We start from the raw sequence: 53539 nt of genomic DNA on the forward strand, positions 1-53539 counted from the left end.
TATTTTCAAGCTCTGGAAGAATTTTATTAGCTAAAACTTTTCCTAATTCCACACCGAACTGGTCAAAACTGAAAATGTTCCAGATTACTCCCTGAACGAAAATTTTATGCTCGTACATTGCAATTAACTGGCCCAGAGTGAAAGGTGTTAATTCTTTGAATAATATAGAGTTAGTAGGTGTGTTTCCGTGGAAGACCTTAAAGTTGATCAGTCTGTCTATTTCTTCATCGGATTTTCCAGCATTTTTTAATTCTTCTTCCACTTCCTCTTCCAGTTTTCCGAAAGCAAGGGCCTCAGTTTGCGCAAAGAAATTAGCTAATAGTTTTTCCTGATGGTCAGAAACCTCATTACAGCTTTTTACATACGCAATAAAGTCTGCCGGAATTAATTCCGTACCCTGGTGGATCAACTGATAGAATGCATGCTGGCCATTTGTACCAGGTTCTCCCCAAATAATTGGTCCTGTTTCATATTCTACAAACTCGCCGTTTCTGTCGACGCATTTTCCGTTGCTTTCCATATCTCCCTGTTGAAGATAGGCAGCAAATCTGTCCAGATATTGAGAGTAAGGTAAGATCGCATAGCTTGTTGCCGCATAGAAATTACGGTACCAGATTCCTAGAAGTCCCATTAATACAGGAACGTTCTCAGAGAAATCAGCAGTCTGGAAATGCTGGTCAGTATCAAAAGCTCCTCTTAAAAGCTGTTCAAAATTTTCATATCCTACAGAAAGTACAATACTCAATCCAATAGCGCTCCAAAGGGAATATCTTCCGCCTACCCAATCCCAGAATTCGAAAATATTTTCTTCTGCAATTCCGAATCTTTTAACTTCTTCAATATTAGTAGATAAAGCAACAAAATGCTTGGCTACATCTTCCTGTTTTCCTGCTTTTAGGAACCAGTCTTTAGCAGAGTTCGCATTGGTCATCGTTTCCTGTGTTGTAAACGTTTTGGAAGCAATGATAAATAAAGTGGTTTCCGGATTTAAGTTTTTAACAACTTCTGCGATATGATTACCATCTACATTGGAAACAAAATGGACATCAAGTCTTGTTTTAAAATGCTTCAAAGCCGAGCAAACCATTACCGGGCCAAGGTCTGAACCGCCGATTCCGATATTTACCACATCAGTAATCTCTTTTCCGCTGAAACCTTTGTGTTCTCCTGAAATAATTTTTTCAGAAAAAGATTTCATATGCTCAAGAACTCTTTTGATCTGGGGTTTTATATTTTCACCATCAACAAGGATCTCACGGTCAGAAAAATCCCTTAACGCTGTGTGCAATACTGCTCTTCCTTCCGTTTCATTGATCTTGTCACCGGAAAACATTCTGGAGATTGCATCTTTTAGCTGGCACTCTTCCGCCAGTTGCAATAAAAGATCCTTTGTTCTTGAATCGATTAAATTTTTAGAATAATCAAAAAGGTAATTGTCCTTTTGGATTGACAATTCATTAAAACGATTCGGATTGTATTGGAAAAGACTTCTCAGATCAAAGTCGTTTCCTGCAAAATGTTCATCAAGAGCTTTCCAGCTGTTAGTTTGTATAGGATTTATTTTTGATAGCATATTCAGGGATTTATTGGGTTCAGAAAATCATACATTGGATAGAATTTTTTTTAAAATCCTTAATGATTTATTTCTGATTTGCAAATTTAAGGAAAAATAAAACCTCAGATAAATTTGAAGATGATAAATAACATTTTTTTAAAAAACAAAACCTCAGATGTGATCCGAGGCTGTATAAAAATACTTTGAGAAACGATATCCGGAGTATTATTCATCTATTTCATTCAGAATGTTTTCCAGTTGGATAGCACTTTTTCCATAAGTATATTTCGTCCATAACACGATACTTGTAATAGTGGTTAAAGTTCCTAGTAATACGAGAATAATGATAAACTGTTGATAAGATCCGGGAATTTCTGATAACGATTTTCCATGTTCTTCCATGAGATTATAGATAATAAGCCCTATGGTTACCAGAAAATGAGGGAGCAATAAAAATCCGAATGACTGATATCTCTCCATGTTTAAACGAAGTTCATGATAAATCTTCCAAAGACTGTTTTTAGTATTTCCTGTATAAAGTTCCGTTTGTTTATAAAATTGATAGAAACCTCGGAGATAATAAGACGATATAACCACCATCATCACATAAGATACATAATAAATAAGATATTGTGAAGAATGAAATTTAAATTGGAACGGAAAAAATGCCATAAGAATAATAGCAATAATCTGTAATGGGAATTCTCTTTTCATATTCTTTTGAATCTTTTCTATAGGATGTTTACTTTCCTTTAAGTGTTTTATGGTGTCTGGAATATGAACGTTGCCGTCTTCTTTATTCCATTGTTCTTTTAACTGATCAAAATTCATAACCTGATTTTTTTATAATTTGCTGTATTTTCTCTTTTGTTCTGTTGAGTTTTACACGGGCATTACCCTCACTGATACCCAGATTGTTTCCAATTTCCTGATGTGACATTCCTTCCATGAAATAAAATATAACGGCTTTCTCTAAAGAATTCAGTTCTTGTACCGCGCTGTAGAAAACTTCGAGCTGTTTGTCCCTGGTTGGATTATAATCTTCCTGTTGTACCTCAAAATGATGAGGAACATCAGTATGATTATTGAATCTCTGTTTTTCTTTTTTTAAAAAAGTAATGGCAGTATTAATGGCAACACGATACATCCAGGTAGAAAATTCACTGTTTCCTTTAAAGTTCTGATAAGATTTCCAGAGCTGAATAAGAATTTCCTGCTGCAGATCTTCCCGGTCTTTTACAGAATCTGCGTAGATACGGGAGGCTTTGTATAAAATGCCTTTGTGTTGGTTAATAAGCTTTAAAAAAGCTGCTTCATCTGGATTGCTCACAATAGTTTCATGGTTAATTATTATTATAGGCTTGATACAGGTTTTACAATATAGCCTTTTGCTTTTAAAAGGGGAATAATGCCATTCTCACCCATTAAATGAGATCCACCTACCGCAAATAATGAACTGCCTTTCATCATCATTTCAGGCATTACCTGTACCCAGTTATTATTTCTGTCTGTAAGCATTGCTTTTTCCTGTTGGGAGTTCATAAATCTTTCATCCTTAAAAAGAGTATAAAGTGATGCGGCATCTTCATTTTTAAAGGCATTTATCATTTGCTTGAATAAGATTTCATATTCTTTACTCATTTTGAGCTGCGCGATTGTACTCTTCAGATCGTAAGCTTTGTTGATGGATTTCATTTGATCATTTACTTTTTCCAGCCCTCTGATGTTCTTTTTATCCTTCATTGCCTTTTGGAGAAGTTCCATTTCATACAGTTTTATTTCTGTTTGAGGGCATGGGATGGCTTTGGTTGTTAAAAGAGAATAAAGTGCCTGTGGGCTTGAAGAGTCTATGCTTTTCAGATCAGTTCCGTAATCAGCCAGAATTTTATTCAGTTCTTTGGCATCATCGGCAGAAAGCTGGTCAGAAATCTTTTTATCTGTCTGGTACATTTTCTGGAGTGCCTGAATTTCATTCGGATCAGTGTAATTAATCTCCATGACCAGATTCTCTGATGTTTCAAGAGCTTTCAATACTTTGGGCTTTATTTCAAAATCTTTACTGCATAAGATATGGAAAGTTCCGGTAATATAAGACGGCTTTGAAAGTCCGTTTCCTGAAACTTCCCAAAGTATACTTTTTCCAGTGTCATTATTTTTATTCTGTGCAGCAGCAGAGATGAAATTCACTGATAAGAATGCTGTCAATCCAAGTTTTACTAACGTTTTCATAGTATTGTATTTTTGATTTTTCTGTTCTTTTAATCAGTAGGTAAGGCAGGTGCTGCAATCGTTACAGCTTTTTTTCAAAAAAAATAAAACCTCCCATAAACAGGAGGTTTGTAAAATCTAAAATTATGATGATAACCAATTGGTTAGGAGTGCTTTTTTATTTCTGAATTTTTGTTTGTTCAGGATTTGAAATTTTTCTTTTTCTTAGAAAATAGACTAATGCTGCTGCAATTAATACTATTGGCCATATGTTGATAAGCGCCACAATAATTCTCTGGATGAGATAAAAACCGTAAACAAAACTGTCCTTTGCATCATAGATGAAATTGTATTTATATTTATTATCAATGCTTGTAGTATTGGTAACAGGAATTTCGGCAATGCGCAACTGAGGTTCTCTGATATAAATATCTATGGTGCTGTACTTAAGATCGTCTGTCATATTCATGCTTGACAGCTTTTGAAGATTCCCTTCAGACATATTCTTGTCGTCCAGGATTACTTTGTCTTTGTTGGTTTTTAATTGATCGATGTTCTCAGAGGTTTTTTGATTTCTTTTCCCTTCCAGCTCAGAATATTTGATATTAGCCGTCACATCTTCTGCGTTGATGGATCTTGAATTAAGGAATAGCTTGTTATTATTGATCGCTGTTAAAAGCTCTCCCAGTTTTTCAGTGGGAATACGCACCTGCATTGTGTTTTCAGTTTGATACTTTTTTACCAGCATGGCTTCTTGGCTGGAAGTGTTGTAAGTATCCTCAGAAATAACATTGCTATGAAGATTGCTGTTGGTAACAAATCCTCCAAGTTCCTGAACAGATTTTTCAATAGCAATGGTTGCATTATAAACATCCTTTACCTCCATGCTCACATCCGCTGTTTTGATGAATTGTTTGTCTTTTACTTTCATATGGGCAACAGATGAAATACTGTCGGAGACTATAGCTGCTGCAGAGTCTGTGGTCGCATAGGCTTCAAGATCATTAGCGGAAACTTCTCCTTTTTTACATGAATAGATGCCTAATAAAACAATAGCTGATAATGATAATTTAATGTAAGTGGTTTTCATAACGTTGATTTTTAATGTTTTGCTTGATTCAAAGTTCAGGCAGGATCTTTTGTAATGCTTGAAAATCAAAAGTAAAAAGCTTGTAAACGGAATGTTCTGTTTTAATTAATTGAAAATAAGTGTTTTGTAAAATCTTAACGAAGGCAAATACTTTTTTCGGAGTAATTTTTGCTTATCTTTTACAAACCAAAACTACAATCTATCATTATGTCAAATACCTTTTCCAAAATCAGAAACGCAATAGAATTATTCAGATCCATAGATTTTGATCAGCTAAGTACCATTTCTAAGAAAGTGGATCTTCCCAAATTGATGCAAAACTTTTCTGAACTGGATGATAAACAGCTTTCCGGACTTATGAAAATGCTTGATCCGGAAAAGAAAAAGAAAGAACTGCCTCCTATTGATGGTGATTTTTACGATATCTATCATACCCTAAGCCCTGAACAGCGTGAAATTCAGCTTAAAGTAAGAGCGTTTATGGAAAAAGAAGTAAAACCGCTGGTTAATCATTATTGGCTGAGAGATGAATTTCCTTTTGAGCTGATCCCTAAATTTCAGAAACTGAATATCTGCGGTGTCACTTATGAAGGATACGGCTGTCCGGGAATGCCTTTTTTAATGGAGGGAGTTATTGCAATGGAAATGGCGAGAATTGATGCCTCTATTGCGACTTTCTTTGGAGTACAGTCTGGTCTGGCAATGGGATCTATTTATATATGCGGTTCAGAAGAACAGAAACAGAAGTGGCTTCCACAAATGCAGAAATTTGAAAAAATTGGAGCCTTTGGTCTGACAGAACCTGAGGTAGGTTCCGGAGCAGCAGGTGGATTAACAGTAACCTGCAAAAAAACACCTGAAGGCTGGCTGCTTAATGGACAAAAGAAATGGATCGGGAATGCCACTTTTGCAGATCTGATTATTATCTGGGCAAGAGATCTGGATAGTGGTGAAGTGAAAGGGTTTATTGTGGAAAAGGATAATCCGGGCTATTCCGTAGAAAAAATCAAAGGAAAAATGGCACTTAGGATTGTTCAGAACGGATTGATAACTCTAAAAGACTGTCTGGTTACTGAAGAAAATCGTTTGCAGAACGCCAACTCATTTAAAGATACGGGAAAAGTCCTAAGAATGACGAGGGCTGGGGTTGCATGGATGGCCACTGGTTGTGCGAGAGGAGCCTATGAAAGCGCTTTGGATTATACCAGAAAAAGGGAGCAGTTCGGGAAGCCTATTGCCTCATTTCAGATGATTCAGGGACATCTTGTGGAAATGTTATCCAATCTTACAGCCATGCAAACCATGGTTTTCAGATTATCAGAAATGCAGGATGAAGGCATTTTGAAAGATGAGCACGCTTCTCTGGCCAAAGTCTTCTGTACGTTGAGAACAAGAGATATTGTGTCCAGAGCCAGAGAAGTAATGGGTGGAAACGGAATCCTGCTGGAATATGATGTAGCACGATTTGTAGCAGATGCGGAAGCTATCTATTCTTACGAAGGAACAAAAGAAATCAATTCGCTCATTGTAGGACGATCAATTACAGGATTCAGTGCTTTTATATAGATAAGGATGTTAAGCCGCACTTGAATTATTAATTAATTTCTCACTGTTGTAATTCATTAAACAGACAAAAGGGCCATAATAATAAATAATTCCGGATTATATTTTCCGGAATTATTGGTTGTAAGTTTATATACTGAATTTTATTCAACTAAATGTTTATATTTTTCTCTGTTATCAATCAGTATCCAGATATTGATCAGCAATAATATCCCGGATATGGTGATGCCTGTGGATGAAGGATCTCTGAATACATTATGAATTACAATTCCCGTCAGAACAGGAAGAATAATGATCGCGCCCAGAGCTCTTGTTTTTGGAAAGATAAACAGCAGTCCACCGATAACCTCTACAACTCCCACTAATGGTAGCAGCCAGCCTATTTCACCGAAAGCGGTATACATTTTTATCTGAGCTTCCGTAAGTTTCGGGGCCGGATTATAATGAAAAAATTTGTCTAGCCCTGCATTGATAAACATAAGCCCGAATAAAAGGCAAAGAATGAATTTTATAACTTTCATGATTGATGATTTTATATCAAATGTAAAATAAAAATATGATCTGATTATTGATTTTAAATAAAATGTCATATAGTTTATTGTTAAAGTTGAGTTAATGCTGTTTTTTGTGTAATTATATTAATTTTATTTTTCTATATTAGATAATCTAATAGAATTAATAATCATTATGTTGAAAAATCTTAAAAAATTAAACCGATTGAATTTAAGAGAAATTCATGGAGGTATCGAAAAATGTGATATCGGGCCAATTGGCTGCCCATGTAAAATTCCACCAGGTGATCCTTGTTTAGGAGGCCCGGGAGGTCCTGGAGGTCCCGGAGGAGGTTCGGATTACGGATACTGTCCTGATAATCAATCTTATATTCTTTGCACGGAAACCTGCCCGAATGGAATGAGCCCTCTGTGTGCTCTTTCATAATAAGATAAAAAGACTGCTTTTTTAAGGCAGTCTTTTCATTTATAGTTTAAAAAGCATGAGTAATCATCACTTATTATTGATTCTCATGATCTGTTAGTCCATTTCCTTTAGCGTAATATTCTTAGAGATTTTATAGCTTTTCTTCTTTTTGTTGGGCTTTTGCTCTTCTCCAAGTAATCTTCCCCAAGGTTTAAGATCATCCACTCTTTCACAGATAATTTTAATAATTGCAATAGCTGGTATGCACAGGAACATTCCTGCAATTCCCCAAAGATGTTCTCCCAAAAGAATTCCTATAAATGAAAATAATGCATTGATTTTCACTCTGGAACCTACTACAAATGGCAGGATAATGTTTCCATCAACAGCATGTATACCAATATAGCCGATAGCAACATAAATACATGTTGAAGGGCTGGCAGTAGCAAATGCGATAAAACATGAAATAATAAGGGACATAAAAATTCCCAGATATGGAATTACATTTAACAAACCGGTTAGAACAGCCAGAAGAATAGCATATTTTACACCTAATACGGTAAGAACAATAGAAGTAAGAATAGACACAATGATAACCTGAAGGCAGAGTCCGAAGATATATTTCTTGGTCATGATGCGGATCTCATTTACAGCTTCCTGTACGCTGGCCTTATGTCTTTCATTAAACACAGTAACGATGAAGTTATTCAAAAGTCTTCTGTAGTTTAAGATAAAGATAAAGAATAAGGTAAAGAATATAATAAAACCAAATCCTGTTGAAAATATCCCAAATGTGAAGCCTAAAATAGCCCCGGAAGAAGATAATAACTTATTCAATCCCTGGTTGATATAATCTACTTGTTCATCTACCTTTACATTAAATGTTCGGGATACCCAATGTTGAACATTATTGAAAACCGTAGTAAACTGCTCTCTGAGATGCGGAAGATCCTTACTGAAATCAGATAACTGATTGGTAAAGAAATAAATAATTCCACTTAAAATGATCAGCATGATGAAGACGGATGTCATCGTAGACATAGATCTAGGGAACCTTAACTTTCTTTCCATGAAAGTTGCAGCGGGTAAAAAGAGCATGGCCATTAAGAACGCGAAAAAAAACGGAGCTAAAATGCTCTGCCCCAATGCCAGAAGATAGCCGAGTCCGATAGCGGAAACAACAACAAGGGTCAGCTTGACAAGGAAAGGAAGTCTAAGAAAGTTCATAATTTAAAATCTGCAGTGTGGAATAAAAATAAGAAAACCCTCTTGAATTGAAAAATTTTTTCTTCAATCCTATGGGATTTTTTGGAATGGCAGCAAATTTTATTCCACCGGATGTTAAATAAAATACTTTTATATAAAAAGAGAAACACGCTCCGGCAGCCGGAACGTGTTTCTTATTGAGAAGTTAATATGTTAATAAGTTGTTTTATTTTTCTATGGCAATATCAATTACCTCCTCCATTCTGTTAACGTAGTGAACTTTCAGGTTTTTTAAATAATCTTTTTTGATCTCCTCTACATCCTTTCTGTTAGCTTCACAAAGGATTACATCCTTAATTCCGGCTCTGGTAGCGGCAAGAAGCTTTTCTTTAATTCCTCCTACAGGAAGTACTTTACCTCTTAAAGTGATTTCCCCGGTCATTGCAAGGTGAGGCTTCACTTTTTTATTTTTAAAAGAAGAAACCATAGACGTAAGCATCGCAATACCGGCAGAAGGTCCGTCTTTAGGTGTTGCACCTTCAGGAACGTGCACGTGTATGTTTTTCTTGTCCAGTTCTTCCTGTGGAATCCCCAACTCATCATGCTTTGCTTTAATATATTCAAGAGCAATAGTAGCAGACTCTTTCATCACTGTACCTAGATTTCCCGTCATGGTTAAAGCACCTTTTCCATTACTTAAAATACTTTCAATATAAAGAATGTCTCCTCCTACACTTGTCCAGGCAAGACCTGTAACAACCCCAGGAACACCGGTAATTTCCGACAAGCTTTTCGGCCTTGGAACCCCAAGGATTTCATCCACTTTTTCAAGAGAGATTTTAGGGTCATATTCTTTTACAAGGGCCGTCTGAAGTGCCACCCATCTCGCAATGGAAGCAATTCTTTTTTCCAGTGTTCTCACTCCGCTTTCCGAAGTATGAGCTTCTATGATATGTTTAAGTTCAGCATTTCCAAGTTTAAATGATTTGGTATCCAGACCATTCTCTTCCTGCTGCTTTTTGATTAAGTGTCTTTTAGCGATCTCAATCTTTTCCTCCAGAGTATAGCCTGCAATCTGAATAATCTCCGTTCTATCCAAAAGAGGAGTTTGTATTGTTGAAAGCGAGTTGGCTGTAGCAATAAACATCACTTTTGATAGATCATAGCCCATCTCAAGGAAGTTGTCGTAAAAAGACTTATTTTGTTCCGGGTCAAGAACTTCAAGAAGTGCAGAGCTTGGATCGCCATGCAAACCTTGTCCTATTTTATCAATTTCGTCAAGAACAATCACAGGATTGGATGTTCCGGACTTTTTGATAGACTGAAGGATTCTTCCCGCCATGGCACCTATATAAGTTTTTCTGTGTCCTCGGATCTCACTTTCATCATGAAGCCCTCCCAGTGATAATCTTACATATTTTCTGCCTAAAGCATCCGCAATGGATTTTCCTAAAGATGTTTTACCAACTCCCGGAGGTCCTACTAATAAAAGAATTGGAGACTTCATGTTGTTTTTTAATTTTAAAACAGCCATATGCTCCAGGATTCTTTTTTTGATATCTTCCAGTCCAAAGTGAGCTTTATCCAGTACTTTTTCAGCCTTTGCAATATCAAAAACATCTTTAGTATAAGTTTCCCATGGAAGATCTGTAAAGAAATCCAGATAGTTTCTCTGTACATTATAATCCGGAGAATTAGGATTCTGACGTTGAAGTCTGCTGATCTCCTTCTGGAAATGTTCTTCCACTTCTATGCTCCATTTTTTTGCTTTAGCCTTGTTAATAAGATCTTCCACATCACTTTCAGGTCCGCCGCCAAGCTCTTCCTGAATCGTTCTGATCTGCTGGTTCAGGAAATATTCTCTCTGCTGTTTATCAAGATCTTTTGAAGTTTTCTGATGAATCTGGTTTCTCAATTCCAGCCTTCTGAAGTCTTCATGCATCATTTCATAGCACTTGTTAGCTCTTTCCATAAGGCTTTTCTCCTCAAGGAGTTTTTGCTTTTCCAGAGAAGGAAAATTAGCATTTGTGCAGATGAAATTTAATAAATCATCATTGTTATTGATGTTTTTGATTGCGAAGTTAGCTGCATTAGGAATATTCGGATCCAGTTCAATGATCTTTAAAGCAAGGTCTTTAACATTTTCCAGCAGTGCTTCATATTCTTCCTGATTTTTAGGCTTGGTATCTTTTAATTTTGATATTTCAGCTCTGAAATAAGGCTGGTTTTCAATGATCTTTTTAATCTTAAACCTGTGGAAACCTTTAGTGATTGCAGTAATATTGCCCTCAGGAAGTTTAATAATCTTAATGATTTTAGCCAAAGTTCCTGTGGTATAGATATCTTTTTCGGCCGGTTGCTCCAAGTCCGAATTTTTCTGGCTTACAATTCCAATAAAATCTCCGTTTTTTTGGGCTTCCTCAAGAAGCTGTATAGAGGTTTTTCTTCCGGCGGTAATAGGAATTACCACATTAGGGAACATAACCATATTTCTTACGGGAAGTATAGGGAATATTTTCTGTTCGGAATTTTTATCAGTCTCTGCGAAGTCGGAAAGATTGATCTCTTCAGTTACGATATCAAATCCGTCGCTGATCATTTCTTCTAAACTAATATCTTCAAATTCTGTCATAATCAATCGAATGACAAATTGTCATTTTCGTTTTTTGTCGTTAAAGGGAATTTTTATAATATGTTCTGAAAACGCGTGGCATATTATAATATTCTTAGAATGCACAATACTTATGCCATTTGTTTTTTACTAAAAAATACGGTCAAAATTTCCTTTTTTAAATAATCTTTGTGTTAAAAAACAAAATAAAGCAGTTCTGTTTCTGTAATTTCTTAAAAATGTGTATTTTCGCAAACTGATAAAAAACTATAATTTATAAAATGGCAATTTTAGGACAGATTAGGAGTAAGCCTTGGCTTTTAATGGGAGTAATAGCCTTAGCGCTTTTGGCGTTTTTGGTGAACCCGGATAGTATTGACAAGGTTTTTGGTAAGAATCCTGATGTTTTAGGAAAAGTAAACGGTGAGAAGATCACCCGCGAAGAGTTCAATGATCAGCTTTTCGTGTTGCAGCAGCAGGCTGAACAGCAAGGTCGCCCGAAAAACGGTCTTGAAGAGCAGGCTTGGCAGTTACTTGTACAATCTAAACTTATCAAACAACAGTTTGAGAAATTGGGCTTTGAAATGACTGATGATTATTTCTGGAGTCAGATCCAGTACGATCAGATGTTCGCTCAGAATCAGCAGTTCTTTGATGAGAAAGGTAACTTTAAAACTCAAGAGCTTAAAAAAGAAATTGAAACATTAAAAAGCACCAACCCACAAGGGTACACACAATGGTTGAAAACAAGAAAGACTATTGAGTACAGATTGATGGCAAGACAGGTGTTTACAAATATTTCAGGAGGTATCACTACAGGTAAGAAAGAAGCCGAAGAATTGATGAAGCAGAGAGATCAGCTTGCAGATATCGACTTCGTGAAAGTAGATTATGCAGCTTATCTTCAAAAAACAAAGATCAACGTTACCACAGAAGATCTTGCTAATTACATCAAACAACATCCTGTAATGTTCAAGGCAGAGCCTAGCAGAAATATCGGTATCGTATATTTCCCTTCCAAGCCTAGTGCAGCAGATGATGCAGCAGCATTGAAAGAAATTACAAAACTATATTCAGGAGGTACAGATGCAAGCGGAGGTACAGAAAACTTCCAGAATACGAAAAACGATTCTATGTTTGTAATGGCTAATTCTGATATGCCTTTCAATCCGCAGTATATGAAGCCTACTCAATTGCCGGCTACTATTCAGGGACAGATTGCTACAGCAGCGATAGGTCAGACTTTTGGTCCATACAAAGAGCAGGATTTCTATGTAGTTTCTAAACTTGTAAACAAAAAGACTTCTGACTCTACTTTATCGAGACACATCCTTATCGCTTTCAAGGGAAGCCCTGCTGGTGAAGGTGTGACAAGAACTAAAGAACAGGCTAAGAAATTAGCAGACTCTATCGGAGCTATTGTAAAAGCAACTCCTGCTAAATTTACAGAGTTCCTTAAGCTATCTAACGATCCAAATTCAGCAGCTCAGGGAGGTAGCTTAGGATGGACAACTCCAGAAACACCTTTCGTTCCGGAGTTCCTTCACTATCTAGCTAACAATCCTAAAGGTGCTACCGGTGTGGTAGAAACGCAGTTCGGTTATCATATCATCAATATTGAAGATAAAAAATCAGGATCAATGGGGTATAAAGTTGCTAACCTTGTGAAAGCAGTCAAACCTTCAGATGCTACTGAAGCTGAAACGGACAAAAAATCAAAAAAATTCATTCAGCAGGTTCAAGGGAAGTCTTTCAACGATTTTGTAAATATTGCTAAAAAAGATAATTACCAGTTTACTAACCCTAAAGCCGCTAAGAGATTTGAAGGACAGCTTCAGGGCTTAGGTACTGAAAAAGACGCTGATATCTTAACTTGGGCTTTCGATAAGAAAAGAGTTAAAGGAGATACAGAACTTTTCACAGTAGACGGAACAGGTGATAAAATTGTAGTTTATCTTAACGGAAAGCAGGATGCAGGTCTTGCAGATCCGGAATCTGTAAGAGATCAGATTGAAGTTATAGTTAAAAATAAACTGGCAGCAAAACAGATTTCTGATAAAATTGCAGCCGCAAAAGCTTCCAGCTTAGATCAGGTAGCTAAATTATTTGCTGCTTCAAAGCAATCAGCTCAGGTTAATCTGCTGAACCCTTCAGTAGCAGGAGCTATGGAGCCTAAAGTTGCCGGTGCAGCATTCGGAGTTGCAAAAGGTAAGCTTTCCAATCCGATTGAAGGAGGAACAGGAGTTTATGTTCTGATCAAAAAATCAGAAACGGTAAACAAACAGCCTGGAGATCTTAAACAGTTTACAGAATCTCTTACTCAGAGAAATTCTGGAATGTTCGGACAGGCTTGGATGAAGAGTCTTCAGGACAATGCAGATATCGAAGATTACAGAATCGAGATCTGGAACAAGCTGGGAAATCAGCAGTAATAAGAAAATCATCTTAACAATATAAAAAGCGACAAAATTTTTTGTCGCTTTTTTGTATTTAACGCAGAACAATAAAGGAAAAGATTTATTTAAAATGTATTATATTTGCTTATTAGAAAAAAATTAGCAAGTGAAGTTCAGTAAAGAATTAAAAGCTGGTGTGATTGCACTTTTAGCTATAGTTGGCTTTGTGGTGTTGTTTCAATTTATGAAAGGGAAAAGCCTTTTTACTACCGATAATATATTTTACGCAAAATATGACAATGTAGAAGGTCTGGCGCAGTCTTCGGCCGTTTCTATCAATGGTCTTAAAGTTGGGCAGGTGGATAAGATTATTCCTTTGACCTCAAAAGACGGTAAAATCAATTTTGTCGTAAAAATTACAGTAGACAACAAATTCGAATTTTCAAAAAATTCATCTCTGGAAATTTTTGAACCCGGATTAATGTCCGGTAAAGAAATGAGAGTAAATCTTGTATACGGAGGTCCTACTGCAAAAGACGGTGACACCTTAAAAGGAGCTTTCAAACTAGGGACGCTGGGAAGCCTTTCTTCTCAGGTAGGTCCTGTGAAAGATCAATTGCAGGTGGTGCTGCATAGAGTAGATTCTCTAATGACTAACGCCAATCTGCTTGTAGATGCTCAAAACAGAGCTGAGATTAAAGCCTTATTATCCAATCTTAACAAAACAGTAAGTGCATTGCAGACTACTGCCGGAAGCGTGAACAGTCTTGTAGGGCACAATGATCCTAAACTTCAAAAAGTATTGGATGATGCAAGTCTTACAATGCAAAGCGGAAAAGTAACCTTAGACAAATACGGAAATCTTGCGGAAAGCATTGATACCAAACAATTGAATGCTACCATTGCCAATCTGGATGTTACTGTTGGAAAACTAAATCAGGTGATTGGCGGAATTGATAAAGGTGAAGGAAGTTTAGGGAAACTGATGAAGGACGAACAGCTTTACAATAATCTGAATTCAGCATCTTCCAATCTGAATTCATTAATTGAGGATATGAAAGCACACCCTAAGAGATATATTAACTTCTCGGTTTTCGGTAAAAATAACAAAGACTAATACGCCCTTATGCAGTACATCGATAATATTATTTTCCTGATTTTATTAGTGGCCGGATTTGGACTTTTTGCCAAAAGCCTTCAAAAGATTTATAGAAATATCAGGTTAGGCCACGAAATTAATAGAAACGACAGAAAATCTGAGCGCTGGAATACCATGGCAAGAGTGGCTATGGGCCAGAGCAAGATGGTGAAACGTCCTGTTGCAGGTATTTTGCACGTTTTTGTTTATGTAGGTTTTGTTATTATCAATATAGAACTTATCGAAATTATTGTTGATGGACTATTCGGAACCCACCGTTTTCTGGCTTCAGTTTTCGGACATGGATTTTATAGCTTCTTTACTGCAACATTAGAAATCCTAGCTCTTCTTGTAGTGATTGGTGTTGTCGTATTCTTCATCAGAAGGAACTTTTATGGAGTTAAGAGATTAACTATGAAAGAACTTTTCGGATGGCCGAAACATGATGCTAACTGGATTCTGATTATAGAATTTGCCCTGATGATGGCTTTCTTTAAGATGAATGCCGCTGATTGGGTACTGCAACAAAGAGGTGTATTGCCGGAACTTGGAAGTTTCCCTATCAGTTCAACAGTTCTGGGACCTGTTTTCAGTAATTTCGGGGATGGATTCTTACACTTTACAGAAAAAGGAGCTTGGTGGTTCCACTTTGTAGGGATTCTGTTCTTCATGAACTATCTTTACTATTCAAAACATTTACACATCATTCTCGCATTTCCAAGTACATGGTATGCCAATCTTGATAAAAAAGGAAAATTCAATAATCTTGATTCTGTAACAAAAGAAATCAAATTGATGATGGATCCTAATGCTGATCCCTATGCTGCTCCGGCAGAAGGAGCTGAAGCTGATGTTCCGTCTAAATTTGGTGCAGAAGATATATTTGACCTGAACCAGGTACAATTGCTTAATGCTTATTCTTGTACGGAATGCGGACGTTGTACCTCCGTTTGCCCGGCGAATATTACTGGTAAAAAACTTTCTCCGAGACTTATTCTTATGAAAACAAGAGACAGGCTGGAAGAAGTAGGAAGAAATATTGATAAAAACGGAAAATTTGTTGACGACGGTAAAAAACTGTTGAACGATTATATTACCAAAGAAGAACTTTGGGCTTGTACTACATGTAATGCATGTACAGAAGCCTGTCCGGTATTGCTTGATCCGCTTTCCATTATCTTTGAAATGAGAAGATTCCTGGTGATGGAACAGTCGGCGGCTCCACAAGAACTCAATCTGATGATGACGAATGTGGAAAATAATGCAGCTCCTTGGCAGTACAATCAGGCAGACCGCTTGAACTGGGCGAATGATTAAACTCTGAGGATGAAAAGGCTGATTTTCATATTTCTGTTTATCTGTTCCGGTTGTATGCTGGCTCAATCTGCTGACCAAAAGAAAATTCTCGAAGATTCACAGACGTTTATGTCGATGGTTCAAAAGAAAGATTATGATGGGATGATGAACCTTACCTATCCGGCTATTTTTGAAAAAATAGACCGGGATATGATGATAAGAGGTTTCAAAATGCTGCTTGAGGAGAATGACTATTTTAAAATAGATGTTTTGGATCTTGATAAACAAAGATTAAAGGTCTCAGATATTTTCAATACGGATGAAAATATAAAATATGCGTTTGCTTCCTATCCCATGGAGATGAAGATGACTTTTAATTCAGAAGATCTGGATGAGAAAAAGAAGAAAGTCCTCATGAATGTGATGGAAATGCAGGGAGTACGTGCAAAATTTTTAGACGATAATTCTGTTGAAGCCAACAAACTGATTATCGTCATTGCTCTTAATGATAAAAGTACAGGAAATACCTGGAAATATCTGAATTATTATGATGGTAACAGAGCATATGCTTCTGTAGTTCCGGCAGAGGTAATGAAAAAGGCAAAGGAATACTATGCAAACTTATTAACTAAAGAAAAAGAAAATGCAAATTAAAACAATGGCAGAATATGCTGCCGAAGGAAAATCCCCGGAAGTTTTATTTTGGGTTGGATGTGCGGGAAGTTTTGATGACCGTGCTAAGAAAATTACAAAAGCATTTTGCAAAATATTAAACAAAATAGGAGTTGAATTTGCAGTTCTTGGACAAGAAGAAAGCTGTACAGGAGATCCTGCAAAAAGAGCCGGAAACGAATTTGTTTTCCAGATGATGGCGCTTACAAATATTGAAGTTTTGAATGCATATGAAGTAAAGAAGATTGTGACAGCATGTCCGCATTGCTTCAATACACTTAAAAACGAATATCCAAGCCTGGGTGGAAAGTATGATGTTGTTCACCATACTCAATTCCTTAAAACATTAATGGAGGAGGGCCGTCTTAAGATTGAAGGTGGTGCTTTCAAAGGAAAGAAAATCACTTTCCATGACCCATGCTATCTTGGACGTGCTAATGACGAATACGAAGCTCCAAGAGTATTGCTTGAGAAACTCGATGCTGAGCTTGTAGAAATGAAGCGTTGCAGAACCAATGGGCTTTGTTGTGGAGCAGGAGGTGCACAGATGTTTAAAGAGCCCGAAAAAGGGAATAAAGACATCAATATTGAAAGAACAGAAGAAGCCTTATCCTTTGAACCCAAAGTCATTGCTACCGGATGTCCTTTCTGTAACACAATGATGACAGATGGTGTAAAACACTTTAACAAAAATACTGAAGTTGCGGTAAAAGATATTGTTGAACTTCTTGCTGAAGCAGAAGATTTATAATAGATCTGCGTATGAAATTAAAATGGAGGCTCTCCTTTTTATTGATACTATCACTACTTACCTTTCTTACATTCTGGAACTATAATCACAGAGTATATGATTGGGATATGCCGGGATATTTGGGATGTATGTATACTTCAGAGTTTCCTGAGTCACCGGATAAAGTCAGGATTATTACTTACGAAGACATAAAAAAAGAAGCACCTGCAGAGCATTATGCTGACGTTATCGGCATAAAGCCGTGGGATATACCCAGACAGTATTTTACTAAAAATACCCAGTCTTTTACAGAACAATTACCCTATTTTCAAATAAAAGTAGGGTATATTCTTGTTATTACCCTTTTTTATAAACTTGGATTAACCGGACCCATGGCGGTTCTTTTTACCAGCCTTATCTCGTATTTTATTTCAGGATTACTTTTCTTTTATATTCTGAAACTTTTATTTCCGGAAAAGTACTGGCTTGCGGTGCTGTTAACAGCTGCTGCCATGCTTTTACCTCCTATGACCTATATGGCAAGGGTTTCAACCCCGGATATGTTTATTTTTCAGTTTATCCTGATCTTCATTATAGGGATCATCAGGAAATGGGATAAATGGGCCATGTTTGTGCTTCTTTTCGCAATCACTTTTATACGCCCGGACTATATTACATTCACCCTGACTTATATTATGGCTGTTTTCTTCTTCCGTTATTTCAAAGAAAAGAAAATTGATTTTTCATTTGTAATTCAAGGGGGAGTACTTTTAGTGATGTATCTGGTTATTATTAAATTTTATAATTACCCAGGTTGGAAAGATGTTTTCTATGATACGTTTATAGACAGAAGGCCAATCATTTCCACCCATCCGGTAGATGTAAGCCTAAAAGCCTATTTAGAAATTATTTATATCAAGATTATCTATTTTAAAAAAGTGACGTTATCCGTTGCTATTATGACTGCAGTTATATTTTGGAAATCAAAAGATGCTTGGGTAAGAATGATTTCGGTTCTTTTCCTTGTCAATGTTTATATCAAGTTCTTTTTCTTTCCGCAGTCAGCAGCATTGAGATTTTTCTTTCCATTTATTTTTCCGCTTTTCATTATGATGCTCTATGTATTGAGTAAAAAATACAATGATCTTAAACTCGGGAAAATTGCGTAATTTTACCTTTTGAATTGATAGGATATTTAATCGCCGAATTAACTGATCAATAAACAGATATAAAAGGTGGTTAGATAATTCCTTGTAAATAAATGTTTAGATATGAAAATCGAAGAATCAAATATTGTAGAAACCAACGACTACAGAGTTATTATATACCCGGCTTCAAGACCTTTCGAAACCAAAGAAGCAAAAGCAATTACTGAGAAGCTGTTTGATTTTCTGGCAACTTGGGCAGCACACGGAAAACCACTTTCTTCTTCTTTTAAAATCGAAAAGAACCAGTTCATCATAGTTTGTGTAGACGAGGAAAAAGAAATGGCTTCAGGATGCAGCATTGATGCTTTAGGGAAAATAATGAGAGAAATTGATGAAGAATATCAATTAGGACTTTTCGACAGAATGAAGGCAAGCTTTGTTGAAAACGGAGAAGTGAAAACGTTAAAATTAATAGATTTCAAAACAAAATTAAGAAACGGGGAACTCTCTGGAGATATCCAGGTTTTTGACTTTTCAAAAAATACCTACCTTGACTTTTTAAGCCACTTCCTGCTTCCTTTGGAGAAGAGCTGGGCGGCTTCTGTAAAATAATCGATCTAAGTAAATACAGCAGATCAAAGTATAAAGTGGAAACGTGTTTTCCACTTTTTTGTTTTAATGTATCTTTGCAAAGACTCGAGTAAAGACTGATGCCTAAAGTACTTTTTTTAACGACTTCCCATAGCTATAATGATGACCGTATTTTTTATCATCAGGCGAAGGCTCTTAGAGATAATGGGTATGAAGTGAAAATATGTAGTTTATATACAGATTATAAAGGAACTATTGATGGTATTGAGATAGAATCTTATTCCGTTCTGGAAGAAAGTATAGAGCAGAAAATGGAGACTTTCCGTAAAGTATGTGAATCTTTCCAACCCCATTGTATCATCTGCTCCGAACCTCTCGCAGTTGTGGCTTCAAAAAAGTTTGTTCAAGAGAAAAATATCAGCTGTATTTATGATGTGACTGAGTGGTATCCCTCGATGTCAATGCTGGAAAAGTACAGCTTCCCAGCCAGAGCATTTCAAGCATTTAAATTTTTCTTAATACAGCTGTATGCAGGGTTTTTAAGTACGCATTTCATTTTCGGAGAAACTACCAAGAAATTTCCTTTAGCGTATTTTTTTTGGTTTAAAAAACAGATGATTCTTCCATACTATCCGGATTCTGCCTACATCAAAGAAAGCATCAGAGAACTTAAACCCAACACAATTACCCTTTGTTATACCGGTCAGATTTCTAAAGATAAAGGGATCGGAAATTTTTTTAAAGCAATTAATAAGCTTCGTGAAAAAGAACCGGAAATGGATATCAGAATTCTGATTATCGGATCAACAGTACAGGAAAGCGATGCATTGTATTTTTCAGCTTTACTGGAAAAGTATTCTTTTAAAAATATTGAGGTCAGGAAACCGACAAGTTTTGAGCATTTTACAGAAGCATTTGCTGATGCTGATCTATGTTTTGATCTCAGAGAAACCCATTTTGAAAACAATCATTCACTGCCGATAAAGCTTTTTTACTTTATGGGAGCCGGTAAGCCGGTAATGTATTCAGATTTAAAAGGGATAAGAAAACATATGGGAGAGCTCTCGTTTGGATATCTGGTTAATCCGCAGGATGCCGAATCCATTGCTGAAATGATCATCCGTTATGCCAGGAATCCGGCGCAATATCATTCCCATGCTTTGAATGCAAGGAAGGAATTTAAAGAAAAATATAATTGGGGAACAATAAAAAACGCTTTTATCGATTTTGTAAAAAGATCTATTGACAAATAACCATCATGCAGCTTACTATTATAAAAACTTTTGTCTCACGTTTTCTTATTCTGATCCTCAGTTTCGGGCTGGTGATCTATTCCACCAACATGTGGGGAAGCGAAGGAAAAGGAACTATTTCTATAGTAATTGCCAATGCCGCCGCGGTAAGCTTCTTCAGCAGTATTTTTTCCGGTAGCAGTACCTCATATTTCGCTTCAAGGTTTAAAATAGAAAAGGTGTTGCTTTATGCCTATTTGTGGTCTGTGTTTATCGGGCTTTTAGTTCCGTTCTTATTCAGTTTTACCTCTATTCAGGGTGAATATCTTTTATATCTTATCGGGATTTCTGTTTTTTCCTCACTGTTATCCACCAATATCAGCTTATTTATCGGAACACAGAATATCCGTAAATTTAACATTTATACCGTTTTACAGCAGTTTGTACATATTATCTTTATAGGAGTTTTGGTGTATGGTTTTGGTAAAAAAGAGGTTTCAGTATATTTTCAGGCCCAGATTGGCTGTCTGATGCTTTTATCCCTTACCAGTTTTCTTCAGATCATCAGAAAATGCAATATCTCGGAAATTTCATTCTCTAAAGAAGTTGCGAGAAATATGTTTGAATATGGATGGAAGACCCAGCTGAGCGCTTTTGTACAATTTCTGAATTACAGACTTTCATTTTATTTTCTGGAATATTTTGAAGGCATTGCCAGCGTAGGTATTTTTTCAATCGGGGTTACTTTTTCAGAGGCTATCTGGACAATTACCCGAAGTATTGCTGTGGTGCTGTATTCTGATGTAGTCAACAGCAAAAGCAGTGAAGAATCTATACTTAAGACCAAAGAGTCTCTCAAACTGACTTTTATTTTAATGATAGGATTTGTGCTAGGTATCATCATAATCCCATCGCAGGTCTATGAAATGATCTTCGGAAAAGAATTCAGTGACACAAAAGAAATTATGCTTCTTTTATCGCCGGGAATTTTTGCCATAGCCGTTAGTGATATGGTGGGACATTATTTTTCAGGAATCAGGGAGCTTAGAATCCTGAATGTTAAGTCAATTTTAGGATTGGTGGTTACAGTAGCTTTTTCTTGCATTGCCATACCAAAATGGGGAATTCTGGGAGCCTGCCTGGCAACAACATCCTCTTATTTAGTTTCAGCGGGTCTGCTTTTCCGTAAATTCTATAGAACCACACCATTCACTTGGAAAGATTATATGGTATCTAAAGAAGAAATAATAATTTTAAAACAAAAGTTTTTTAAAAAGTAGATTCCCACCAAAAACGGCTAGAGCAATAACAATTTTTTATCTGTAAAATCTGTAAAATCTGCGAAAGTTTTTTTTTATGGTATTTCAATCAAAATTAAAAGATCAATTGCTGTTAAATAATGTCATTTCCCTATTTTTACAAATCAATTAAGTCTTTATTATGTGCGGAATCAACGGTTATTATTCATTTCACAAAAATATTTCTTCTACAAATATTCTGGAGATGAATCAGGCCATCAAACATCGTGGTCCGGATGATGAAGGATTCTGGCTTTTTGATCATGATAAAGGAAGTTCATTTTCCGGAAATGATTCCACTCAAAAAATAAAAGCACAATTTCCCATTTTAAAAGATGGAAACTCAAATATTGCGCTGGGTTTCCGCAGGCTGTCTATTGTTGATTTATCTGAAAAGGGACATCAGCCGATGCTTTCAGATGATGAGCAGATTATAATTACTTTTAATGGAGAAATTTATAATTTCAGAAAACTCAAAGCAGAACTCGAAACATTAGGGTATTCCTTTGTAAGTAATTCCGATACCGAAGTCATTCTTAAAGCCTATCAGGAATGGGGAACTTCAACATTTGAAAAGCTGGATGGGATGTTTGCGATGTGCATTGTTGACCTTTCTCAGGGAGAAATTATTCTCGCCAGAGACAGAGTAGGCATGAAGCCCTTATTTTATCATCAAGGTGAAGAAGGTCTGGTATGGGCATCTGAAATAAAAGCATTATTGAAACATGAGTTTGTAAAACCTGAAATCAACTGGAATGGAGTGTATACCAATTTCCTTTTTCAGACTACTTTGGCTCCGCAAACTTGTTTTCAACAAATATTTTCCTTGGAACCGGCCTCCTTTATGGTGGTTGACCTAAAAGAACAGGAGATTATTAAAAAGAAATTCTGGAATTTATCTTTACAGCAAAAAGAAAGCGTTTCTGAAGAGGAAGCCGTAAAAAAAATTGATGATCTGCTTTCCCAAAGTATTTCCGAACAATTATATGCAGATGTACCGGTAGCGGTAATGATGAGCGGAGGTATTGATTCTACGTTAATTGCTTCAAAATCAAAATGTTTTAATGATGAGATCAATACGTATACGATCTCTTATCCGTTTTCTGAAGAAGAAGTGAAAAATGCTTCTTTGGCAGCCAGATATTTTGGAGTTTCTCATCAGGTTAAAGAAATAAGTGATGATGAAGCGCTGGAGAACCTTAAAGAAAATATTCAGCATTTTGAAGAACCATACAGCAGCTTTGAAGTGCTGATCAGTGCGGCAAAGTATGCAAATGATAATGCGTGTAAAGTTGTATTGAGCGGAAACGGAGCCGATGAGCTTTTCGGCGGCTATTCTCATACGCTTAAATTGAAGAAGTGGCTTCTGATGAGAAATTTTAATTTTATAAAACCTTTTATTTTTACGAAAGATAAACTTTCACAAAGAGTAAAAAACTACTTTTCTCAGAATGATATGTTCGATTTTTTCCGTCAAAGCCAGATGAGCATGATGCCAATGGAAGCGAAAGATCTTATAAAGCCTGAAATTTTTAATACAATCAATTCTAATCTTTCAAGGTATCATAGTTCCGAAAAAATGAGCTATTCCGGGTATTTTGAATATGATATGAAGTATTCTTTGGCCTCACATCATGTTTTCCGGGACGATTTAAGTGCGATGAAATATGGGGTGGAATTCAGATATCCATATTTAAGCAACCAATTGATAGATTATGTCGCCTCATTACCGGAATATATCAGGTTTAATGGAAAACAGAATAAACCATTATTACGTAAAACGGCAGAAAAATATCTTCCTTCTGAGGTTTTAAATATGCCGAAAAAAGGATTCTCATTCCCGGTACACTATTTTATTAAAAATGAAAAAAAAGTAAGGGATTTCATTGTTGAAAACCTTGAGAATTTAAAAAAGAGAAATTTTTTCAACGCAGATATTATTGATGAATGGTGGAATCATCAGGAACACGAATACGACTGGGTAAAAATCTGGCAGCTGGTGACTTTTGAACTTTGGTATCAAAAATATTTTGAGAAATAAACAGGCAGCCTAAAGATTAAAATTTTACCTTTGTAGCTATGATGAAATATTTTTGGGGTACACTTGTTGCGGTTTTTGCGCTTTTAAGCTGTAAAAGTGATGATGATTCTTTGCAGAGAATTGATCAGATTCTTAATATTTATATGAAAAATTCGGCTGGCCAGGATCTTCTGAACAGTAAGAAAACAGGGTTTTATACCAGTTTTTCAGTGAATGATATGTTAGGAAGTAAAGATATTTCTCCGGTAAGTATTCCGTTAAAAGTGACAACAGATTCATTGTATTATATGGAGTATATTGCAGGAGCACAAAGAAAAAGACTGGATTCTATAAGCCCCGACAATCCGGGTACAGGAACTTCTTACGTTTCCCGAATGCTGATTACCTTTACAAAAACAACCAATAATGTGTCTGTAACTACTTTGGATACACTGGAAATTCAGTATCGAAACACGCCTACGGTATTTCAGGTTTCAAAAGTCATTTATGACGGAAAGGAAGCGTTTTCCAAAGAAGCTGATGCTCCGAATTCAATAAATGTGGTAACTATCACAAAATAATTTTAAATTTGTACAATTGTTAGCTGATTATAAGCTAAACATCTAATATTTAACATCTAAATAAAATGTTACAAGTCAATTTTTTGCGCGACAATAAAGAACGCGTTTTAGAAGGTCTTAAGAAAAGACAATTCAAAAATCTTGAGTTGGTAGACGAGGCTATTGCTACTGACGACGAAAGAAAAAGAATCCAGTTTGAACTAGATTCCCAGCTTTCCGAAATCAACAAAATTTCGAAAGAAATCGGACTTTTGATGAAAGAAGGTAAAAAAGAAGAAGCGGAATCAGCAAAATCTAAAACAGCACAATACAAAGAGTCGAGCTCAGAATTGAAATCCCAGTTAGAAGTAAAAGAAAACGACTTACTGAATATTCTGTATCAGCTTCCAAACATTCCTAATGAATTGGTAAAAAGCGGTGCTTCTGCGGATGATAACGAAATTATTTTCCAGTCTCATACTGTGGAAGGACTTGGTGAAGGAGCTATTCCTCACTGGGAACTGGCAAAGAAATACAACCTGATTGATTTTGAATTAGGAGTAAAAATTGCCGGAGCTGGTTTCCCTGTTTATTTAGGAAAAGGAGCGAGATTACAGAGAGCTTTGGTTCAGTATTTCTTAGATAAGAATGTAGAAAAAGGGTATACAGAAGTAAATTCGCCTCACGTTGTAAATGAAGCATCAGGTTTTGGAACCGGACAGCTGCCGGATAAAGAAGGACAGATGTATTACATCAACGAAGATAAATTATATCTTATTCCTACAGCAGAAGTTCCTGTAACAAACCTTTACCGTGACGTATTGCTGGATGAAAAAGATCTTCCAATCAAGAATACAGCTTTCTCTCAGTGCTACAGGAGAGAAGCAGGAAGCTACGGAGCACATGTAAGAGGATTGAACCGTCTTCACCAGTTTGAAAAAGTAGAAATCGTAAGAATTGAAAAACCTGAAAATTCTTATGCTGTTCTGGAAGAAATGGTAGAACATATCAAAGAAATTCTTACAGATCTTGAACTTCCGTTCAGAGTATTAAGACTTTGTGGTGGAGATACAGGTTTTGCATCTGCAATGACCTATGATTTTGAGGTTTGGAGCGCCGCTCAGGAAATGTGGCTTGAAGTAAGCTCTGTGTCTAACTTTGAAACATTCCAGGCTAACCGATTGAAATGCCGATATAAATCAGATGGTAAATCTCAGCTGGTTCACACCTTAAACGGCTCAGCAATGGCACTTCCAAGAATTATGGCTGCATTGCTTGAAAACAACCAGACGGCAGAAGGTATTAAACTTCCAAAGAAAATTGCAGAATATGCAAGATTCGAAGTAATCAACTAATCAATTTGACTATCAATAAAAAGCCCACCGGAATATTTCGGTGGGCTTTGTTATTTTATTCTGTTACAATAGTGATCTTTTTATCAGCATTTTTGAATGTGGGATTTTTGTCATACATCGTTTTCAGATTATATTCTATTCTTACCGAGTAGTCATCAATCTGTTTCACCCAATCATGTTTTCCAGTAACAGATTTGATCTTATTGTCAAATCTTAATGTAGTTCCTATATTTTTGAAGAACATCATCATCATCCCTTCCATTTTTTCAGCTTCTTCTTTTGAACTTTTGGTACGAATAGCTTCTTCAAGATTCTTAAGATTAAAATTTTCCGTGTCGATCGTTAAAATTTTTCCATCCCAGTTGTTAAAATTATTCTGATCCAGAGGTAGCTTTTTGTCCTTTGTGAAATTTTTTAAAGCCTGGTAATCCTGAGGTGTAAAATGATCAATTTTAAAAGAAAAGCCAACCGGTTGATGATCTTCCTGAACAGATTTCATGTATATCTTTTTCATGATTCTGATTGTATCCTGATTTTCGGTATTTAATTTTCCTTCCTTGCTGGCAAGATCATACATATTTGTCCAGGTAGTCGGAAGTTGATTCATTTCCCCAAAGCTCTTTTCTTTTAACGAATCCGGAGTCATTGCCATCATTTCTGCCATAAATTCCTTTGTATTGATATCGGTAAGGGAAGTAGAAGCGGCATCTTTATGATAAACAATTTCAGAATTGATACTGCAGGATTGCAATGCAAAAATACTTATCAGAAATAAGGCAAAAATATTTTTCATTAATAATTACAATTCTAAATTAATGGCAGTTAACATCACCGTTATGATCTCTGGTAATGGTCATTGCTTCAGCTTTTGGAGAAACATAAGGAATTCCAAGTTCAAGCCCTCTTAAAATAAATAATCCGCCTAAAATAATCATGATTACGGGAACGGCTTTTAAGATTTTTATCCTGAAAGCCTGATTCATTAGATTTCCGGCCAGAACAACAGCAAACATAAACGGAAGGGTTCCTAAACCAAATAAGGCCATATATAAAGCTCCCTGCCATATTCCTCCGCCTGCAAGACTTGCTGTAAGGGCCATATAAACCATTCCGCATGGTAAAAAGCCATTAAGAACTCCGGTAGAGAATCTTGAGCGGTAATCAGCTTTCTGCAGCAGTCTTCCCAGATTTGATTTTACAGAATATAAAAATTTTGATAAAAAGGGAATTTTAGAAGCAAAATCTTTTCCTCCAAATGAAAATAGAGCCATGATAATAAGAAGCACACCCGCGGTAATTGTGAGGTATTTCTGAAAACCAGCCATTTCAAATCCCTGTCCTATAATTCCCAGGAGTGCTCCCAGCAGAGAATAGGTAAATATTCTCCCGAACTGATAGGTAAGATTCTGGAGGTAAAAATTGGCAGCCTGTTTTTTGGTTAATCCCATCGATAGAGCAATAGGTCCGCACATTCCGATACAGTGAAAGCCGGAAGCAAAGCCTAAAGCAATAGCCGATACAACAAGTCCTATTTCCATATCACGTCATAATCCATTCTATAGTCTGTTTTATCTTTTGTCCAGTTCAGTCTTAATGTGTAGTTTCCTGTTTTTAATACTTGTGCAGGAATTATAAAAGACTGTCCGGCATCAAGCTGTACAGATTTTTTGATGTCTAAATTCTGGTCGTCGGTTCTGTTTAAAACAAATTTTACCGTAGTATTAGAATTATTATATTCTTTTGGAAAAGTGATTTTAATTCCTTTGATATCCTGGCTGTATGCAGGTTTTTCCTGTAGTTCATCAGCCCTTTTTTTGGCGTCAATTACATCCTGGTACTGTAATTCTTCTTCATAATAATTATCCGTTACCATTTCAGAGTTCTTCTGCCCGTTCGGGAAAAGAAATAGCATAGATAAAATAAAAACTATGAATGCAAATAATGCAATTACAACACCGTGTCCCCAACTAAAGTTCTTCATTTCTTCCGGATTTTTTATTTTTATATTGATCAGAACCATCACAAAAGGGGTTCTGAATCACTGTTTTTTAATTAAAATTGTAGTTTAAATGGTCCCTCAAAATAGGTCTGATAAGAATCTACCAGTTTACCCTTCATATCATAAACCCCGATGGTAATGTTTTGTTTGGAAAGTTTCATTTCATCTTCAGGGAAACTGATATTGATTGTACCCTTGGAAATTTTATCTCTGTCTACCTGGATTTTACTTGATGCACTGTACGTGATCTCGCCATGTGCAGGATCAATAACCTTAATGGTAACGATTTTCTTTTCGTTGGTTTTATTGAGGAAAGTATAATTATAAGTATTGGTAATTTTCCCATCTCTTACAAAGAATGTGCTGCCAGCAGGCTTAATGAATTTAGCTTCCATTTCCCCACGGCTGTATAGAAGATATCCTAAGAATCCTACCAAAAGAAATAAGAATACAGCGAAGCCTTTCATTCTTCCTGTAAACTTGAATTGTGTCTGTTTTTCAATTTCGTTTTCAGAAGCATATCGGATAAGGCCTTTTGGAAGACCTACTTTTTCCATGACTTCATCACAAGCATCAATACAGGCGGTACAGTTGATACATTCTAATTGTTGTCCGTCTCTGATATCAATTCCTGTTGGGCATACCACAACACACTGGTGGCAGTCGATACAATCTCCTTTACCAGCAGCAGTTCTGTCTTCACCTTTTCTCCATTTTGATCTGCTCTCTCCTCTTTTGAAATCATAGAAGACGTTGATGGTATCTTTGTCAATCAATACTCCCTGAAGTCTTCCGTAAGGGCAAACCAACGTACAAACCTGTTCTCTGAACCATGCAAATACAAAGTAAAATGCAGCAGTAAGAAGAATCATTACGATAAAATTGGTTGGGTGGGTAAATGGCCCTTCACCAATGATCTTAAATACCTGTTCATAACCTACGATATACATAAACATGAAATGGGTAATGATCAGTGAAATGATAATATAAATAGTCCACTTCAAGCTTCTTTTCCAGATTTTCTCACTGTTCCACTCCTGTCTGTCCAGCTTCATCTGCTTATTTCGGTCTCCTTCAATCAGATACTCGATTTTACGGAAGATAGATTCCATAAAAATTGTCTGAGGGCAAATCCACCCGCAGAAAATTCTTCCGAATGCAATCGTAAAAACAATAATAAAGATTAAAGATGCGATAGCACCTAAAGTCAGGATAAAAAAGTCCTGTGGATAGAATGGCTGTCCGAAGATAAAAAATTCTCTGTCTATAACATTGAACAGCAATAACGGGTTACCGTTGATCTTTATGAAAGGTAAAGCAAAATAAATAATAAGTAAGAGATAGCTTACAATGTTTCTATAGTTGGTATATTTCCCTTTAGGTTTTCTTGGAAATACCCATCTTCTTTTTCCGGATTGCTCCATTGTCCCTATAGAATCTCTGTAAGTCTCAGGGTCCAGAACTTGTCCCTGTCCGCCGCGTACTTCTATTTCTTCTATGTCTGACATATATAATAGGTTTTAAAAAAGAAAAAACATAATTCGTTACTATTTTTAATCTAATAACAAATTATGTTTCTTCATATATTTTCTAATTTTCTAAATTATTCTTTTTCCCAATGCGCTTCAGTTCCTTGAGGAGCTGCTCCTCCCTGAGCCGGAGTCACTGGTGGTTGTTCCTGATTGATGTGATATACGTATGCTGCAATCTTTTCAATCTCTGCCCCTGAAACCTCTCCGTTTTTACCGAAAGCTCTCATCGCAGGGTTAGTAGGAGAACCATTCCAGTCCATATGGAAAACGTTTTTAAATAATGTTTTCTCTGGCTGGTTGATCCAGTAGTTATCAGTAAGGTTTGGTCCGATACCTCCACTACCGTCTTCCTTGTGACAAGATGCACAGTTTGTTTTGAATAATTCTTTACCTTCTGCAATGTTATCAGCTGAATATTTAGCTGTTTCAATTGTTACAGGAGGCTGGCCTGCCTCATATTCTTTGATGCTTGCCATTTGCTCTTTATATTCTTTTTCATATTCGCTTAACGGGTGAGCGAAGTCTGTAAATGAATACGCTGCGATATATACAATACAAAAAGCGGTCCCAAAATAGAATAAACCTACCCACCATTTTGGTAACTGGTTATCCAACTCCATAATTCCATCGAAACCATGATCGATAAGGATATCTTTTTCTTCAGAAGCAGACTGCTTTTTGAAAGCACTCTGATATAATCTTTTGAAGTATGGTACTTTTTTTTCAGCCAAATAAGCCGCTTTTTCTTCAGGAGATAATTTTTTGAATTTGTTGTTTTCAATCAGGTCTCCGATAGCTCCATGAATGTAGGCTAAGATACCAGCGATTACAACAGTTCCCCAGAAGTAAGGCGAAGCCAGGAACGCGTAGCTCTGTACAAATAAATAATAAAAAACTATTAAAAGTCCGATTATTATTAAGATGTTTATAACAACAGGTGTTCTTTGTTTCATAAAAAATAGTTTAATTTTTTAAATTAAAGTCATCATCTTCGTCATCCCCTAGCGGTGCTTCTTCTTCCTCTTTGTAATATTTTTTAGGTCTGCTAAAAACATAAATTACTAAGGCAACGAAGAAGAGCATAAAGAAAATCAGAGCCAGCGTCTGGTAGAAACCAGCATTTTCTGTATTGGATAATATATCTTTAAAGTTCTGAGGAATCATATGAACCTTTAATGTTTTTTAGTTATTACTTGCTGTTTTAATTTCAGTTGTTTTGATATCTGTTCCTAATCTCTGAAGATAAGAAATAAGAGCTACAATTTCTTTTTTCTCTAATTCTCCCTGAGGTCTCTTAGCATACGCCTGTTTAAGGTCATTTGCTTCAGAGAAGATATCTTTTACAATTTTTGCCGATTGGTTATTTGCCCACTTATCTGCGGAATCGATTTGAGCCTTAGTATAAGGTACATCGAATACATTCTTCATCAGCTTCATTTTAGCAACCATCTTAGATTTATCCAAGTCAGTAGCAATTAACCAAGGGTAACGAGGCATGATAGAACCTGCAGATGTAGATCTTGGGTTATACATGTGCTTGTAGTGCCAAGAACTCGGGTTTTTACCACCTTCTCTATGTAAATCCGGTCCAGTTCTTTTAGAACCCCATAGGAATGGTCTGTCATATACGAATTCTCCGGCTTTAGAGTATTGTCCGTTTTTACCGTTGAATCTTACGATCTCATCTCTGAACGGTCTTACCATCTGAGAGTGACAAGCGTTACATCCTTCACGGATATAAATGTCTCTACCTTCAAGTTCAAGCGGTGAATAAGGTTTCACTGCAGAAATCGTAGGTACACTTTTCTTAAGAGATAGCGTAGGAATAATTTCAATTGAACTACCGATAGATATAGTAAAGAAAGATAAAATACCTAATAATACAGGAGTTCTTTCTAACCAAAGGTGAGTGCCTTCTCCTTCTTTTCTGCTCTTACTAATGTTTGCTAATGCAGGAGCTTCAGCAGGAACTTCTTTCTGGAATGATCCTTTTCTTACCGTAGCAATTACGTTAACGATCATTAGGATAGATCCTGAAATATAGAATAAACCTCCTAAGAATCTCATTTTAAAGTAAGGAATGATTGCAGTTACAGTATCCAACCAGTTTTTCCATAATAATGTTCCGTCCGGGTTGAATTGTTTCCACATTAATCCTTGTGTAAATCCTGAGATATACATTGGTACTGCATAGAAAATGATTCCTAAAGTACCTAACCAGAAATGCCAGTTAGCTAATTTTACAGACCATATTTTTGTTCTCCACATAATAGGTACCAGGTAATAGATAACCCCGAATGCCATGAAACCATTCCATCCAAGAGCTCCTAAGTGTACGTGACCGATAACCCAGTCTGTAAAGTGACCAATTTTGTTGATGTTTTTAGTTGCTAAAAGCGGTCCTTCAAATGTTGCCATACCATAACAGGTAACTGCAACTACGAAGAACTTAAGGATAGGATTTTCTCTTACTTTATCCCAAGCTCCTCTCAAAGTAAGAAGACCATTTAACATACCTCCCCAAGATGGTGCAATAAGCATGATAGAGAAACCTGTTCCTACCGCCTGTGCCCAAGCTGGAAGCGCTGTATACTGAAGGTGGTGAGGACCAGCCCAGATATATACGAAAATTAATGACCAGAAGTGAATAATAGACAGTTTATAAGAGAATACCGGTCTGTCTGCAGCCTTCGGAAGGAAGTAATACATTAAACCTAGAACCGGAGTCGTCAATACGAATGCAACCGCATTGTGCCCATACCACCACTGTACAATAGCATCTTTTACCCCTGCATATGCTGAATAAGATTTCCAGCCTGTGAAAGATAAAGGTACTTCAAGGTTATTGAAGATGTGAAGCATTGCCACCGCAATCCATGTACCAATGTAGAACCAGATGGCTACATAAAGGTGTCTCACTCTTCTCTTTGAAATAGTCAGGAACATATTGATACCGAAGATGATCCATGAGAATGCGATCAAGATATCGATCGGCCACTCGTGTTCAGCATATTCCTTAGAAGTGTTAATCCCCATAAAGAATGTAACGAACGTAGCAACGATCATAAACTGCCAAGTCCAGAAATGTAACCAAGACAATGTATCACTGTACATCCTTGTTTTTAATAATCTTTGTAATGAGTAATAAATACCCGTGTAAACAATGTTACAAACGAATGCAAAGATTACGGTATTGGTGTGCAACATTCTGATTCTACCAAAACCAAATGCACCATGAGTGTTTATTAAACCTTGAATATTACCGGATGCCAAACTTTTAATGGTTGTGTCATCTGTCCCGAATAAGAACTCAGGTAATTCAGGGTAGAAAAGCATTAATGCCGCCGTAAGCCCGAACGTGAACCCTATAAGACCAAAAACGATGGTCGCATAAAGGAACGCACGGACAATACTATTGTCATAACTAAACTTTTGTGTTTCCATATCAACTATTCACTATTTTTCTCAATTTTTATTATTTTCTCCTATTTCTTTCTCGTCTTTATTTTTGTCGCCATTTTCATCATTTTCTTTGATTTTTTCATCATCAAAAAGGATTCTGACAGCAGGAGATTCATCATCTTCAAACTGTCCTTTTCGGGCATACACTATAAATACGACCAAGAAAATCGCAGCCAAAGAAACACTGCAGAGGATCATTAAATATAGAATATCCATTGGACAACAAAATTAACCTATTTTCGGGGTTCAAATTTAGTGAAAAATAATGACATTCATCACGAAATGCCGATTTCATCTAATTTAAAATCAGTCTAAATAAGGGCTTTTACGCCTGCTTTTTGAAATATTTCCGCCCTAAAATCCAGGTTGAAAGTGTGGTGAATGTAACCACCGTGATCGAACTGATTGGCATAATGATTGCTGCAAAGAGGGGATGCATATGTCCTGTGACTGCGTAACTTAAACCAACGATATTATATAGAAAACTGATTATAAATGTCATTTTCACAATCGTGATAGATCCCTTGCAAACGTTCAGGTAATGGTCTAAATTCACCACTTTTTCACCATTCATGATCACATCGGAAGAAGGGGTGAAGCTGTTCGTGTCATCAGCAATTGCAATACCTACATTACTCTGCTTTAATGCTCCTGCATCATTAAGTCCGTCTCCAAGCATTGCTACTTTCATGTGCTGATCCTGAAGGGCTTTTATGTAGTTCAGTTTATCTTCAGGACTTTGATTAAAGGCCATTCCTTTATAGTTCGGGATAAGTTCCTTAAGCTGATTTTCTTCTGAAGAATTATCTCCGCTCAAGATAAATATTTTGTAGTTGGTTAATTTGGTAAAAAGTTCTTTCAGTTTAGGACGGTATTCGTTTTTGAAGATAAATTTGCCTAAAAACTGTCCGTTTTTGCTGATATAAACTGCCGTTTCAAGGTTTTTAGGTTCCTGATCGTTATATCTTGCAGAGCCAATTTTGTATAGATTTCCTCTCACGCTGGCTTCATATCCTTTTCCGGAAATTTCACGGAAGTTTTCTACAGGATAATAATCGTCACTTACTTCTATAAATTCATATAATGATTTTGAAAGTGGGTGATTGGAATTCTTTAATAATGTTTTGATATTCAGAGAATCAAATTCATTGATGTCAGATCCTTCATATCTGATATTTGATTTCTTTCTATGGGTAATTGTTCCTGTTTTATCAAAAACAATAGTGTCCAGTTTCGCTATTTTTTCAATCGTTAAAGTATCTTTTACATAGAATTTATTTCGGCCTAAAATCCTCATAATGTGTCCGAAAGTGAACGGAGCAGACAATGCAAGTGCGCAAGGACAGGCAATAATCAGAATGGCGGAGATAACCTGAAACATTTTCTCCAGATCTATGAATGCCCAATAAGTTCCTGCAACAAGGGCAATACCTAAAATAATGAACGTGAAATATTTACTAATGTTGTTGGTCAGTGTGTCAAGCCCGGTCTCATGTTTCTTAAAGGCTTCTTTGTTCCAAAGCTGGGTAAGATAACTTTGGTCAACATCCTTGATAACTTCCAGTTCCAGAGATGAACCTATCTGCTTCCCTCCTGCAAAAATCTTATCGCCAGGCTGTTTACTGATACTTTCACTTTCTCCCGTGATGAAGCTATTGTCTATATTTCCTTCTCCATTGATCAGAATTCCGTCAACAGGAATGATTTCCTGATTTCTAACGAGAATTCTGTCGCCAACTTTTATTTCTGAAAGTAAAATATTATCCTGTTTTCCTTCGAAATCAACTTTTGTTACGGCAATCGGATAGAAAGATTTGTAATCTCTGTCGTAAGAAAGAGCATTGTATGTTCTTTTTTGGAAAATTTTCCCGAGAAGCATAAAGAATAAAAGTCCACAAAGGGTATCGAAATATCCTGGGCCATAATCTGTTACCACTTCATAAATACTTCTTCCGTATAGAACAAAAATTCCTAGAACAATTGGGACATCAATATTAACGATCTTATTTTTTAGCCCGTACCATGCAGATTTATAATAATCTGAAGCTGAGTAAAATACAACGGGTGTAGCCAAAAGGAATATCAAAGTTCTGAATAAGCCTTTATAATGTTCCATCCAATAATCTTCACCTCCAATATATTCAGGAAAGGCAAGGAACATTCCGTTACCGAAAGCAAAAGCTGCAATGGCAAATTTTACTAATAAAGATTTGTCGAGATGATCTTCATTTTTATCAGCAGTTTCAAGACTGATAACGGGTTTATACCCTAGGTTGGTTAGAAATTTAGCTAGTTCGCTTAATTTCAGGTCATTATGGCTGAATGATATCTGTAAGGTTTTCCTTGTAAAGTTTACCTGTGAATATTTAATATGTGGATTTAAAGTATGAAGGCTTTCCAATAGCCAGATACAAGAAGAACAGTGGATTACAGGGATTTTGAATGTGACAAGGCTTGTATTTCCTTCAGAAAAATCAGTCACTTTTTCAAAGATTTCCGGGGTGTCTAAGTAATCAAACTGGGTAGCATTTTCATCATTCGGACGAATTCCTGCCCCCTTATTAAGTTCATAGAAATTGCTTAAATTATTTAAATTTAGAATTTCGTAAACAGACTTACATCCATTACAACAGAAAGTCTTTTCATCAAATAAAATTCTCTCTTTTTCTATACCTTGACCACAATGAAAACAGTTCTCGCTCACCACCATAAAATATTGAAGTACAAAATTATAACAATTTTTTTTGTTTATCGTGTTAAAAAGTTCTATTTTTGTGATAAATATCATATAAAATGCCGCAGGAACAACAGATAGCAATTGAAGAGAGGTTCGCCAGAGTTTTTAATGATAAATCATTTAAGGAAAGACTTTCTAGCGCAGATTTTGAAAAATATATTAACGGTAAAAAAAGATTGAGTTTTCAGAAACACGATACTATTTTCGAGGATGGAGAAGCTCCGAAAGGAGTATTTGTTCTTGAGAAAGGAGCCGCTAAATTATCCAAATCAGGAGCATTCGGGAAAGATCAGATTTTAAGATTTATCAAAGAAGGAGATATCATCGGCTATCGTTCTTTGCTTTGCGGGGAAAATTTCCAGGCCAAAGCAGAAGCAATGACAGATATTGAATGTGTTTTCTTACCCGCTGATATTTTCATGTATCTTCTGGAGGTAGATCCACAGCTGTCTTTCGTAATGCTTCAGAAAATTTCATACGAATTAGGAGAATCTTCCAATACCATTACTTTCCTTGCACAGAAAACTGTAAGAGAAAGACTGGCCGAAATCCTATTGCTTTTAGAACAGAAACTGGGAGTAGATCCGGAAGGTTTCATCAAGATCTCATTAACAAGGGAAGAAATTGCCAACATTATTGGTACTGCCACAGAAAGTGCCATCCGTCTCATCTCGGAATTCAAACAGGATAGCCTGATTGAAGTGGACGGAAGAAATATCAAGATCTTAAATCACGATAAACTCATGAAACTCGGTCACGTAGTTTTATAAAAATCATAGAAAACTTAAGTCGGCTCAGGGCCGACTTTTTAACTTTTAAAAATAGATAAATTATGTCTGTTCACTCTGAAATTAAAAAAGTTACAACTGAAACCTTGCGTAAAATGAAATTCGACAAGGAAAAAATAACAATGCTTACAGCCTACGATTTTACTACTGCAAAGATGGTAGACGCAGGAGGTGTGGATGCTATTTTGATTGGAGACTCTGCAGCGAATGTAATGGCTGGTTTTGAAACTACACTACCTATTACACTGGATCAGATGATCTATCATGCTCAAAGTGTGGTAAGAGGAACTGACAGAGCTTTGGTAGTAGCAGATCTGCCTTTCGGAACTTATCAGAGTAATCCTGAAAAAGCATTGGAATCGGCGGTAAGAATGATGAAGGAAGGAGGTGCGCATGCGGTAAAGATTGAAGGAGGAAAAGAAATTTCCAAATCGATCAAAAAAATTATCAATGCAGGAATTCCGGTAATGGGACATTTAGGATTAACGCCACAATCCATTTATAAATTCGGAACCTATAAAGTAAGAGCTAAAGAAGAGGCAGAAGCTGAAAAACTGATTGCTGATGCACAGCTTTTGGAAGAATTGGGATGTTTTTCCATTGTATTGGAAAAAATTCCGGCAGAATTAGCAAAGAAAGTTACTGAAAGTATCTCTATTCCTACGATCGGGATTGGTGCGGGAGCAGACTGTGACGGACAAGTTCTTGTATATCACGATATGGTAGGAATGAACAAAGGCTTCAGTCCGAAATTCTTAAGAAGATACCTTGATCTTTACACCGAAATTACGGGAGCGGTTGCTCAATATGTAAAAGATGTGAAATCTGTTGAATTTCCAAACGAAAACGAAAGCTATTAATTCATATGCAGAACCAACAACAATCTATTCAGGGAATATTATCTATTGCAGCGCTGATCTGTCTTGCAGTAGGGTGGTTTAATTTATTTTCCCCGGAAATCAATCACTTGCTTTCAAGAAAAATTTTTTATGTTCTGATAGGAGCTAGCTTCTTCATTCAGGCTCCGCTGCTTACCAACAAAAACTTTGTTTACGCTATGTATGCAGCTGCTGTTATCTGCGTATTGGGAGCTTTTATACCAGAGGGTTCAAATCTTTCAGCGATTAAAACAGTAGGGCTTCTGGCGGGGATTATCCTGTCATTATCTAATAGGAGAAGATAGACTGAAAAAATATGAAGGAGCAGATTGTATATGAAGACAACCATCTTTTAGTGGTTAATAAAAAAGTCGGCCAGCTCGTACAGGGCGATAAAACGGGCGATGAATCACTACTGGAATCTATAAAAAATTTTATAAAAATAAGAGATGCTAAGCCGGGAAATGTCTTTCTCGGTTTGGTTCATCGCATAGACCGGCCTACATCAGGCTTAGTAATTTATGCAAAAACTTCCAAAGCACTTTCACGTTTGACTCAGATGGTGAAGAATCGTGAAGTTAAAAAAACATATTGGGCAGTTGTGGGAAAAGAGATGATTCCACAGAGCCAAAGGCTTATTCATTATTTAAAGAAAAATGAAAAAAATAATAAAGCCATTGTGTTTCCTAAGGCTACAGATGGAGCGAAAGAAGCTATCTTAACTTATCACGTCATTAAAACACTGGATAATTATCTGCTTCTTGAAATTGATCTTGAAACAGGAAGACACCACCAGATCCGTGCTCAGTTATCCAAAACGGGTGTTCCGATCAAAGGCGATTTAAAATATGGATCTCCACGCTCCAATCCGGATGGAGGGATCAATCTTCATGCAAGAAAACTGGAGTTTATTCATCCTGTGACTAAAGAGAAAATTGAAATTATAGCTCCGGTTCCACAAAATGATGCGATTTGGAGAGCTTGTGAAGAGTAATTAACGGAAAAGGAACTTATAAAAAATGGAAACTGGAAGTGATTCAGTTTCCATTTTTTATTTAAATAAATTCAAAAAAAATTTCAGGCTATTACATCTCGGTCCTCCGTCATCCTGTTTCCATCTCTATCAAAAATTTTGCCCATTCTGAAAAAATAACTAACTTCGTCCCATACTTTAGGGGTGTCTGTTATCAACAGACTGAGACTTTACCCTTTGAACCTGATCTGGATCATACCAGCGTAGGGAAAAGTAGATGACTTTTGCTGTACATTCTATTGTACAATAATAGCCATTCCTAAAGTGTACTTAAATTATTTAGGAATGGAACTTATAATCAACCACACCCGAAAAACATTTGAAATACTTCCTGAAAATCTGGAAGCATTACTGGCTATTGAGCTGCCCGGAAAGAAAAAGGGCATTGCCGTTGCTCTAAACAATCGTATCATTCCGCTCTCTGCCTGGGCGGAAACAATCCTTAACAATCAAGATTCAATTTTAATCATTACTGCCACTCAAGGCGGTTAATTCTCATATTTAATACCCCAAAAATTATGGCTCACTCCATTACATGTTCGCCATTTCCGAACTCAAAGAAAATTTACGTTGAAGGTAAAATACATCCAATCAGCGTAGCCATGCGTGAAATACAGCTTAGTCCCACCAAACTTACCAATGGCGGCTTTGAACATAATGCTCCGGTAACCATTTACGACACTTCAGGGCCTTATACTGACGAAAATGCAGTTATTGACATTCAAAAAGGACTTCCAAGGATAAGAGAACAATGGATTCTGGACAGAAATGACGTAAATATCCTGGACGGAATCACTTCTGAATACGGGAAAGCCCGTTTAGCAGATCCACGTCTTGATGAATTAAGATTCTCCTACGATCATAAACCTAAAGTAGCACAGGAAGGAAAAGAATTGACCCAGCTTTACTATGCAAAACAGGGAATTATTACCCCTGAAATGGAATATATTGCGATCAGAGAAAATCAAAGAATAGAACAGCTGGAATCCGTATCAAAAGAGATGGCTTTTCAACATCCAGGACACAGTTTTGGAGCCAATACACCGAAAAGCAAAATCACTCCGGAATTCGTAAGAGATGAAATTGCTGCAGGAAGAGCGATCATTCCGAATAACATCAACCATCCGGAAAGTGAGCCAATGATTATCGGAAGAAATTTTCTAGTGAAAATCAATGCCAATATCGGAAATAGTGCCGTTTCATCCAGTATTGAAGAGGAAGTAGAAAAAGCAGTTTGGGCTTGCCGATGGGGAGCTGACACAATTATGGACCTTTCAACCGGGAAAAATATTCACGAAACAAGAGAATGGATCATCAGAAACAGTCCGGTTCCTATTGGTACCGTTCCTATTTATCAGGCATTGGAAAAAGTAAAAGGAGTTCCTGAAGATCTTACATGGGAAATTTTTAGAGATACCCTGATTGAACAGGCTGAGCAGGGCGTTTCTTATTTTACAATCCATGCGGGAGTTTTGTTGAGATACATTCATTTAACAGCCAACAGAGTAACCGGAATTGTTTCCAGAGGAGGGTCTATTATGGCAAAATGGTGTTTGTTCCATCATAAAGAAAGCTTCCTGTATACTCATTTTGAAGAGATTTGTGAGATCATGAAAAAGTATGACGTTGCTTTTTCTCTTGGAGACGGTCTTCGTCCGGGATCTATTGCAGATGCTAATGACGCAGCACAGTTTGCAGAACTGGAAACTTTAGGTGAGCTAACCAAAATAGCCTGGAAACATAATGTACAAGTCATGATTGAAGGCCCGGGACACGTTCCGATGCATATGATTAAAGAAAATATGGATAAACAGCTGAAAGAATGCCACGAAGCTCCTTTTTATACATTAGGCCCTTTGACAACTGATATTGCACCAGGCTATGATCACATTACTTCAGGGATCGGGGCTGCCATGATCGGGTGGTTTGGTTGTGCAATGCTTTGCTATGTGACTCCGAAGGAACATTTAGGACTTCCGAATAAAGATGATGTAAAAGTAGGGGTAATCACCTATAAACTGGCCGCACATGCAGCAGATCTGGCAAAAGGGCATCCCGGTGCACAGTACAGAGACAACGCCTTAAGTAAAGCAAGGTTTGAATTCAGATGGGAAGATCAGTTCAACCTTTCATTAGATCCTGAGACTGCAAGAGCTTACCATGATGAAACACTTCCGGCAGAAGGAGCAAAAATAGCCCACTTCTGTTCTATGTGCGGACCGAAATTCTGTTCCATGAAGATTACTCAGGAAATTCGTGAATCTGCAGAAAAAGGAATGCTGGATAAATCTCAGGAGTTTATTGAAAAAGGGAAAGAAATCTATATATGATCCTTGTTATCACCCCTGAATTAATTGTTCTGAACGAAACTGATACTATTAATGAGATGTTTCAGGAAGGTCTTGATTTGCTTCACATCCGCAAACCATGGATTAGCAGGAAAGAAATGATTGAGTTTATCAGCAAGATTGATACAGCTTTTCATCCGCAGTTGGTGCTGCATACTCATTATGATCTTGGAAAAGAGTATCATATTTCAAGGTTTCATTTCAGGGAGATTGATCGGCAGGAAGAAAAATATAAACCTTTTGCAGAGGAAAATACTCTATCAACTTCAGTGCACGATATCACTAACTATAATACTTTGGATAAAGAATGGGAGTATGCCTTCATAAGCCCGTTCTTTCCAAGTATATCCAAAAAGGGATACGGTCTGAATTCAACAATTATGGAAGAAATAAAACTGAGAAACAATCCGGATGTAAAATTGATTGCTTTAGGAGGGATTAATCAGAATAATATTCATGAAGTCTTTGAGGCTGATGTAGAGGGTGCCGCTTTATTGGGTGCAATCTGGGAAAGCGAAGAACCATTAAAAGTATACAAAAAATGCAGGAACGCCCTTATGTTATGAGTATTGCGGGCTTCGATCCGAGCGGCGGAGCAGGTTTATTATCAGACAGTAAAACCTTTGAACAATCGAAAGTTATGGGATTGGGAGTTTGTACGGCATTAACATTACAGACCGCTTCTGAATGCCTGAGTTTGGAATGGCGTTCCGTAGATGAAGTGACTGAAGCTGTTGAAGTGCTGATGAAAAATTATTCTATTTCAGCGGTGAAAATCGGAATCGTGAAGGATGCAGAATTTCTGGGTAGAATTATTGAAACGGTAAAGACTGGTAATCCCGAAACAGAAATTGTCTGGGATCCTGTTTTGAAAAGCACTTCAGAGTTTACTTTTTTTGATCATGATTCTCTTTCGAAATTGAAGAATATCATTAATGAACTCAGTTTAATTACACCTAACTATAATGAATATAGTGTTTTAAAGGAAAATGGACTTTTACCGGATACGAATAAATGTTCATTGCTCATCAAAGGAGGACATCGGAAAGAGCTTTTAGGAACGGATATTTTAGTTAAAAATGGAAAAGAGATCTTTTTGCTGCCAAATCATACGACAAACTGTTTTCCGAAACATGGTTCAGGCTGTGTTTTATCTTCTGTCATTACAGCAGAACTGGCGAAAGGGGAAAATATGGAAACGGCCTGCAGGAAAGGAAAGTTATACATCGAAAAATTTTTAAACAGCAATCCCACTTTGCTGGGAACGCATTCATAGTAAACATGGAAAAATTACAATACATATCACAGGGAAATACAATACAGGAGCAGGAACTTCATATTCGGAAAGCCTTAGATAACGGAATCAAATGGGTACAGGTGAGATGGAAAAATGCTCCTGAGAATGAATTGATCAGTCTTTGTGAAATTTCAAAACAACTTTGCTCAGAATATCAGGCGGTTTGCATAATCAATGACCATGTAGGGCTGGCAAAAGAAATAGATGCCGACGGGGTGCATTTAGGCTTGAATGATAGTTCTATCAAAGAAGCAAGATTAATACTGGGAGAAAATAAAATTATTGGTGGAACTGCCAATACGCTTGAAGATGTGCTTCAGAGGATCAATGAACCTTGTGATTATATTGGTTTGGGACCATTGAGATTTACAGCTACCAAAGAAAAGCTAAGCCCGGTTCTTGGATTTGAAGGCTATCAGGAAATCATTAACGGTTTAAGAGAACAATCAATAGAAATTCCTAAAATCTTTGCAATCGGAAGCGTTCATCCTGAGGATCTTTTACCATTACAGGAAATCGGTATCTATGGGGTATCAGTGTCAGGAGCTATCACAAAACAGCCATCAGTGATTAATGAATTTAAAAAAGTAATGATATGAAGAATCAAAAATTAATAATAGCAGACAGAACTTTCGAATCAAGATTGTTTTTGGGAACAGGAAAATTCGGAAGTCTCAGCAATATGGTGGAATCTGTCATCGCCTCAGAAACCGATATGGTGACGATGGCCTTAAAAAGAATTGATGCACAATCCTCAGAAGATGATCTGCTGGATTCATTAAGAGAAACGAAGGTTCATCTTCTGCCGAATACTTCAGGAGCGAGAACTGCTAAAGAAGCTGTATTGGCAGCACAATTAGCCAGAGAGGCACTTGAAACCAACTGGGTAAAACTGGAAATTCATCCAGATCCTAAATATTTACTTCCGGACCCTATTGAAACTTTATATGCTACTGAAGAACTGGCCAAATTAGGATTTGTGGTGATGCCTTATATTCATGCAGACCCTGTTTTATGCAAACGTCTTGAAGATGCCGGAACAGCTGTCGTAATGCCTTTGGGAGCGCCAATTGGTACTAATAAAGGATTAAGAACACTGGATTTCCTGGAAATTATCATCAGCCAGAGTAATGTTCCCGTGGTAGTAGATGCAGGAATTGGGGCGCCGTCAGATGCAGCAAAAGCAATGGAAATGGGAGCCGATGCAGTTTTGGTAAATACTGCGATTGCGGTAGCGCGAAATCCTGTTAACATGGCTGTGGCTTTTAAAGAAGGTGTAATTGCCGGGAGAAGAGCTTTTGAATCCGGATTAGGAGCAATAGCCAGCCATGCCGAAGCATCAAGTCCGCTCACTTCATTTTTATTTGAATAAATCAGGATCATGAAAAGTTTTAAAGATGTTTTTGAAAACTATCAGTGGGACGAAGTAAAGAATAAGCTTAAAAAAGTAAGTCTTTCCGAGGTAAGAAATAGTCTTCAGAAAAAGAATAAAACCCTTGATGATTTTTTGAACCTCCTTTCACCAGCCGCTTCCCAGGAATTGGAATTGATGGCAGGAATGGCGCAGGCCCTTACCCGGAAAAGATTTGGGAAAACCATTCAGCTCTATGCTCCGCTGTACCTTAGTAATGAATGCCAGAATATCTGTACCTATTGCGGATTCAGTCTAGATAATCATTTAAAAAGAAAAACACTTTCCGATACAGAACTGATGATAGAAGCATCCGTATTAAAATCAATGGGAGTAAACCATGTATTGCTGGTAAGCGGAGAAGCCAATAAAATAGTGGGAGTCCCTTACTTTCAGAATGCTGTCCGTCTGTTGAAACCTCATTTTGCCAATATATCCATTGAAGTTCAGCCCTTAATGGAAGAAGAATACAAGCTTCTCCATGAAGAAGGAGTGCATTCTGTTTTGGTTTATCAGGAAACCTATCATCAGGAAGTTTATAAAGAATATCACCCAAAAGGTAAAAAATCCAATTTTCATTTCCGCCTGGAAACACCGGATAGAATTGGGAATGCGGGAATCCATAAAATAGGACTTGGTGTTTTATTGGGCCTGGAAGACTGGCGCGTTGACAGTTTTTTCAATGCCTTACATATTGATTACCTGCAAAAACAATACTGGAAAAGTAAGTTTTCTGTTTCATTTCCAAGGCTGAGACCGGCTGAAGGCATTATTGAACCTAATTTTATTATGGAAGACAAAGATCTGCTTCAATTGATCTGTGCTTACAGAATCTGGAATGAAGATCTGGAAATATCAATATCCACGAGGGAAAATGAAGTGTTCAGAAACAATATTGTGTCTTTGGGGGCAACAGCAATGAGTGCAGGTTCCAAAACCAATCCGGGGGGGTATTCCGTGGATAAAGAATCTTTGGAACAGTTTGAAACCAGTGATGAGCGAAGTATGGAAGAAATCAAAACCATGATCAGAAAAGCTGGCTATGATCCTGTCATGAAAGACTGGGATTCTGTCTATAGTGGATTTTAAATTTTTAATGATTTATAAAGGATATGAAAAAAGAAGACCTTTTCTCACGATACAGCCGTCAGATATTTATCGAAGAAATTGGACTGGACGGGCAAAAGAAGATTATGGCTTCAAAAGTCCTTGTAATAGGAGCCGGAGGATTAGGAAGCCCCATTATACAATATCTGGCAGCTGCAGGAGTAGGAACTTTAGGAGTTGCAGATTTTGATTGGGTGGAACTTCATAATCTGAACAGGCAGGTTATTCATAGTGAAAACAGGGTAGGACAATCAAAAGTAAACAGTGCCAGAACATTTGTGGAAAGCCTTAATCATAAAGTGACATGTATAGGAATTGAAGAAAAAATAAATGAAAGGAATGCTGAAGAGCTTCTTTCTCCGTATGACATTATCGTGGATGGATCAGATAATTTTTCAACAAGATATCTTGTAAACGATATCTGTGTAAAATTAAAAAAATCCTTGGTTTACGGAAGTATTCTGGGGTTTTCAGGACAGGTAGCCGTGTTTAATCATAAAGGAAGCAAAAATCTGAGGGACCTTTTTCCGGAACCTCCTTTTGATGAAGATCTACCAGATTGTGACAGCCTTGGTGTTCTGGGAGCCTTACCCGGAATGATTGGCAGTATGATGGCTCTTCAGGCTTTAAAAATAATAACAGAGCTTCCCGTAAGTGTCAATCAATTGACGCTGATCGATGCGTTGGACTGGAGATTTCAGACCCTGGACTTTTAATTCAAATACTAAACTCACTCCTATTTTTACAAATAACACCATTTTACAATCAATAGAAACGGGTATCAGCGGATAAATGAAGCCTGTTTTACTTTTTAGAATATTATCCATCGGCTTTAGCCCAAACCTATTCTACATAAAAAAGCAGGTGATAAAATAATTATCGCCTGCTTCTTTTATATTGTAGAGAAGAATTATTGTCCCTGCTGCATTACCCCTCCGTTATCCTCTTTCTTAGTCTGGTTCAGGATATTCGGATCTTCTTTCGCCAGCTTATTTTTAGTTGGAATTTTATAGTTGATGGAAATTCCGAAATTTCTTGTATCGTATTTGCTGCTGATTATTACCGGCGTTCCTGATGGCGGATTAGAACGTACCTGCATCATCTGCCCGTTGAAAATATCATTCGCGAAAACGGAAACCGTTAAACGATTATTCATGAATTTCTTTGTGAAAGTAATATCGAGCGAGTTGTTGAAAGGTTTCTCAGCGGTGAAGTAGAAATATCCTGCTTTAGGAGTCAGATAGCTGTAATTGGCCGTCATTTTTATATCCTTAGGCAAAAGAATCTGTGTCATGATATTGAAAATCCAGAATCCTTTATTATTCAGATTATCGATGTCATGTTTCTGATAGCCGGCATATAAATACATGAAATTAATCTTGTCAGGATTGAAATCAAACTTCATGATTTCACTCAGAGGCTTGCTGAAAATCATAAAAGGAACCGGTAGCCCAACGTTGAAGTTGTGGATTTTCATATTTGAAATATTTACCTGTTCATTGAAAAGCTTTCTTCCGTCTTTTCGGATGATCTGAGCCACCTGATTGCTTGCCGAACTCACGCTGTAGCCAATAAATGCATAATCAAAAGCAGAAATTTTTAATTCATAATTATCAAAAATGGTAGGCTGTAGATTAGGGTTACCATTCACTTCCGTACTGGGTCCGGAGAATGTTACGTTATTCGGGTTTAGGGCAGAAATACTCGGTAAACTGATTTTTTTGTTGTAATTCGCGGCAACATAGACCTGTTTCATCAGGTTATATTGTACACTTGCATTAGGGAAAAGCTTAAATTTATTGAAAGGAATCAAATTCGCTTCTACCAGCTTGGCATCTTTGTCAAAATACCTTGTTATTCCTGAAATATCATAGTTTTCAGCACGGGTACCCAATATGAAATCAAATTTTTTCAGCTTGGCCTGGAATTCCAGATACGTAGCAGCGGTTTGCCTTTGATATTCCAGATTGGTTAACCCAAAACTTTCCGTATTGTATTTTTGTCTTTCATACAACCCTCCGAAGCTCACTTTTCCTCCATCAAGAAGCTTAATAGGCTGTGCATAGTCTACCTTAAAGTTAGCAATATTCATCACAGATTTATTGTTCAGAATGTCTTTTAAACCGCTTGTAGGACTGTTGATTGGTGGATTTGAAGGCATTACAAATGTACCATCCTGAAAGAAATTATCCTGAGAAAATTTACTGTCTGATCTTGTATATCCAAACTGGAAATCCAATTTTTGAGATTTGTCTGCAAAACGTTTCTGATAGGTTACTACAGCTTCCTGTCTCAGGTTATTGGTATGAGCAACATCCGAAGAAGTATAAAACGCTTCCCTTAAATCCTTAGGATTATCCTGAAAAGGTAAATCTCCATGACCATCACTTAAAGTATAGTTGTCATTATTATTGTGATAAATATCGTAGTTTAATAATAATCTGTCCTGGCCTAAATCAAAAGTCAATCCGGATTTTGCAAAATATCCACGTCCGTATCTGCTGGTATGTGTTGTTAAAAGTTCATCCTGCTGGCCGTTAAGCATACTTTCACGATAGTTTTGTCCCACGTTCAACTGCCATCCGAAATATTTATTTCTGGCATTTAAATTCAGGGAATTTGAGGTTCTGTTTCTGAATTTGTCGTAATTCGTGAAAGAATAATTTCCGGAATAAGTTGCGGTTAAATATTTATTAGCATTTTTATTAGTGATGATATTCATGATGGCGCCCCCTGAAGTAGCGGGAAATTCGGCACCGGGCTGAGTGATCACTTCAATTCTGTCTACGGAATTAGCCGGCATTCCTTCCAGGAAGGAGTTCAAATCATTAGAAGTGATATTCAATGGTCTTCCGTTAAGATATACATCCAGCATTTTCCCCTGATACATCATTCCTGCGATATCTGTGGATACAAGCCCCGGAAGTTTTTTAATACCTTCCAAAACGTTTCCGTTATTTAGCTGAGGCTGCTCGGAAAAATCGAAAATAGTACGGTCTGCCTTTTGTTCAACGGCTTTTTTAGTTTTGGTGATAACTACCCCTTCAATTTGTTTTTCTTTAGCAGCAGTAGTGTTCTTTTCTTGTGAGAAAACAAGCATAGAACTTACCAATGATAAAGCGAAAATAGTTTTTTTCATAATGTTTTTACTAATATCCGGTTAGACGACGAAAAATAAGTTTTGTTACAGCTGTTTTGTTGATTTTATTTATTTCAATGATGAAAACTCAATAAATTCATATTCTGCAGAGAAAGTAAAAAGCTGCCTCAATACTGCTGCATGGCCATTCCCGACAATCACAAGAACCCTGTCCTCACTGGTATGAGGAATATTTTGAATGTTTCGGAATATTCTCAGATTTCTGTCATACCAGTTCATAGCCAGCATATCTGCTCCATCATATTCTCTCAGCTTAAAATCTCCGCTCAGATAGGCACCATATCCAAAGCGGTGATATTCTTTGCTATTCATATACAGAAAGGTTTTCAAAAGGGATTTAAAATTTTTTGGGTCAGAACTTTTATAAAAAGTGGCAAATTGCTGGGATACCGGATCATCACTTTTATAATCATAATCTTCGATTAGCCTTTTAAAATAAAGAGAATCCGCTTTATTAAAACGTTCCATAAGATCACCCAATACAGAAGACGCATCTACACTGAAAAGTTCATTGATTTTAAGTTCACTTGCAATTCGCATGGCAAGCTGATAACGCTCATCTCTTTGATCTCTGTGTTTTCCCTCGGTATATTCTTTCAATTTTTGATTGGCATTCCATTTTGGCCAGGCTTCAATAGCAATCTTTGTAGGCTTGAATTTTTTGATATATTCTACAAGTTCAGTGACTTCCTTTGCTGTTTTGGGTGAAAGAACATCTATCTGGTCTTCTTTATTTATTTTATGGGCATCAAGATTAGGATAGTCAAAGTGGAAAGCACCTACAACAAGAACTTTGGTTTTGGGATTTTTGAAATAATCCGAAGGATTCTTTTGAGCAAAAAGTGATGTAGAAATACATACTAGAAAAATATAAATGAAGGTTTTCATAGGTTTATTGTTTTGATTGTTATAAATTATTGAGCACGGCTTTTCTCTTCAAAATTCACCGCTCTGTTGTTTGATTTTACTTTCTGATTTCCAAAGTTATAGGTGATGCTGAGTGTCATTCTTCTGGCATCCCAGTAATTGTTGAAAGATTGTGTGTTATCAGCGAAATACATATCTCCTTTGTATACTGACTGTTTGAAGATATCACTCACCGAAAGATTGATTTGAAGTGCTTTCTCAACAAAACTCATCTTGATCCCTGCATCCAGACTGGATCTGTTTCTTACAGCTGTATATCCGTCACGGGAAGGGAGGTTCTGCCAGTAATTCAAAAACAGGAAGAAGGTTTTAGCTTTATTCAGCTGAAATGTATTGTTGGTGGAATAGTAGAATGACTGCCCGTTTTTAGGAATAGCATTAAACTGGGTAATTTGTGTTTCATTATAGCTGAACGATGTAGAAATATTGCTTTCCCATATTTTGAAAAAAGTATCTGTATAATTGAGATTGATCCCGTAAAAGTTCTGATTATAATAATTCTGGTAAGTACTGGTCACATTAATCCCATCCAGAAAAGTGATCTGGTCAAAATTATTAAGTGTTCTCTGGTAATACAGATTGGCAGAAAATTTATTTTTAAAGATATAATTGAATTCAATATTATGATTAAAAGATGGCTGTAAACTTGGATTTCCGGCATAATATGAATTCGGATTAGAATACCATCGGAACGGATCTAATGCACGGAAATAAGGACGATTGATCCTTCTGGAATAATTCAGACTGAACTGATTGTTTTCATTGGCTTTGTAAGAGATATATGCAGTAGGAAAAAACTTCCCATACTTGTTCTCAGCCCCTGTTTGTGTAGTGGGTGAAAATCCGTTGGTTTGAGTATATTCATAACGTAGACCGGCTTTAGCAGACCATTTTTCACTAAGATCTTTACTGGCGCTGATGTAGGCTGCATAATTCTTTTCGTCGTAATTAAAAAGATTACTTCTGCCTGGGTCTATGATATAATTATTATTGATGAGGTTGAAATATCCAATATCCGAATTGTTGGAAAACCGGCTGTATTTGGCTCCGGTTTCTATCTGGATCTTTTTGAAATTTAAAGTAAGGTCTGCCTGTCCCGAATAGATTTTGTAATCTACAGAAGAGAGATTCCGTACAATCTGGGAAGAGTTGTCTGCAACATTTCTTGTGGTGAAGTTAACCTCTGTATCAGGCAGGTTTCCATAATAATTAGCTCCAAGACTTAATTTATGTTCTCCGAATTTCTGATCAAAATACAGGTTCAGCATCTGTGATGTAAAATTAGAACGGTGTTTGGAGTCTGTGTCGGTCTGCAAGGTAAGGGCTTCATCAGTATAATATCTCTGTTTTGAATTGATATTCATATTGGAATGTCCTTTTGTAATATCATACACCAATCCGATATTGGAATTTTTGGTAAGAGAATAATCAAAATTGGCATTTAAACCTAAACCATCATTCATGTCTCGTCTTTCATCTCTGCTGATAGAGGAATTATGACCTATGATCTTGTAGTTTTCCACAGAACGTTTTTCCGTGTCATAACCCTGAAGTTTTATAGAGGCTTTTAGCTTTTCATTCTGATAATTTACTCCGGCAACACTTCCAAAGCCGGCGTATGTTTTTTGAGTATAGTTGGTGTTCAGGTAACCGCTCCATCCAAGATTTTGGTTTTTCTTAAGAACAATGTTGATAATACCACTATTTCCCTGAGCTTCATATTTTGCAGGAGGTGTGGTAATAACTTCAATTTTCAGAATATTTTCCGAACGAAGATTTCGCAGATAATTGATAAGTTCAGCTCCTGAAAGGTTAAGCATGCGATCATTTACCATAACGGAAACTCCGTTTTTTCCGGCAATAGAGAGAAGTCCTTTGTTTTCATCCACTTTAAGTAATGGTGTACCGGCGAGCACTTCAGTTCCGGAACTTCCCTGTGATAGCATAGAATTTTGAACATTATACACTAAACGATCTACTTTACGTTCTACCAGAACCTTTTTCCCATTCACGGTGACTGCCTCTATTTTTTTAACGCTGGCGGTGTCTTTAGTCTGTGCTGTAGCAAATGAACCTATCAGGGTTGCTAGGAATAAAATATTTTTTCTCATATTTAAATGACAGATTAGATCATCATTATGTTACATTTATGAGCCAAAAATACAGTCAGGATCTCTGAAAGGAAATAGCGTTTAGATGAAGGACCTGATTATGCATGTCAAAAAAGTTTCATCGGAAAAAAAGGGGCTTTCATCGAAAAGATTTTATCAGTTATTCCAGTATCGGCTTATATTTGAATATGAATAAAAAGCAAATCATCTGGCTGCAGGTTTTTTATTGGAGTTTCAGTTTTATCGGAAATACCATTGCGCCTTATTTCTTTTTTCCTGAGCGTAGGGAATTCCAATGGTATGTTTTGAATTTTACTTATTTTTTTACTGAAATTTCTACATTTTATATTTTATACCTGCTTATCATTCCCAAGATATTCAGGCTGGAAAAACTGTACTCTGCTGCTTTTGTATTTTTGATCTCTATTTTATGTTTTGGTCTGATACGATATGGGATAGAAGAAATCTTACTCCCCAATACTCTTGGCTTCAGGAACTATAATAAAGATACAGGGCTTCTGTATTACCTTACAGATAATATTTATAATGGCTCGCTTACGGTTTTCATTGCCGGAATTCTATGGATACTTGAAAAATATGGAGTGGCTGAAAATGATAAAAAGCAGCTTTTAATAGAAAAAAAACAGGCAGAGCTTCAGGCGCTGAAAACGCAGATCAATCCGCATTTTATTTTTAATTCACTGAATAATATCTATTCTCTTGTTTATCAAAAGTCAGATAAGGCACTTCCTGCCATTGAGGAATTGGGGCAGTTGTTGAGATACAGTACAAAAGACCTTGAAAAAGATTTTATTCCTCTGGACAAGGAAATCGGATATATGGACAGTCTGATTGCCTTGGAGAAGCTCAGGATCAGAAATCCGGAATTGCTTCATATAGAAAAAGAAATTCAATATCCTCATTTGAATATTTCACCAATGCTGCTGGTTCCGTTTGTAGAAAATGCTTTTAAACATGGTGATTTCCGAGATAAAGGTTTTGAGATGAAAATCTCCGATCGTGATAAAATTCTGCATTTCTATCTTTTAAATTTTAAAAAACAAAAAATGAAAGATCCGGTTTCCGGAATAGGAATCCAGAACGTGAAAAAGCGTTTGGAAATATTGTATCCTAAACATGTACTTATGATCAAAGATTTGGAAACGGAATTTATTGTAGATTTAAAAATTGATTTACGAAATGAATAAGATCAAATGTATCATTGTTGATGATGAACCTCTGGCCATATCTCTTCTTGAGCACTATGTAGAAAAAACACCTTTTCTTGAACTGGTTTTCTCTACGGAGAATCCTATTCTTGCTTTAGAGTATATTCAGAATAACGGTTCGGATCTTATTTTTCTGGATATTCAGATGCCGGAGCTTTCGGGGATCAATTTCATGAAGATCATAGGTTCCAGGCAAAAATACATTCTAACGACTGCTTATTCAGAATTTGCTTTGGAAGGATATGAACATAATATTGTGGATTATCTTTTGAAACCTATTTCCTTTGAGCGGTTTCAAAAAAGTGCCATAAAAGCTCAGGAACGCTTTTCTCTCCAGAATAAAGAGAGCCGTCATTTCTTTGTTAAATCTTCCGGACAGCAACACCGCATCCATTTTAATGAGATCATATACATTGAAAGTATTAAGGACTATGTGAATATCCGAACCATACATGAAGAATATATCGTTCTGGATACTCTTAAATCGATGGAAAGTCAGCTTCCCGAGGGTTTTATACGTATTCATAAATCTTTTATCATCAATCTGGATAAAATCAAAAGCATAGGGGTTAAAAGAGTGATGTTGTCTGATTTAGAAGTCCCTATTGGAGATAGTTATAGGGCGAATCTTTTGGATAAATTGAAATAAGATCTGAATTATCATTGAGTTTTAATGTGATATTGTTTTCAAGCAGATAACGGAGGTTGAAAAGGCTCTAAGTTTTGACTAAAGCCAAAAATAGGATGCTTTATAGAAAAAGCGGACTTTAGTCCGCTCCTATTGATTTTAATAACTAGAGATATTATGGGTTAAACCTATAAGGTTTAGAAGCATTAGAATCTATATTTATCAGTAATGATTTAACTAAGGCTTTTGTAAAAGTTTATTGATATTGTAATCCAGCTCAGTAACGGTTTCCTGCCCTAAACCACTGGTAGAAAAAACAATATTAGAATTTTTATCAATAATGATATGAGTAGGATAGCTATTGACGTCATATAAGGAAATGATATTTTTGGCATTCGGTATAATATTGTATTTAAAAGTTTTTTTAGGGAGGAAATTTTGTAAAACTTTTTTATTGTCAAAGGTAATTCCTAAAAATACGACCTCTTTTTCAGAGTATTTATCTACCAGATTATTAAGTTCTGGTATTTCTATCAGGCAGGGTTTACATTGCGTAAACCAAAAATTGATAACTACTATTTTTCCCTTTAATTCTTTCAGATTATAAGATTTACCCTGCATATCTACAACAGTAAAGTCTTTTGCCGGTTTTATTTCAAATTGTTTTTCAGCCATTTTTTTTCTTGTGGCTTCTTTGTTGTCCGCAATTTCTTTTTCCGTAAGTTTTCTGAACATAATTGCTTTTATGTTTCCATTTTCATCCTCGTATTGTTCAATATCATAATTTCCACTTTGAACGGCTTCCATCATCTCCATTCCTTTTACTCTTTTTCCTTCAGGTAAATAAACCGGAACAGATTCTCCATTAAATGAAGTTAATGGTTTCTCTGATTTTTTTAACCCTTTTAGAACATCTTCAGCAGAAGACTGGGCCATAAAGTGCAAAGGCAGCATACCTATTACAAACACTAGAATTTTAAATTTAATTTTTAGTTTCATTTTTGCTATTTTTAAATTGATGGTTTTTACTATTTTTCGCAATCTTTTATAAATTGGTATACAATAGAAAACGAGAGATTGTTTATTTACTTTTCTTATAGAAATTGACTCCGCATTCGAGGAATTTTTTAAAGTCCTCTTTGGGCATATACCCTGAAACGGGGTTGTTGATCACTTTTCCTTCCGGAGTTATGAGCACATAATGCGGCTGTGAATTATTGTTGAAATTCACCTGCTGGAATAAGCTCCATCTGTCTCCGATTGTTTTTACCTTTTTGATCTGTCCTTCCCCAAGGTCAATTTTTG

Annotated in this window: 49 protein-coding genes, 1 pseudogene and 1 riboswitch (1 of these 51 only partly in view); of the genes and pseudogenes, 28 read left to right on the forward strand and 22 right to left on the reverse strand. The window is 36.5% G+C overall.

Features of this window, described 5'->3' with window-relative positions:
• The 5 genes from pgi to F3J23_RS18305 all read right to left on the reverse strand — a co-directional run.
• Positions 1-1573: the 5' portion of a glucose-6-phosphate isomerase gene (gene pgi, locus F3J23_RS18285; protein WP_167032415.1), read on the reverse strand. Its footprint begins 68 nt before the window's first position; 1573 of the gene's 1641 nt are visible here — the first part of the coding sequence; its start codon is at positions 1571-1573; its stop codon lies beyond the left edge, outside the window.
• A 207-nt stretch (positions 1574-1780) separates the two neighbouring features.
• On the reverse strand, positions 1781-2386 hold the full coding sequence (locus tag F3J23_RS18290) for a hypothetical protein (protein WP_167032417.1): 606 nt from the start codon (positions 2384-2386) through the stop codon (positions 1781-1783).
• A complete protein-coding gene (locus tag F3J23_RS18295) occupies positions 2376-2885 on the reverse strand; it encodes an RNA polymerase sigma factor (RefSeq protein ID WP_167032419.1) in 510 nt (169 codons plus the stop codon). Before F3J23_RS18295 ends, F3J23_RS18290 begins: the two co-directional genes overlap by 11 nt.
• 23 nt (positions 2886-2908) lie before the next feature.
• The gene (locus tag F3J23_RS18300; protein ID WP_167032421.1) at positions 2909-3784 is read right to left on the reverse strand and encodes a TraB/GumN family protein; all 876 of its coding nucleotides are present in this window, start codon (positions 3782-3784) and stop codon (positions 2909-2911) included.
• A gap of 157 nt (positions 3785-3941) precedes the next feature.
• Positions 3942-4853, reverse strand: a complete 912-nt coding sequence (locus F3J23_RS18305; RefSeq protein WP_167032423.1) for a DUF4349 domain-containing protein — start codon at positions 4851-4853, stop codon at positions 3942-3944.
• A 207-nt stretch (positions 4854-5060) separates the two neighbouring features.
• On the opposite strand from F3J23_RS18305, the gene F3J23_RS18310 reads away from it, so the two are divergent.
• Positions 5061-6419 carry an acyl-CoA dehydrogenase family protein gene (locus F3J23_RS18310; RefSeq protein ID WP_167032425.1) on the forward strand — a complete coding sequence of 453 codons (1359 nt, stop codon included), beginning with the start codon at positions 5061-5063 and terminating at the stop codon, positions 6417-6419.
• A 140-nt stretch (positions 6420-6559) separates the two neighbouring features.
• On the opposite strand, the gene F3J23_RS18315 is transcribed toward F3J23_RS18310, so the two are convergent.
• Positions 6560-6937 (reverse strand): DoxX family protein, encoded by a 378-nt coding sequence (locus F3J23_RS18315; RefSeq protein ID WP_167032427.1) that lies wholly within the window; start codon positions 6935-6937, stop codon positions 6560-6562.
• A 196-nt stretch (positions 6938-7133) separates the two neighbouring features.
• Between F3J23_RS18315 and F3J23_RS18320 the strand changes: the two genes are divergently transcribed.
• The gene (locus F3J23_RS18320) at positions 7134-7355 is read left to right on the forward strand and encodes a hypothetical protein (RefSeq protein WP_167032428.1); all 222 of its coding nucleotides are present in this window, start codon (positions 7134-7136) and stop codon (positions 7353-7355) included.
• A 93-nt stretch (positions 7356-7448) separates the two neighbouring features.
• On the opposite strand, the gene F3J23_RS18325 is transcribed toward F3J23_RS18320, so the two are convergent.
• A complete protein-coding gene (locus F3J23_RS18325) occupies positions 7449-8561 on the reverse strand; it encodes an AI-2E family transporter (RefSeq protein ID WP_167032430.1) in 1113 nt (370 codons plus the stop codon).
• A gap of 205 nt (positions 8562-8766) precedes the next feature.
• On the reverse strand, positions 8767-11172 hold the full coding sequence (gene lon, locus F3J23_RS18330; protein ID WP_167032432.1) for an endopeptidase La: 2406 nt from the start codon (positions 11170-11172) through the stop codon (positions 8767-8769).
• Between the two features lie 260 nt (positions 11173-11432).
• On the opposite strand from lon, the gene F3J23_RS18335 reads away from it, so the two are divergent.
• From F3J23_RS18335 to serS, 12 genes are all read left to right on the forward strand, one after another.
• Positions 11433-13583: a peptidylprolyl isomerase gene (locus F3J23_RS18335; protein WP_167032434.1), complete on the forward strand. Its 2151-nt coding sequence runs from the start codon at positions 11433-11435 to the stop codon at positions 13581-13583.
• 130 nt (positions 13584-13713) lie between these two features.
• Complete coding sequence (locus F3J23_RS18340; RefSeq protein WP_167032436.1) at positions 13714-14664, forward strand: MlaD family protein; 951 nt, start codon at positions 13714-13716, stop codon at positions 14662-14664.
• A gap of 9 nt (positions 14665-14673) precedes the next feature.
• Positions 14674-16002, forward strand: coding sequence for a (Fe-S)-binding protein (locus F3J23_RS18345; RefSeq protein ID WP_167032438.1), 1329 nt, complete (start codon positions 14674-14676; stop codon positions 16000-16002).
• A gap of 9 nt (positions 16003-16011) precedes the next feature.
• Positions 16012-16635 carry a hypothetical protein gene (locus F3J23_RS18350; RefSeq protein WP_167032440.1) on the forward strand — a complete coding sequence of 208 codons (624 nt, stop codon included), beginning with the start codon at positions 16012-16014 and terminating at the stop codon, positions 16633-16635.
• A complete protein-coding gene (locus F3J23_RS18355; protein ID WP_167032442.1) occupies positions 16625-17404 on the forward strand; it encodes a (Fe-S)-binding protein in 780 nt (259 codons plus the stop codon). The genes F3J23_RS18350 and F3J23_RS18355 overlap by 11 nt, the downstream gene beginning before the upstream one ends.
• Before the next feature lie 11 nt (positions 17405-17415).
• Positions 17416-18552 (forward strand): hypothetical protein, encoded by a 1137-nt coding sequence (locus tag F3J23_RS18360; protein WP_167032444.1) that lies wholly within the window; start codon positions 17416-17418, stop codon positions 18550-18552.
• 102 nt (positions 18553-18654) lie between these two features.
• Complete coding sequence (locus tag F3J23_RS18365; protein WP_167032445.1) at positions 18655-19143, forward strand: hypothetical protein; 489 nt, start codon at positions 18655-18657, stop codon at positions 19141-19143.
• 98 nt (positions 19144-19241) lie between these two features.
• Positions 19242-20375: a glycosyltransferase gene (locus tag F3J23_RS18370; RefSeq protein WP_167032447.1), complete on the forward strand. Its 1134-nt coding sequence runs from the start codon at positions 19242-19244 to the stop codon at positions 20373-20375.
• Positions 20376-20380: 5 nt separating this feature from the next.
• Positions 20381-21634: a polysaccharide biosynthesis C-terminal domain-containing protein gene (locus F3J23_RS18375; RefSeq protein WP_167032449.1), complete on the forward strand. Its 1254-nt coding sequence runs from the start codon at positions 20381-20383 to the stop codon at positions 21632-21634.
• A gap of 160 nt (positions 21635-21794) precedes the next feature.
• On the forward strand, positions 21795-23693 hold the full coding sequence (gene asnB / locus F3J23_RS18380) for an asparagine synthase (glutamine-hydrolyzing) (protein WP_167032451.1): 1899 nt from the start codon (positions 21795-21797) through the stop codon (positions 23691-23693).
• Positions 23694-23731: 38 nt separating this feature from the next.
• The gene (locus F3J23_RS18385; protein ID WP_167032453.1) at positions 23732-24253 is read left to right on the forward strand and encodes a hypothetical protein; all 522 of its coding nucleotides are present in this window, start codon (positions 23732-23734) and stop codon (positions 24251-24253) included.
• Between the two features lie 65 nt (positions 24254-24318).
• Positions 24319-25587, forward strand: a complete 1269-nt coding sequence (serS, locus tag F3J23_RS18390; RefSeq protein WP_167032455.1) for a serine--tRNA ligase — start codon at positions 24319-24321, stop codon at positions 25585-25587.
• Between the two features lie 55 nt (positions 25588-25642).
• Here serS and F3J23_RS18395 read toward each other — a convergent pair whose 3' ends face one another.
• The 9 genes from F3J23_RS18395 to F3J23_RS18435 form a co-directional block, all read right to left on the reverse strand.
• A complete protein-coding gene (locus F3J23_RS18395) occupies positions 25643-26380 on the reverse strand; it encodes a hypothetical protein (protein WP_167032457.1) in 738 nt (245 codons plus the stop codon).
• A 19-nt stretch (positions 26381-26399) separates the two neighbouring features.
• Entirely contained in the window at positions 26400-27125 is a 726-nt protein-coding gene (locus F3J23_RS18400) for a sulfite exporter TauE/SafE family protein (protein ID WP_167032459.1), read from the reverse strand.
• The gene (locus F3J23_RS18405; protein WP_167032461.1) at positions 27116-27568 is read right to left on the reverse strand and encodes a FixH family protein; all 453 of its coding nucleotides are present in this window, start codon (positions 27566-27568) and stop codon (positions 27116-27118) included. Before F3J23_RS18405 ends, F3J23_RS18400 begins: the two co-directional genes overlap by 10 nt.
• 71 nt (positions 27569-27639) lie before the next feature.
• Positions 27640-29094 (reverse strand): cytochrome c oxidase accessory protein CcoG, encoded by a 1455-nt coding sequence (gene ccoG, locus F3J23_RS18410; protein WP_167032463.1) that lies wholly within the window; start codon positions 29092-29094, stop codon positions 27640-27642.
• Between the two features lie 95 nt (positions 29095-29189).
• Positions 29190-30071 (reverse strand): cbb3-type cytochrome c oxidase N-terminal domain-containing protein, encoded by an 882-nt coding sequence (locus F3J23_RS18415; RefSeq protein WP_167032465.1) that lies wholly within the window; start codon positions 30069-30071, stop codon positions 29190-29192.
• 10 nt (positions 30072-30081) lie between these two features.
• Positions 30082-30282, reverse strand: coding sequence for a cbb3-type cytochrome oxidase subunit 3 (locus tag F3J23_RS18420; protein ID WP_076595423.1), 201 nt, complete (start codon positions 30280-30282; stop codon positions 30082-30084).
• Between the two features lie 18 nt (positions 30283-30300).
• A complete protein-coding gene (gene ccoN, locus F3J23_RS18425; RefSeq protein ID WP_167032467.1) occupies positions 30301-32562 on the reverse strand; it encodes a cytochrome-c oxidase, cbb3-type subunit I in 2262 nt (753 codons plus the stop codon).
• A gap of 21 nt (positions 32563-32583) precedes the next feature.
• Positions 32584-32796, reverse strand: a complete 213-nt coding sequence (ccoS, locus tag F3J23_RS18430) for a cbb3-type cytochrome oxidase assembly protein CcoS (RefSeq protein ID WP_167032469.1) — start codon at positions 32794-32796, stop codon at positions 32584-32586.
• 109 nt (positions 32797-32905) lie between these two features.
• The gene (locus F3J23_RS18435; protein WP_167032471.1) at positions 32906-35284 is read right to left on the reverse strand and encodes a heavy metal translocating P-type ATPase; all 2379 of its coding nucleotides are present in this window, start codon (positions 35282-35284) and stop codon (positions 32906-32908) included.
• A gap of 89 nt (positions 35285-35373) precedes the next feature.
• Here F3J23_RS18435 and F3J23_RS18440 point away from each other — a divergent pair, with 89 nt between their 5' ends.
• From F3J23_RS18440 to F3J23_RS18495, 12 genes are all read left to right on the forward strand, one after another.
• The gene (locus F3J23_RS18440; RefSeq protein WP_167032473.1) at positions 35374-36087 is read left to right on the forward strand and encodes a Crp/Fnr family transcriptional regulator; all 714 of its coding nucleotides are present in this window, start codon (positions 35374-35376) and stop codon (positions 36085-36087) included.
• Positions 36088-36149: 62 nt separating this feature from the next.
• Complete coding sequence (gene panB, locus F3J23_RS18445; protein WP_034692593.1) at positions 36150-36965, forward strand: 3-methyl-2-oxobutanoate hydroxymethyltransferase; 816 nt, start codon at positions 36150-36152, stop codon at positions 36963-36965.
• A 5-nt stretch (positions 36966-36970) separates the two neighbouring features.
• Complete coding sequence (locus F3J23_RS18450) at positions 36971-37288, forward strand: hypothetical protein (protein WP_167032475.1); 318 nt, start codon at positions 36971-36973, stop codon at positions 37286-37288.
• Between the two features lie 11 nt (positions 37289-37299).
• Positions 37300-37977: an RluA family pseudouridine synthase gene (locus F3J23_RS18455; protein ID WP_167032477.1), complete on the forward strand. Its 678-nt coding sequence runs from the start codon at positions 37300-37302 to the stop codon at positions 37975-37977.
• A 169-nt stretch (positions 37978-38146) separates the two neighbouring features.
• Positions 38147-38243, forward strand: a riboswitch (TPP riboswitch).
• A 58-nt stretch (positions 38244-38301) separates the two neighbouring features.
• The gene (gene thiS / locus F3J23_RS18460; protein WP_167032479.1) at positions 38302-38508 is read left to right on the forward strand and encodes a sulfur carrier protein ThiS; all 207 of its coding nucleotides are present in this window, start codon (positions 38302-38304) and stop codon (positions 38506-38508) included.
• 26 nt (positions 38509-38534) lie between these two features.
• Positions 38535-40346 (forward strand): phosphomethylpyrimidine synthase ThiC, encoded by a 1812-nt coding sequence (gene thiC / locus F3J23_RS18465; RefSeq protein WP_167032481.1) that lies wholly within the window; start codon positions 38535-38537, stop codon positions 40344-40346.
• Positions 40343-40930, forward strand: a complete 588-nt coding sequence (locus tag F3J23_RS18470) for a thiamine phosphate synthase (RefSeq protein ID WP_167032483.1) — start codon at positions 40343-40345, stop codon at positions 40928-40930. The genes thiC and F3J23_RS18470 overlap by 4 nt, the downstream gene beginning before the upstream one ends.
• Positions 40906-41640, forward strand: coding sequence for a hydroxymethylpyrimidine/phosphomethylpyrimidine kinase (locus tag F3J23_RS18475; RefSeq protein WP_167032485.1), 735 nt, complete (start codon positions 40906-40908; stop codon positions 41638-41640). Before F3J23_RS18470 ends, F3J23_RS18475 begins: the two co-directional genes overlap by 25 nt.
• Positions 41641-41645: 5 nt before the next feature.
• Positions 41646-42260 (forward strand): thiamine phosphate synthase, encoded by a 615-nt coding sequence (locus F3J23_RS18480; protein ID WP_167032487.1) that lies wholly within the window; start codon positions 41646-41648, stop codon positions 42258-42260.
• Positions 42257-43033 (forward strand): thiazole synthase, encoded by a 777-nt coding sequence (locus F3J23_RS18485; RefSeq protein WP_167032489.1) that lies wholly within the window; start codon positions 42257-42259, stop codon positions 43031-43033. Before F3J23_RS18480 ends, F3J23_RS18485 begins: the two co-directional genes overlap by 4 nt.
• Positions 43034-43042: 9 nt before the next feature.
• Positions 43043-44161 carry a 2-iminoacetate synthase ThiH gene (gene thiH, locus F3J23_RS18490; RefSeq protein WP_167032491.1) on the forward strand — a complete coding sequence of 373 codons (1119 nt, stop codon included), beginning with the start codon at positions 43043-43045 and terminating at the stop codon, positions 44159-44161.
• A gap of 23 nt (positions 44162-44184) precedes the next feature.
• A complete protein-coding gene (locus tag F3J23_RS18495) occupies positions 44185-44895 on the forward strand; it encodes a HesA/MoeB/ThiF family protein (protein WP_167032493.1) in 711 nt (236 codons plus the stop codon).
• 194 nt (positions 44896-45089) lie between these two features.
• On the opposite strand, the gene F3J23_RS18500 is transcribed toward F3J23_RS18495, so the two are convergent.
• From F3J23_RS18500 to F3J23_RS18510, 3 genes are all read right to left on the reverse strand, one after another.
• A complete protein-coding gene (locus F3J23_RS18500; RefSeq protein ID WP_167032495.1) occupies positions 45090-47318 on the reverse strand; it encodes an outer membrane beta-barrel protein in 2229 nt (742 codons plus the stop codon).
• A 69-nt stretch (positions 47319-47387) separates the two neighbouring features.
• Positions 47388-48227, reverse strand: coding sequence for a DUF5694 domain-containing protein (locus F3J23_RS18505; protein WP_167032497.1), 840 nt, complete (start codon positions 48225-48227; stop codon positions 47388-47390).
• A gap of 26 nt (positions 48228-48253) precedes the next feature.
• On the reverse strand, positions 48254-50377 hold the full coding sequence (locus F3J23_RS18510) for an outer membrane beta-barrel family protein (protein ID WP_167032499.1): 2124 nt from the start codon (positions 50375-50377) through the stop codon (positions 48254-48256).
• Positions 50378-50565: 188 nt separating this feature from the next.
• Here F3J23_RS18510 and F3J23_RS18515 point away from each other — a divergent pair, with 188 nt between their 5' ends.
• Positions 50566-51585, forward strand: a complete 1020-nt coding sequence (locus F3J23_RS18515; RefSeq protein WP_167032501.1) for a sensor histidine kinase — start codon at positions 50566-50568, stop codon at positions 51583-51585.
• Positions 51578-52255, forward strand: a complete 678-nt coding sequence (locus tag F3J23_RS18520; protein ID WP_167032503.1) for a LytR/AlgR family response regulator transcription factor — start codon at positions 51578-51580, stop codon at positions 52253-52255. The genes F3J23_RS18515 and F3J23_RS18520 overlap by 8 nt, the downstream gene beginning before the upstream one ends.
• 216 nt (positions 52256-52471) lie before the next feature.
• Here F3J23_RS18520 and F3J23_RS18525 read toward each other — a convergent pair whose 3' ends face one another.
• Positions 52472-53233: a TlpA family protein disulfide reductase gene (locus tag F3J23_RS18525; RefSeq protein WP_167032505.1), complete on the reverse strand. Its 762-nt coding sequence runs from the start codon at positions 53231-53233 to the stop codon at positions 52472-52474.
• A gap of 82 nt (positions 53234-53315) precedes the next feature.
• Positions 53316-53539, reverse strand: a pseudogene (locus F3J23_RS18530) (protein-disulfide reductase); the annotation flags it as partial.

This window comes from Chryseobacterium sp. Tr-659 (genome assembly GCF_011752975.1).
In the GTDB taxonomy this organism is placed as follows: Bacteria; Bacteroidota; Bacteroidia; order Flavobacteriales; family Weeksellaceae; genus Chryseobacterium.

What these genes read in the sequence shown, in the direction of transcription:
- F3J23_RS18395 (WP_167032457.1), bottom strand. Translation starts at nt 26,380, where the DNA reads ATGAAAAATATTTTTGCCTTATTTCTGATAAGTATTTTTGCATTGCAA.
- F3J23_RS18325 (WP_167032430.1), bottom strand. Translation starts at nt 8,561, where the DNA reads ATGAACTTTCTTAGACTTCCTTTCCTTGTCAAGCTGACCCTTGTTGTT.
- thiC (WP_167032481.1), top strand. Translation starts at nt 38,535, where the DNA reads ATGGCTCACTCCATTACATGTTCGCCATTTCCGAACTCAAAGAAAATT.
- F3J23_RS18350 (WP_167032440.1), top strand. Translation starts at nt 16,012, where the DNA reads ATGAAAAGGCTGATTTTCATATTTCTGTTTATCTGTTCCGGTTGTATG.
- ccoN (WP_167032467.1), bottom strand. Translation starts at nt 32,562, where the DNA reads ATGGAAACACAAAAGTTTAGTTATGACAATAGTATTGTCCGTGCGTTC.
- F3J23_RS18480 (WP_167032487.1), top strand. Translation starts at nt 41,646, where the DNA reads ATGGAAAAATTACAATACATATCACAGGGAAATACAATACAGGAGCAG.
- F3J23_RS18515 (WP_167032501.1), top strand. Translation starts at nt 50,566, where the DNA reads ATGAATAAAAAGCAAATCATCTGGCTGCAGGTTTTTTATTGGAGTTTC.
- lon (WP_167032432.1), bottom strand. Translation starts at nt 11,172, where the DNA reads ATGACAGAATTTGAAGATATTAGTTTAGAAGAAATGATCAGCGACGGA.
- F3J23_RS18360 (WP_167032444.1), top strand. Translation starts at nt 17,416, where the DNA reads ATGAAATTAAAATGGAGGCTCTCCTTTTTATTGATACTATCACTACTT.
- F3J23_RS18475 (WP_167032485.1), top strand. Translation starts at nt 40,906, where the DNA reads ATGCAGGAACGCCCTTATGTTATGAGTATTGCGGGCTTCGATCCGAGC.
- F3J23_RS18420 (WP_076595423.1), bottom strand. Translation starts at nt 30,282, where the DNA reads ATGATTCCTCAGAACTTTAAAGATATATTATCCAATACAGAAAATGCT.
- F3J23_RS18470 (WP_167032483.1), top strand. Translation starts at nt 40,343, where the DNA reads ATGATCCTTGTTATCACCCCTGAATTAATTGTTCTGAACGAAACTGAT.
- F3J23_RS18355 (WP_167032442.1), top strand. Translation starts at nt 16,625, where the DNA reads ATGCAAATTAAAACAATGGCAGAATATGCTGCCGAAGGAAAATCCCCG.
- F3J23_RS18305 (WP_167032423.1), bottom strand. Translation starts at nt 4,853, where the DNA reads ATGAAAACCACTTACATTAAATTATCATTATCAGCTATTGTTTTATTA.
- F3J23_RS18455 (WP_167032477.1), top strand. Translation starts at nt 37,300, where the DNA reads ATGAAGGAGCAGATTGTATATGAAGACAACCATCTTTTAGTGGTTAAT.
- thiH (WP_167032491.1), top strand. Translation starts at nt 43,043, where the DNA reads ATGAAAAGTTTTAAAGATGTTTTTGAAAACTATCAGTGGGACGAAGTA.
- F3J23_RS18405 (WP_167032461.1), bottom strand. Translation starts at nt 27,568, where the DNA reads ATGAAGAACTTTAGTTGGGGACACGGTGTTGTAATTGCATTATTTGCA.
- F3J23_RS18310 (WP_167032425.1), top strand. Translation starts at nt 5,061, where the DNA reads ATGTCAAATACCTTTTCCAAAATCAGAAACGCAATAGAATTATTCAGA.
- F3J23_RS18375 (WP_167032449.1), top strand. Translation starts at nt 20,381, where the DNA reads ATGCAGCTTACTATTATAAAAACTTTTGTCTCACGTTTTCTTATTCTG.
- ccoS (WP_167032469.1), bottom strand. Translation starts at nt 32,796, where the DNA reads ATGGATATTCTATATTTAATGATCCTCTGCAGTGTTTCTTTGGCTGCG.
- F3J23_RS18315 (WP_167032427.1), bottom strand. Translation starts at nt 6,937, where the DNA reads ATGAAAGTTATAAAATTCATTCTTTGCCTTTTATTCGGGCTTATGTTT.
- F3J23_RS18510 (WP_167032499.1), bottom strand. Translation starts at nt 50,377, where the DNA reads ATGAGAAAAAATATTTTATTCCTAGCAACCCTGATAGGTTCATTTGCT.
- serS (WP_167032455.1), top strand. Translation starts at nt 24,319, where the DNA reads ATGTTACAAGTCAATTTTTTGCGCGACAATAAAGAACGCGTTTTAGAA.
- F3J23_RS18500 (WP_167032495.1), bottom strand. Translation starts at nt 47,318, where the DNA reads ATGAAAAAAACTATTTTCGCTTTATCATTGGTAAGTTCTATGCTTGTT.
- F3J23_RS18300 (WP_167032421.1), bottom strand. Translation starts at nt 3,784, where the DNA reads ATGAAAACGTTAGTAAAACTTGGATTGACAGCATTCTTATCAGTGAAT.
- F3J23_RS18485 (WP_167032489.1), top strand. Translation starts at nt 42,257, where the DNA reads ATGAAGAATCAAAAATTAATAATAGCAGACAGAACTTTCGAATCAAGA.
- F3J23_RS18290 (WP_167032417.1), bottom strand. Translation starts at nt 2,386, where the DNA reads ATGAATTTTGATCAGTTAAAAGAACAATGGAATAAAGAAGACGGCAAC.
- F3J23_RS18505 (WP_167032497.1), bottom strand. Translation starts at nt 48,227, where the DNA reads ATGAAAACCTTCATTTATATTTTTCTAGTATGTATTTCTACATCACTT.
- thiS (WP_167032479.1), top strand. Translation starts at nt 38,302, where the DNA reads ATGGAACTTATAATCAACCACACCCGAAAAACATTTGAAATACTTCCT.
- asnB (WP_167032451.1), top strand. Translation starts at nt 21,795, where the DNA reads ATGTGCGGAATCAACGGTTATTATTCATTTCACAAAAATATTTCTTCT.
- F3J23_RS18525 (WP_167032505.1), bottom strand. Translation starts at nt 53,233, where the DNA reads ATGAAACTAAAAATTAAATTTAAAATTCTAGTGTTTGTAATAGGTATG.
- F3J23_RS18400 (WP_167032459.1), bottom strand. Translation starts at nt 27,125, where the DNA reads ATGGAAATAGGACTTGTTGTATCGGCTATTGCTTTAGGCTTTGCTTCC.
- F3J23_RS18450 (WP_167032475.1), top strand. Translation starts at nt 36,971, where the DNA reads ATGCAGAACCAACAACAATCTATTCAGGGAATATTATCTATTGCAGCG.
- F3J23_RS18345 (WP_167032438.1), top strand. Translation starts at nt 14,674, where the DNA reads ATGCAGTACATCGATAATATTATTTTCCTGATTTTATTAGTGGCCGGA.
- panB (WP_034692593.1), top strand. Translation starts at nt 36,150, where the DNA reads ATGTCTGTTCACTCTGAAATTAAAAAAGTTACAACTGAAACCTTGCGT.
- F3J23_RS18370 (WP_167032447.1), top strand. Translation starts at nt 19,242, where the DNA reads ATGCCTAAAGTACTTTTTTTAACGACTTCCCATAGCTATAATGATGAC.
- F3J23_RS18495 (WP_167032493.1), top strand. Translation starts at nt 44,185, where the DNA reads ATGAAAAAAGAAGACCTTTTCTCACGATACAGCCGTCAGATATTTATC.
- F3J23_RS18520 (WP_167032503.1), top strand. Translation starts at nt 51,578, where the DNA reads ATGAATAAGATCAAATGTATCATTGTTGATGATGAACCTCTGGCCATA.
- F3J23_RS18440 (WP_167032473.1), top strand. Translation starts at nt 35,374, where the DNA reads ATGCCGCAGGAACAACAGATAGCAATTGAAGAGAGGTTCGCCAGAGTT.
- F3J23_RS18385 (WP_167032453.1), top strand. Translation starts at nt 23,732, where the DNA reads ATGATGAAATATTTTTGGGGTACACTTGTTGCGGTTTTTGCGCTTTTA.
- F3J23_RS18415 (WP_167032465.1), bottom strand. Translation starts at nt 30,071, where the DNA reads ATGAAACAAAGAACACCTGTTGTTATAAACATCTTAATAATAATCGGA.
- F3J23_RS18335 (WP_167032434.1), top strand. Translation starts at nt 11,433, where the DNA reads ATGGCAATTTTAGGACAGATTAGGAGTAAGCCTTGGCTTTTAATGGGA.
- F3J23_RS18365 (WP_167032445.1), top strand. Translation starts at nt 18,655, where the DNA reads ATGAAAATCGAAGAATCAAATATTGTAGAAACCAACGACTACAGAGTT.
- ccoG (WP_167032463.1), bottom strand. Translation starts at nt 29,094, where the DNA reads ATGTCAGACATAGAAGAAATAGAAGTACGCGGCGGACAGGGACAAGTT.